At 69.7% G+C, this 57540-nt stretch carries 49 protein-coding genes, 1 tRNA gene and 2 pseudogenes (2 of these 52 only partly in view); 19 read left to right on the top strand and 33 right to left on the bottom strand.

Translation table 11 applies throughout. The annotated features are described in order from the left end of the window. From EY822_RS11215 to EY822_RS11205, 3 genes are all read left to right on the top strand, one after another. Positions 1-712 carry the 3' portion of an ABC transporter permease gene (locus tag EY822_RS11215; RefSeq protein WP_227497227.1) on the top strand. It extends 89 nt beyond the left edge of the window, so only the last 712 of its 801 coding nucleotides appear in the window; its start codon lies off the left edge, out of view; the stop codon is at positions 710-712. Further along, a complete protein-coding gene (locus EY822_RS11210; protein ID WP_150308332.1) occupies positions 712-1488 on the top strand; it encodes an ABC transporter ATP-binding protein in 777 nt (258 codons plus the stop codon). Before EY822_RS11215 ends, EY822_RS11210 begins: the two co-directional genes overlap by 1 nt. Before the next feature lie 95 nt (positions 1489-1583). After that, positions 1584-1895, top strand: a complete 312-nt coding sequence (locus EY822_RS11205) for a hypothetical protein (RefSeq protein ID WP_150308331.1) — start codon at positions 1584-1586, stop codon at positions 1893-1895. A gap of 24 nt (positions 1896-1919) precedes the next feature. On the opposite strand, the gene EY822_RS11200 is transcribed toward EY822_RS11205, so the two are convergent. Continuing rightward, positions 1920-2225 carry a helix-turn-helix domain-containing protein gene (locus EY822_RS11200; RefSeq protein ID WP_150308330.1) on the bottom strand — a complete coding sequence of 102 codons (306 nt, stop codon included), beginning with the start codon at positions 2223-2225 and terminating at the stop codon, positions 1920-1922. Positions 2226-2345: 120 nt separating this feature from the next. Between EY822_RS11200 and EY822_RS11195 the strand changes: the two genes are divergently transcribed. Next, positions 2346-3212, top strand: a complete 867-nt coding sequence (locus tag EY822_RS11195; protein WP_227497226.1) for a hypothetical protein — start codon at positions 2346-2348, stop codon at positions 3210-3212. A gap of 42 nt (positions 3213-3254) precedes the next feature. On the opposite strand, the gene EY822_RS11190 is transcribed toward EY822_RS11195, so the two are convergent. From EY822_RS11190 to EY822_RS11160, 7 genes are all read right to left on the bottom strand, one after another. Then, positions 3255-4544, bottom strand: coding sequence for a CDP-glycerol glycerophosphotransferase family protein (locus tag EY822_RS11190; RefSeq protein WP_150308329.1), 1290 nt, complete (start codon positions 4542-4544; stop codon positions 3255-3257). Between the two features lie 88 nt (positions 4545-4632). After that, positions 4633-5538 carry a glycosyltransferase family 2 protein gene (locus EY822_RS11185; RefSeq protein ID WP_150308328.1) on the bottom strand — a complete coding sequence of 302 codons (906 nt, stop codon included), beginning with the start codon at positions 5536-5538 and terminating at the stop codon, positions 4633-4635. After that, positions 5535-6353 (bottom strand): CDP-alcohol phosphatidyltransferase family protein, encoded by an 819-nt coding sequence (locus tag EY822_RS11180; RefSeq protein ID WP_150308327.1) that lies wholly within the window; start codon positions 6351-6353, stop codon positions 5535-5537. The genes EY822_RS11185 and EY822_RS11180 overlap by 4 nt, the downstream gene beginning before the upstream one ends. 3 nt (positions 6354-6356) lie before the next feature. Beyond that, positions 6357-7358 carry a glycosyltransferase family 2 protein gene (locus tag EY822_RS11175; protein WP_227497225.1) on the bottom strand — a complete coding sequence of 334 codons (1002 nt, stop codon included), beginning with the start codon at positions 7356-7358 and terminating at the stop codon, positions 6357-6359. A gap of 232 nt (positions 7359-7590) precedes the next feature. Further along, entirely contained in the window at positions 7591-9165 is a 1575-nt protein-coding gene (locus EY822_RS11170; protein ID WP_319803480.1) for a trypsin-like peptidase domain-containing protein, read from the bottom strand. A 97-nt stretch (positions 9166-9262) separates the two neighbouring features. Then, positions 9263-9739 carry a hypothetical protein gene (locus EY822_RS11165; RefSeq protein ID WP_150308325.1) on the bottom strand — a complete coding sequence of 159 codons (477 nt, stop codon included), beginning with the start codon at positions 9737-9739 and terminating at the stop codon, positions 9263-9265. 488 nt (positions 9740-10227) lie between these two features. Next, positions 10228-10905, bottom strand: a complete 678-nt coding sequence (locus EY822_RS11160) for a hypothetical protein (protein ID WP_150308324.1) — start codon at positions 10903-10905, stop codon at positions 10228-10230. Here EY822_RS11160 and EY822_RS11155 point away from each other — a divergent pair. Further along, on the top strand, positions 10904-12106 hold the full coding sequence (locus EY822_RS11155; RefSeq protein ID WP_150308323.1) for an aminotransferase class I/II-fold pyridoxal phosphate-dependent enzyme: 1203 nt from the start codon (positions 10904-10906) through the stop codon (positions 12104-12106). The two genes, EY822_RS11160 and EY822_RS11155, sit on opposite strands and share 2 nt — an antisense overlap. 10 nt (positions 12107-12116) lie before the next feature. On the opposite strand, the gene EY822_RS11150 is transcribed toward EY822_RS11155, so the two are convergent. From EY822_RS11150 to EY822_RS11135, 4 genes are all read right to left on the bottom strand, one after another. After that, a complete protein-coding gene (locus EY822_RS11150; RefSeq protein ID WP_150308322.1) occupies positions 12117-12932 on the bottom strand; it encodes a carbon-nitrogen hydrolase family protein in 816 nt (271 codons plus the stop codon). A gap of 130 nt (positions 12933-13062) precedes the next feature. After that, positions 13063-13136, bottom strand: a tRNA-Met gene (locus tag EY822_RS11145). A gap of 101 nt (positions 13137-13237) precedes the next feature. Next, positions 13238-16174, bottom strand: a complete 2937-nt coding sequence (locus tag EY822_RS11140) for a UPF0182 family membrane protein (protein WP_227497224.1) — start codon at positions 16172-16174, stop codon at positions 13238-13240. 51 nt (positions 16175-16225) lie between these two features. Then, positions 16226-17338, bottom strand: a complete 1113-nt coding sequence (locus EY822_RS11135; protein ID WP_150308321.1) for a YlbL family protein — start codon at positions 17336-17338, stop codon at positions 16226-16228. 187 nt (positions 17339-17525) lie between these two features. On the opposite strand from EY822_RS11135, the gene EY822_RS11130 reads away from it, so the two are divergent. Beyond that, the gene (locus EY822_RS11130) at positions 17526-18890 is read left to right on the top strand and encodes a zinc-dependent metalloprotease (protein WP_150308320.1); all 1365 of its coding nucleotides are present in this window, start codon (positions 17526-17528) and stop codon (positions 18888-18890) included. A gap of 51 nt (positions 18891-18941) precedes the next feature. On the opposite strand, the gene EY822_RS11125 is transcribed toward EY822_RS11130, so the two are convergent. Continuing rightward, a complete protein-coding gene (locus EY822_RS11125) occupies positions 18942-20003 on the bottom strand; it encodes an NAD(P)/FAD-dependent oxidoreductase (RefSeq protein ID WP_150308319.1) in 1062 nt (353 codons plus the stop codon). 93 nt (positions 20004-20096) lie between these two features. On the opposite strand from EY822_RS11125, the pseudogene EY822_RS11120 reads away from it, so the two are divergent. Continuing rightward, a pseudogene (locus EY822_RS11120) lies at positions 20097-20888 on the top strand (TOMM precursor leader peptide-binding protein); the annotation flags it as partial. On the opposite strand, the gene EY822_RS11115 reads toward EY822_RS11120, so the two are convergent. Next, positions 20842-22587 carry an ATP-dependent helicase gene (locus tag EY822_RS11115; RefSeq protein WP_150308318.1) on the bottom strand — a complete coding sequence of 582 codons (1746 nt, stop codon included), beginning with the start codon at positions 22585-22587 and terminating at the stop codon, positions 20842-20844. The pseudogene EY822_RS11120 and the gene EY822_RS11115 sit on opposite strands and share 47 nt — an antisense overlap. Then, a complete protein-coding gene (gene nudC / locus EY822_RS11110; protein WP_150308317.1) occupies positions 22584-23564 on the bottom strand; it encodes an NAD(+) diphosphatase in 981 nt (326 codons plus the stop codon). The genes EY822_RS11115 and nudC overlap by 4 nt, the downstream gene beginning before the upstream one ends. A 111-nt stretch (positions 23565-23675) precedes the next feature. On the opposite strand from nudC, the gene EY822_RS11105 reads away from it, so the two are divergent. After that, positions 23676-24716: a phosphotransferase gene (locus EY822_RS11105; protein WP_150308316.1), complete on the top strand. Its 1041-nt coding sequence runs from the start codon at positions 23676-23678 to the stop codon at positions 24714-24716. Here EY822_RS11105 and EY822_RS11100 read toward each other — a convergent pair. Beyond that, on the bottom strand, positions 24665-27838 hold the full coding sequence (locus EY822_RS11100) for an ATP-dependent helicase (protein WP_150308901.1): 3174 nt from the start codon (positions 27836-27838) through the stop codon (positions 24665-24667). The genes EY822_RS11105 and EY822_RS11100 overlap by 52 nt on opposite strands. A 35-nt stretch (positions 27839-27873) precedes the next feature. After that, the gene (locus tag EY822_RS11095) at positions 27874-31080 is read right to left on the bottom strand and encodes an ATP-dependent helicase (protein ID WP_227497223.1); all 3207 of its coding nucleotides are present in this window, start codon (positions 31078-31080) and stop codon (positions 27874-27876) included. A 108-nt stretch (positions 31081-31188) separates the two neighbouring features. On the opposite strand from EY822_RS11095, the gene EY822_RS11090 reads away from it, so the two are divergent. Both EY822_RS11090 and EY822_RS11085 read left to right on the top strand, forming a co-directional pair. Then, on the top strand, positions 31189-31413 hold the full coding sequence (locus tag EY822_RS11090; RefSeq protein ID WP_150308315.1) for a DUF3107 domain-containing protein: 225 nt from the start codon (positions 31189-31191) through the stop codon (positions 31411-31413). Between the two features lie 11 nt (positions 31414-31424). Continuing rightward, positions 31425-31715 (top strand): hypothetical protein, encoded by a 291-nt coding sequence (locus tag EY822_RS11085; protein WP_150308314.1) that lies wholly within the window; start codon positions 31425-31427, stop codon positions 31713-31715. A gap of 43 nt (positions 31716-31758) precedes the next feature. Here the strand turns inward: EY822_RS11085 and EY822_RS11080 are convergent, their stop codons facing one another. Continuing rightward, a complete protein-coding gene (locus EY822_RS11080) occupies positions 31759-32481 on the bottom strand; it encodes a ferritin-like fold-containing protein (protein WP_227497222.1) in 723 nt (240 codons plus the stop codon). Between the two features lie 148 nt (positions 32482-32629). On the opposite strand from EY822_RS11080, the gene EY822_RS11075 reads away from it, so the two are divergent. After that, the gene (locus EY822_RS11075) at positions 32630-34075 is read left to right on the top strand and encodes a DEAD/DEAH box helicase (RefSeq protein ID WP_150308312.1); all 1446 of its coding nucleotides are present in this window, start codon (positions 32630-32632) and stop codon (positions 34073-34075) included. Between the two features lie 109 nt (positions 34076-34184). On the opposite strand, the gene EY822_RS11070 is transcribed toward EY822_RS11075, so the two are convergent. Then, on the bottom strand, positions 34185-35051 hold the full coding sequence (locus EY822_RS11070; RefSeq protein WP_150308311.1) for a PHP domain-containing protein: 867 nt from the start codon (positions 35049-35051) through the stop codon (positions 34185-34187). 60 nt (positions 35052-35111) lie between these two features. Here EY822_RS11070 and EY822_RS11065 point away from each other — a divergent pair, with 60 nt between their 5' ends. Both EY822_RS11065 and EY822_RS11060 read left to right on the top strand, forming a co-directional pair. After that, positions 35112-36140, top strand: coding sequence for an endonuclease/exonuclease/phosphatase family protein (locus tag EY822_RS11065; RefSeq protein ID WP_150308310.1), 1029 nt, complete (start codon positions 35112-35114; stop codon positions 36138-36140). 37 nt (positions 36141-36177) lie between these two features. Beyond that, on the top strand, positions 36178-37758 hold the full coding sequence (locus EY822_RS11060) for an aminopeptidase P family protein (protein WP_406610246.1): 1581 nt from the start codon (positions 36178-36180) through the stop codon (positions 37756-37758). A 63-nt stretch (positions 37759-37821) separates the two neighbouring features. On the opposite strand, the gene EY822_RS11055 is transcribed toward EY822_RS11060, so the two are convergent. Next, complete coding sequence (locus tag EY822_RS11055) at positions 37822-38484, bottom strand: general stress protein (RefSeq protein ID WP_227497221.1); 663 nt, start codon at positions 38482-38484, stop codon at positions 37822-37824. A 56-nt stretch (positions 38485-38540) separates the two neighbouring features. On the opposite strand from EY822_RS11055, the gene EY822_RS11050 reads away from it, so the two are divergent. From EY822_RS11050 to EY822_RS11040, 3 genes are read left to right on the top strand one after another with little or no spacing between them, the layout of a single operon-like run. Then, positions 38541-39869: a magnesium transporter MgtE N-terminal domain-containing protein gene (locus EY822_RS11050; RefSeq protein WP_150308308.1), complete on the top strand. Its 1329-nt coding sequence runs from the start codon at positions 38541-38543 to the stop codon at positions 39867-39869. Positions 39870-39872: 3 nt separating this feature from the next. Next, a complete protein-coding gene (locus EY822_RS11045; RefSeq protein WP_150308307.1) occupies positions 39873-40406 on the top strand; it encodes a DUF1003 domain-containing protein in 534 nt (177 codons plus the stop codon). Next, on the top strand, positions 40399-41571 hold the full coding sequence (locus tag EY822_RS11040) for a P-loop NTPase (RefSeq protein ID WP_227497220.1): 1173 nt from the start codon (positions 40399-40401) through the stop codon (positions 41569-41571). Before EY822_RS11045 ends, EY822_RS11040 begins: the two co-directional genes overlap by 8 nt. Positions 41572-41752: 181 nt before the next feature. On the opposite strand, the pseudogene EY822_RS11035 reads toward EY822_RS11040, so the two are convergent. Next, positions 41753-42124, bottom strand: a pseudogene (locus EY822_RS11035) (Sec-independent protein translocase TatB); the annotation flags it as partial. 93 nt (positions 42125-42217) lie between these two features. Here EY822_RS11035 and EY822_RS11030 point away from each other — a divergent pair. Next, on the top strand, positions 42218-42850 hold the full coding sequence (locus EY822_RS11030) for an O-methyltransferase (RefSeq protein WP_150308306.1): 633 nt from the start codon (positions 42218-42220) through the stop codon (positions 42848-42850). A gap of 96 nt (positions 42851-42946) precedes the next feature. Here EY822_RS11030 and EY822_RS11025 read toward each other — a convergent pair whose 3' ends face one another. The 4 genes from EY822_RS11025 to EY822_RS11010 form a co-directional block, all read right to left on the bottom strand. Next, complete coding sequence (locus EY822_RS11025) at positions 42947-43120, bottom strand: DUF3117 domain-containing protein (protein WP_150308305.1); 174 nt, start codon at positions 43118-43120, stop codon at positions 42947-42949. 68 nt (positions 43121-43188) lie between these two features. Next, complete coding sequence (locus EY822_RS11020) at positions 43189-44421, bottom strand: glycosyltransferase family 39 protein (protein ID WP_150308304.1); 1233 nt, start codon at positions 44419-44421, stop codon at positions 43189-43191. Then, positions 44403-45521: a succinyl-diaminopimelate desuccinylase gene (gene dapE, locus EY822_RS11015; RefSeq protein WP_150308303.1), complete on the bottom strand. Its 1119-nt coding sequence runs from the start codon at positions 45519-45521 to the stop codon at positions 44403-44405. Before dapE ends, EY822_RS11020 begins: the two co-directional genes overlap by 19 nt. A gap of 4 nt (positions 45522-45525) precedes the next feature. Then, complete coding sequence (locus tag EY822_RS11010) at positions 45526-46083, bottom strand: hypothetical protein (protein WP_150308302.1); 558 nt, start codon at positions 46081-46083, stop codon at positions 45526-45528. 44 nt (positions 46084-46127) lie between these two features. Here EY822_RS11010 and dapD point away from each other — a divergent pair, with 44 nt between their 5' ends. Further along, positions 46128-47123, top strand: coding sequence for a 2,3,4,5-tetrahydropyridine-2,6-dicarboxylate N-succinyltransferase (dapD, locus tag EY822_RS11005; protein ID WP_150308301.1), 996 nt, complete (start codon positions 46128-46130; stop codon positions 47121-47123). Positions 47124-47190: 67 nt separating this feature from the next. Here the strand turns inward: dapD and EY822_RS11000 are convergent, their stop codons facing one another. From EY822_RS11000 to EY822_RS10970, 7 genes are all read right to left on the bottom strand, one after another. Next, a complete protein-coding gene (locus EY822_RS11000; protein ID WP_150308300.1) occupies positions 47191-48492 on the bottom strand; it encodes a citrate synthase in 1302 nt (433 codons plus the stop codon). Positions 48493-48617: 125 nt separating this feature from the next. Then, positions 48618-49724, bottom strand: coding sequence for a succinyldiaminopimelate transaminase (gene dapC / locus EY822_RS10995; RefSeq protein ID WP_150308299.1), 1107 nt, complete (start codon positions 49722-49724; stop codon positions 48618-48620). A gap of 3 nt (positions 49725-49727) precedes the next feature. Continuing rightward, entirely contained in the window at positions 49728-50054 is a 327-nt protein-coding gene (fdxA, locus tag EY822_RS10990; RefSeq protein WP_150308298.1) for a ferredoxin, read from the bottom strand. 38 nt (positions 50055-50092) lie between these two features. Continuing rightward, positions 50093-51382 carry a DUF6113 family protein gene (locus EY822_RS10985; protein ID WP_150308297.1) on the bottom strand — a complete coding sequence of 430 codons (1290 nt, stop codon included), beginning with the start codon at positions 51380-51382 and terminating at the stop codon, positions 50093-50095. After that, positions 51379-53424: a prolyl oligopeptidase family serine peptidase gene (locus tag EY822_RS10980; RefSeq protein ID WP_150308296.1), complete on the bottom strand. Its 2046-nt coding sequence runs from the start codon at positions 53422-53424 to the stop codon at positions 51379-51381. The genes EY822_RS10985 and EY822_RS10980 overlap by 4 nt, the downstream gene beginning before the upstream one ends. Positions 53425-53433: 9 nt before the next feature. Next, positions 53434-53619 (bottom strand): hypothetical protein, encoded by a 186-nt coding sequence (locus tag EY822_RS15465; protein ID WP_227497219.1) that lies wholly within the window; start codon positions 53617-53619, stop codon positions 53434-53436. A gap of 16 nt (positions 53620-53635) precedes the next feature. After that, positions 53636-55165, bottom strand: coding sequence for an HNH endonuclease signature motif containing protein (locus EY822_RS10970; protein WP_150308294.1), 1530 nt, complete (start codon positions 55163-55165; stop codon positions 53636-53638). A gap of 169 nt (positions 55166-55334) precedes the next feature. On the opposite strand from EY822_RS10970, the gene EY822_RS10965 reads away from it, so the two are divergent. After that, positions 55335-55646: an MmcQ/YjbR family DNA-binding protein gene (locus tag EY822_RS10965; RefSeq protein WP_150308293.1), complete on the top strand. Its 312-nt coding sequence runs from the start codon at positions 55335-55337 to the stop codon at positions 55644-55646. A 671-nt stretch (positions 55647-56317) separates the two neighbouring features. Here EY822_RS10965 and typA read toward each other — a convergent pair. Continuing rightward, positions 56318-57540, bottom strand: partial view of a translational GTPase TypA gene (gene typA, locus EY822_RS10960; RefSeq protein ID WP_150308292.1) — the 3' portion only. It continues 685 nt past the right edge of the window; 1223 of the gene's 1908 nt are visible here — the last part of the coding sequence; its start codon lies off the right edge, out of view; its stop codon occupies positions 56318-56320.

Here is a 57540-nt window from a genome sequence, read left to right as displayed (position 1 = left end):
GAAGGTCCGGTACTCCACCTCGGCGCTCGGCTATTTCTGGTCGATCCTCGATCCCCTCGTCATGTCGGGGATCTACTGGTTCGTCTTCACCCAGGTGTTCACCCGTGAGGTGGGCGAGGACCCGTACATCGTCTTCCTGCTCTGCGGGTTGCTGCCCTGGATGTGGTTCACCGGGGCGGCGTCGGACTCCACTCGCGCCTTCATCTCCGAGGCGAAGCTGGTGCGCTCGACGAAGATCCCGCGCACCATCTGGGTGTTCCGCCTGATCGCCTCCAAGGGCGTCGAGTTCCTCGCCAGCCTGCCCGTGCTCGCCGCCTTCGCGATCGGCGCCGGCGCCACTCTCACCGTCCACGCCCTGCTGTGGCCGCTGGCGTTCCTGCTGCAGGCGATCCTCCTGATGGGCATCGGCCTCATCGTCGCCCCCCTGGTCGTGTTCTTCCGCGACCTGGAGCGGGCGGTCAAGCTCATCCTGCGCTTCCTCTTCTACGCCTCCCCCATCGTCTACGCGTCCGCGGACCTGCCGGAGGCGTTCCACTTCTGGGCGGCGTTCAACCCTCTCAGCGGCATCTTCAGCATCTACCGCGCGGCCTTCTTCCCCGACCAACTCGACTGGTTCTACGTGGGCGTGAGCGCGGCGATGTCGATCGCCTTCCTCCTCGTCGGGCTGCTCCTCTTCCGGCGGAGCATCCGCGCCGTACTGAAGGAAATCTGATGACCGCCGTGCCGTCCCCAACCGGAGGTCCGGTCATCTCGGTCGTCGACGCCGGGATCCGGTTCCGTCGCAACAAGCGTGGGCGACGGAACTTCAAGGACCTGTTCGCCGGACGGGCCCGTCGCGCGCGACCCGGCGAGTTCTGGGCGCTGCGCAACGTGAGCTTCGACGTGCGGCCGGGCGAGGCCATCGGCGTGGTGGGCCGGAACGGACAGGGCAAGTCCACCCTGTTGAAGCTCGTCGCCGAGGTCATGCTGCCCGACGAGGGCTCGGTCGGCGTGCGGGCCGGTGTCGCTCCCCTGATCGAGATCACCGGCGGGTTCGTCAACGACCTCACCGTGCGGGACAACGTCTACCTCACGGCCGGACTGCACGGGATGTCACGCGCGCAGATCGACTCGCGTTTCGATGAGATCATCGACTTCGCCGAGATCGCCGACTTCGTGGACACGCCCTACAAGCACCTGTCGAGCGGCATGAAGGTACGCATCGCCTTCTCGGTGATCTCCCGCCTGGAGGAGCCCATCATGCTCGTCGACGAGGTGCTCGCGGTGGGTGACCGAGCCTTCCGCGAGAAGTGCTACCGACGAATCGAGGAACTGCTGGACGGCGGCAGGACCCTCTTCTTCGTCTCGCACAGCGAAAAGGATCTTCGGCGCTTCTGCACCCGCGGGCTGTATCTCGACAAGGGCGCACTCCTGCTCGATGGGCCGATCGCCGACGTTCTCGACGCCTACAACGCGGACTACCCGCCGAAACCCCCACGCGCGACCTGAGCGGCGGGTCGACCCTCGACAACCGGTCCTCCCCAGGACTGAGTTCTGCACAGGATGTCGGGCCGCTTCTCCGTGGTGGCTCGTACGGTGTCCGCATGATCCGACCTGCACCGATTCCCGCACCCGACCTCCCGCCCGAGTCGCCCTATCGGGTGCCGTGGGCGTTCGACCGTTCCCTCGGGCCGCCCCGTTTCGCCCTCGACAACGTGGGTCCCGAAGTACTGCATGCCATCTCGCTGCACCTCCTCGGCTCGGGCACCATGCTGAGCCGGGCCCCTCTCGTCATGCGCCCGGGCGATCGCCTGGTGATCACGATCCGAGACGAGGACCTGGCCCGGAACACCATCCTGCTCGTGCGCTGGTTCCGGCCGAACGGTGAGGAGTACCTGTGGCGGGTGGCCTTCTGACGTCGTGACCGTGAGATCCCGGCGTCACCGCTGCGAGCGGCGCTGCCGTTCCCGCACATATTCGATGGCGGTGAAGACCGGTGGCTTCTCCGGCAACTGCTCGCCGGTGATGCCGCCGACGAGCGTCCCCGGATCGACACCGAGTACCGCCGCGATGCGCACGATGGTGTGCAGGCTGGGATTGCCCGTACCGCGCTCGATCTTTCCGTAGTTCGACACGTTCATGCTGGCGAGGTGCGCCGTCTCCTCCTGGCTCAGCGCGCAGGCGAGTCGTGCGTCCCGGATGCGCAGCCCCAGCACGCGCGCGGCTTCGGACTGAGCATCGGACATCCTTCATGAGTACATGCCTCAGCGTAACGACACCAGAGCATTTATCACCCAGTGCTGCATACCCGTCACCGCTCCTCCGGTGCCCGCGCACGACCCCGGACCCCGCCGTAGGATTGCCGCATGACCGACACGACGCCCCTGGACCCGAGGCTCGCTTCGGGGATCGAGAAGATCCTTTCCGTGCAGCGGCCCGTAGTGCTGAGCCACATCCGGGCGTTGCGCCGCAAGCATCCCGGAGCCACTCCCGAGCAGATCATCGCCATCCTGGAGCGGCGGTATCTCACCGCGGTGACCACCGGAGGCGCCGCCGTCGGCGCGAGCGCCGTCGTGCCGGGCGTGGGCATGGGAATCTCGCTGGCCCTCTCCGGAGCCGAAACGGCGGGCTTCCTCGAAGCGACCGCCCTCTTCGCCCAGTCGGTCACCGAGGTGCACGGCATCGCGGTGGAGGACCCCGAGCGGGCCCGTGCGCTCGTCATGACCATGATGCTCGGGTCCGCGGGATCCGACCTGGTGCGCCAGCTCGCCGGCCAGGCCGCGGGCAAGTCACCCGAACTGAACCGCTTCTGGGGACAGACCATCACGAGCGGCCTCCCCCAGTTCGCGGTCGGACCGGTCGCGGATCGCATCAAGCGGGCCTTCATCAAGCGGTTCGCCGTGCGTCAGGGATCGAACGTGCTCGGCCGCGCCATTCCCTTCGGCATCGGAGCCGTGATCGGGGGAACCGGCAACCACATGCTCGGTCGCAAGGTGGTGGCGAGCTCCCGGGAAGCCTTCGGCCCGCCCACCGCGTACTTCCCGATGTCCCTCGCCATCGAGCCGCCCATGGTGGTGACGGAGGCCGAGGTGAAGCCCAAGCGGCGAGGACCGCTCGCCCTGTTGCCCGGGCGGGGCTCGGGTGACACGCGGAATCCCAAGAACACAGAGTCGAGCACCCCCCGTCCGGAGAACACCGATCCGGAGAACGCCGGCCCGGAGAACTCGCCCTAGCTCCGCTACCGCTGCCGCGCCGACAGTCCGCCTCGACGGGGTCTAACCGTTGTCCTCGTCGTCGGGGTCGCCGGGGTCGGCGAGCACCCTGCCGGGGGCCGCATCGCGGGCGTGCAGTGCGGCGTGCTCCTCCCATCGCTCCATGAGCGTCTCGACGGCGGCGCCGAAGCGTGCCGTGGCTGCTCCGGGCGCGACATCACCGAAGTAGTGCCGCACCCAGGCGGCGAGCCGATTGCTGGCCGCCACGTCCTGCGCGAGGCTCTCGAGCCGCGGCACGATCGATCGGGCGTCGGACTCGGTGAGCCACTCGCAGTCGGAGAGGAACCCGTCGGTGTCGATCTCCGCGGCGGGCTGGCTCGGCTTCGTGATGAGCAGCGGCTTGCCGCTCGCCAACCGGTCGTACACCATCGCCGAGATGTCCACGATCGCCAGATCGGCGGCGGCGAGTTGCCAGCCGAGCTCGGCTCCGGCGTCGTACACGTGCTGGGCCGTCGCGTCGGCCGCGTTCGCCGCGCCGATCGCGCGGATGATTTCGGCATTGGCGCGCCGGTAGGCCGGATCGACCACGCCACTCCTCGGGTGCGGCCGGTAGACGAGCCGGTACCGCGAGTCTGCGAGAAGACCGCGCACGAGGGCCACACCGTGGGAGGCGATCGAGCCGTACTCGGCGGACGGGCGATCCCCCTCCCAGGTGGGGGCGTAGAGCACCACCTGGCGGTGATCCGGAGTGTACGGGAGGGTGCCGGAGTAGTGATCGGCCTGGGGCCGCCCGATGGCGATGGCGCGCTTGTCGAAGTCGTAGTCCCAGAGCACCTTGGTCAGGCGCGCGAGCGCCGCATCCCCCGCGACGAGGCTGTAGTCGTAGGCCTTGAACTGGTTGGTGGTCATGTAGATCTTGTCGGATTCGCCGTGGTTGATGAACACGTGCCACCGGCGTCCGTACCGCATCATCTGGAAGTTGCGGGTGTTCTGATTCACGTAGAAGACCAGCCGGATCTCCTGCTCGGCGATCACCTGCTCGAGATCGGACACTCTCCGCACGTAGGCGACGGGGAGCGGGGACTCGTCGAGCAGCACGTTCGCGCCGCTGGGGTTCCGCGACAGGATGACGACCGGCCACCGCTTCGACAGCTCCACCAGCGGCTTGTACCACTGGCGGATCTGGTACATGTTCACGTCGGAGTCGGCGAAATACACGGCGATGCGGAAATGTCCGACCGGCAGCGGTGGAGCAACGGCGAGCTTGCGAGAGAGGACCCCCCGGATGCGTCGTTGCTGCACCAGACTCAGTACGGCGTTCACCCCGAGCCGTGCGTCGTTCATCCATCCCATGAAATCGAGCGTACCGACGCGCGGAATGCCGACCGTTCGAGAACGTGCAACGGCCGGGGACCGGTAGCGAATCGTGATCCGCTCACCGTCAGACGATCGGCGGGCGCCCCGCTCTGGTCATTCGCCATACCGTGCGCCACCGGATCGGGCGACGAGGCCCGGCATCCGAACGCCAGCCCTCCACCCACCCGCCGATCCACGCGGGCAGACCGGTGCGGTTGCGCACGCTCCGGATGAGCTGGATCCCGGTCCACGATCCGATGTACAACGGGATGAGAGGCAGAGGCAGATTGCGGCGCGCCACCCACACCCGATTCCGCGCGTTCAACCGGTAGAACTCCGCATGACGGGTGGCCTGCAGGGCGGGATGGTGTGCGATGAGGTTCCCCGCATACCAGGCGCGGAGTCCCTGGTCCCACACCCGCCATGCCAGCTCGATGCCTTCGTGCGCGTAGAAGAATTCACCGGCCCAACCGTCCGCCCGCTGGAACACGTCGCGCGGGATCACCACGGCTCCCTCGAGCACCGAGAAGACCGCGCTCGACCGTGCGGGATCGCCTTTGCGGATGCGCGGGATCCACCGTCGGGGCGGTGTCGCGCCCGACGGATCCACGATGCGCGGTTGCACGAGCCCGATGCTCCGGTCGCCCTCCATCAGGGCGATGGCGCTCCGGACGAACTCGGGGCTCGGCACGGTCTCGTCGTCGTCGAGGAAGAAGAGGTAGTCGCCGGCAACCTCCGACACCCCCGCGTTGCGCCCGGCCGGGATACCGACGTTCTGAGGCAGGGCGACGGGACGCACCCCGGGCGGCAGATCCGTGGGCACCCAGCCGTTGCCGACGACGACCGCGTCGAGCGCAACGTCCCGCTGGCGGAGCACGCTGTCGAGGGCGGCTGCCAGCTGCGCGGGTCGCGTGCCCTGACTGAGAACCACCACACCCACTCGGGGACGGGCGGCGTTACGGCTGGCGGCGCGTTTCTCGGAGTCGTTCACGCGGTGGTCAGCCGCCGGGAGTTGAGGATCATGAGGAAGTGGCCGGACAGCGCGAGCACGGCGAGCGGCAGGAGCACGATGAGATAGCCGCGGTCGACCTCGGGATGACCGACGACCAGGCCGAGGAGCGCCACGGCGAAGGTCACGATGGTGAGCTCGACCGAGTGGAACATGCGGTGGAACGGGAAGAACCGGACTGCTCCGCGAGCCGCGGCCACCAGCCGTGAGCGTGGGGCGACGGTGGCCGAGGTCGCCGGCGCCTTCGGCAGGCTCGCGCTCGCGCGGGCGACCCGCACGAGGTCGTTGAGCGCCTTGTTCAGCACCACGATGAGGGCGATCGCGAACGCGAGGGTGGTCCAGGCGAAGTCGCCCGGCGTCTCGAAGGGGTACGCGGCGGCGCGGATGCCGAGGGCGAGCACGATGAGCGTCTCGGTGGAGTAGTGGCCGACGGCGTCGAGGAAGTGGCCGACGGGCGACGAGGTGCGCCGCCAGCGGGCCACCTCACCGTCGCAGCAGTCGATGAGCATTTGCAGCTGCCCGAGCACGAGGGCGATGAATGCCCCGACGATCCCGGGGATCAGGAGCGCCGACGCGGTGAGCCAGCCCGTGAGGATCATCAGCACCGTCACACCGTTGGCGGTGATCCGGGTCTTGAGGAACAGCCAGGTGAGGTACGGCGAGAGGTCGCGCAGGTACAGGTGAGCGGTCCAGTGCTCGGCGTTCCGGCGGAGCCGCACCTCGGGAGGCTGTGTGACGCGCCGCAACTCCTCGATCGAGCGGGGCGGGGTGCGGTGCGCTTCGTGCGCTGTGCTCACGTGTTATCTCCCGGTGTGGCCGGTCAGGTCGCCGGTGAGTCTGGAGAATCCGAACAGGAAGCCGATTCCCCAACTGAAGTGGATGCACGGCAACACTATGAGAAACCTCAGCATTGAAGCGAACCCGTCCTTCGACGCCACGAGGATCGTCGACAGCAGCACGAACAGCACGTACACCGCGGGGATGAGGAAGGCGAGGGTGAGCCAGCCGAGAGCGGAACCCGTCGCGATACCGACGACGCCGAGGAACCCGAGCAGAAGCCCGACCAGCACCGCCAGCACCATGGCGGGCGGCACGAAGTACCGCACCGAGTTCGACCGGGTGAATCGGCGCGCGAGGTCCCCGCGCCAGAGACCGGTGGCGAAGAACTGCGTGACCAGCGGGCGGATACCGGAGCGCGGACGGTAGGTCACCTTCATCCGGGGGGTGAACCACACGGTGCCGCCGGTGGCGCGCAGCCGGCGGTTCAGCTCCCAATCCTGGCCGCGGCGGATGTTCTCGTCGAACAACCCGACCTCGAGCAGTCGGTGTCGCTGGAACGCCCCGAGGTACGCCGTCTCGGCCGGGCCCTCCTTGCCGCCCACGTGGTGGGCGGTGCCGCCGAGCCCGACGCGGGCGCCGTACGCACGGGCGACGGCCTTTTCGAAGGGGGTGCGCCCCACGGCGTTCATCAGGCCGCCCACATTGTCGGCACCCGTTCGTTCGAGAGTCTCCACCGCGATGCGGGTGTAGTCGGGCGGCAGTACGGAGTGCGCGTCCACGCGAATGACGATGGGTTGCACTGACGCCCGGATCGCCGCATTGAGACCGCCCGGAGTCGATCCGGTCGGATTCGGCACGCTCGTGATGCGCGCGTCGCGGCGGGACAGTTCGGTGACGAGTTCGGTGGTTCCGTCGGTGCTGGGGCCGACAGCGAGCACGATCTGCACGACGCCGGGATAGTCCTGGCCGAGCATGCTCTGCACGGCCGACTCCACGTGATCGACCTCGTTGAGAATCGGCATGACGTACGACACGGCCGGGAAGGCAGGAGACGGATCACCCGTCCCGTCCGCTAGTCGCTGCGCCATCTATCCCGCTCGTATCGAGTTCGCCGTAAGGCGCGGGCGTCGCCCGGGTGCGAGTTTATCAGCCGCCATCCGCTCGACTTCGGCGTTCCGTGAGCGCGCCCGGCGAACACGGAACGGCGGCGGATCACCGTGAGGGATCCGCCGCCGCCGAGTGTGGTTAACCGGATTACAGTTCGCCCAGCGTGACCGGAACGGTGTTCTCTTCCCCGTCGCGCACGTAGGTGATCTCGGTTTCAGCGCCACCCTCGAGCACGCGGACCTGCGCGGTGAGGTCGGAGGAACTCGCCACGCTCACTCCCCCGATCGCGGTGACGATGTCGCCGGCGCGCAGTCCCGCAGCCTCGGCGGCGCCACCGCCGGTGACTCGGGCGATGTAGGTGCCGGCCACCGGTAGCGGGTTGCCGTCGGGGTCCGCGTCGCTGACCGCAGCACCGAGCAGGCCGTGGCTGGCCTGGCCGGTCGCGATCAACTCGTTGGCGATGCGCTCCGCGTAGTTCGACGGAATCGCGAAGCCGACTCCGATGCTGCCCGCCGTGGACGAGGATTGCGCTCCACCGGCGCTCGCGATCGCCACGTTGACGCCGATGAGCCGACCGTCGGAATCGAGCAACGCGCCGCCCGAGTTGCCGGGGTTGATCGCCGCGTCGGTCTGGATGACGGACAGCGAGATGGTCGCGCTCTGGGTCGGCGGAGCCTCGGTCGGCGCCTGGTCGCCGAACTCCCAGAAATCGAACGGTGTCTGACCGCTGTCGGTACCGGTGTCGGTGTCCGTGTCTTCGGGTGCCGCCGACGAGGCGACCTGGATGCTGCGGTTGAGCGCACTCACGATTCCGTTGGTCACGGTGCCGGAGAGACCGAGCGGAGCGCCGATGGCGATGGCCATCTCTCCCACATTCAGTTCGCTGGAGTCGGCCCACGTGATGGGCGGGAGTCCACTCGCGTCGCGGAGCTTCACCACCGCGAGGTCGGCGATGGGGTCGGTGCCGACGATGTCGGCGAGATAGTTGCGGCCATCGCTGGTCGTCACCTGCACCTGCGCGGATCCGGTCTCACCGTCGAGCGTGACGACGTGCGTGTTGGTGAGCACGTATCCGTCTTCCGAGAGGATCACGCCCGACCCGGTGCCGCCGCGCTGCGCTCCGGCTACCGCGATGGTCACGACCGACGGCAGCGTCTCCTCGGCCACGGCGGTGATGATCGTCGCGTCTTCGGGGTCGTTGACCACGATGTTGCGTGCGGAGCCGGACGCGTCGGAACTCGACACGGGCGTGCGGTCGTCATCCTGAGCCATCATCGCGGTCGTGACTCCCGCTCCGGCGGCACCTCCGACGAGCGCGCCGATCGCGAGGCCCGCGAGGATCAGGGGCCCTGACTTGCGCTTGGCCGGCGTGCCGGTCGAGCCGGGTGCTGCGGTCGCATACGGTGCGGAGGTATTCGCATCCGGTGCGGACGACGGTCGCTGGAACGCGGGGTGTTCCGGTGCGGGCTGTGCTGTCGGGTAGGGCGATGTCGCGTTGGGCGCGGTGTACGCGGCTGTGCTCGGGTGAACGGGACCGGCTGTAGAGGATGCCGGCGAAGCGGAGTCGCCGTGTGGGGCGTTCGGAGATGCGCTGCGGGCCTCGGATGCGGAATCGCTGAAGCGGTCGAACGACCGACCCTCGACGTCGCGTCCCATGCCCTCGTTCGATCCCGATCCTGGTGCGGTGGAACCTTCTGCGGGGTCCTGGGGGCGTTCGGTCATGAGTGTGCTCCTTCCAAAGTGCAGCAAGCATTTCCGCGTTGTCTGAGTATTTTATTTGACCGCGCTGTGAGGGCGCTGGCCGGGAATCGGCCCTCGGTCAGCAGCCTGGGCCAGGGGGCGATTCGTCGCAGTCGCGCCCGACCAGGACGGTGCTGGCGCGACTCGCGGAGACCGTCAGCAGTTCGCCCGGCACCTGGAGCGAGCCGGCGACGCGCTGCCATTCGGCGCCCGCGAACCGGTAGTCCGCTACATACTCGACGCTCAGCGTCACGCGGATATTCCCTGGAGCATCGTAGACGTGGCTCGTGTCGGTCGGGGAGAACTCGGGGAGCCCTAGGGCATCCCAGCGCGCGCCCGGGTTCGGCAGGGACGCGGTGGCACCGTCACCGTAGTCCCAGTGGAACAGTGCTGCCGTGAATCGCACCTCGGCCGTCTGTCCGAGGAGGTCTCCGGTGAGTATTCGCGGAGGTGCGACGGTGGCGTGGAAGTTGGTGTCGAGCCCCACGACGGTCCATCCGTTCGGCTCCATGACGGCATTCGCGACGGGAGGGCGGAAGCTCACGAGGTCGCTCACCGTGACCATCCGCGCTTGTGCTCCCGGGGTGGCCTGCTGGCCGGGGGCCTCCGGTGTCGGCGGGGCGGGCGCGGGTGGCGTGATCGGTGCCGCACAGCCGAGGCCGTCGGCGTTGAGACCGCACCCGACCCGGGGAAGTTCCGGCGGCAGCGCGCCCGGCGATCCGGGCGGTGGAGTCGTGATCGTACCCGCGCCCGGCCCCGTCGCCCCTCCGGATGGCGCTCCCGGTTGCGTCCGCGCTACGGGCGCACCCGGCGTCGCCTCTCCGCCGCCCGGCGCGGCGGGCGTGCCCGATGACGCTCCGGTGCCCAGCGTTCGTTCACTCCGAACCGTGACGCCCCCGTCGCGAACGGTTGCCGAATCGGAGGTAGGACAGCCTCCCGTCCAGGCATCGCGTCCGGAGCAACCAGTCGCGGCCGCAGCGACGAGCGGAACGGGAACCACCGAGGTAGTAATGATCACTAGACCCAAGAGCAGTCGCGTCCAGGTCATTTGCAGAAGTCCTGACCGTTCCACGTGATGGGTTCTTTCAGCAGCAGAGGCAGGCGTCCTTGGCTCAACTCGGATTGAACTTCCAGTGGTACACGCAGATCACGGTCGGCCGGGACGACGGAGGATCCAGCTCGATCGACGACATCTGTCCCCGAAACGTCGAGGCATGCGTAGAGCCGCAGTTCAAACTGCTCCGGGTTGAGGGAAACGGACTGCAAACGGTAGCCGTAGCTTTGCGATTCGCCAACGAGTCGAAGACCTCGGGCTGCAAAATCATTGAAACCCGCAACTTCCGACTCCAGGAATTCTTTAGTAAGTGAACCCTGCAATCGCTCCGGATTGGCGCCTCCTTCCCGTCCGATTCGATCCGACATGGCGAGGTAGTCCGCGTAGGCCTTTTCGGCGGCGGCCAACGCCTCTTCCTCGGAGGCGAAGACGGTTGCCGGCGTGGATGCAGTCGGCGTAGGCGTGGGCACCGTCTCGGGCGCCGCACAACCGAAGAGGGCGCCTCCCAGAATGAGGCAGGCAGCGGCACCGCACAGCCGTGCGCGCGCTCGCACCCTTTCCATGGCAACACGGTAAGCCACGGCAGCGCCCGGCGCGCATAGTTTCCACAGGTCGGTCGCGACGAGCCCGATCACTGGACGCCTGACCCCGGTAAGTTGGGGTTCCATGAGCATCCCCGGTCCCTGGCAGCGAGCAGCACGCGGAGCCATGCTCATGGGGAGCGACGGCGTTCCCGGCACCACAATCTTCGCCGAGATGAGCGCGCTCGCCAGCCGCACCGGTGCCATCAATCTCGGCCAGGGCTTTCCCGATGAGGACGGTCCGGCCGAGGTCCTCCGCGTCGCTCAGGAGGCGATCGCGAATGGCCTCAACCAGTATCCGCCCGGCCTCGGCATGCCGGTGCTGCGCGAGGCGATCGCCGAACACCAGCAGCGCTTCTACGGCCTGACGGTCGACCCCGACCGCGAGGTGCTGGTGACCGCCGGGGCGACCGAGGCGCTCGCCGCCACCCTGCTCGCGTTGGTGGAGCGCGGGGACGAGGTGCTGACCCTGGAGCCCTTCTACGACGCCTACGGGGCGCTCATCGGCCTGGCCGACGGCGTGCACACCACGGTCACCCTTCGGGCGCCCGACTTCCAGCCCGACCACGACGAGCTGCGGCGCGCCGTCACCGACCGCACCCGCATCATCCTCGTCAACAATCCGCACAACCCCACCGGAACAGTGCTGACCCGGCAGACCCTCGAACTGCTCGTGGAGCTGGCACACCAGCACGACGCTCTGCTGGTGACCGACGAGGTGTACGAGCACCTCACCTTCGGTGTGCCGCACATCCCGATCGCGACGCTGCCGGGCGCGGCCGAGCGCACCGTCACCATCTCGTCCGGGGGGAAGACCTTCAACACCACGGGCTGGAAGATCGGGTGGCTGAGCGGTCCGCCCGACATCGTGACCGCCATTCTCGCGGTCAAGCAGTTCCTCACCTATGTGAACGGGGCTCCGTTCCAGCCCGCCATCGCCGCGGGCCTCCGACTGCCCGACGAGTTCTTCGCGTCGATCTCCGCCGACCTCGAGCACAAACGGGACGTGCTGGCCGCTGGCCTCTCCGCGGCCGGGTTCTCCCTCGGTAGACCGCAGGGGTCGTACTTCATCACCGCGGATGCGGCACCGCTCGGCTTTTCGAGCGCCGCCGACCTGTGCCGGCGGCTCCCGGACCTGGTGGGCGTGGCCGCCATCCCGATCTCCGCGTTCTGTCACGAGCCTGCGGCGAAGGAGCTGTCCTCCCTGGTGCGCTTCGCATTCTGCAAGCAGGTGGGAACCCTCGAGCGCGCCGCCGAACAGCTCGCGGGCCTGCGAACCGCGGTGTAGGTCAGTACGGTCAGCGCGGCACGACGCGGAAGCGACGGAGCTCGAGCGCCGGGTTGATCCGACGCACGGCGTCGATCCGCTCGGCGGAGACCCATGCCACGGCCACGTCGGTCGCCTCGCCGATCGTCGCCATCTCGACCCCCATCGGGTCCACGATCATGCTGTTCCCCACTCCCACGGGTGGTGCGTGATCCGCTGCCGCCACGTACACGGTGTTCTCCAGCGCCCGTGCGGTGACGAGCGTGCGCCAGTGCTGTTCCTTGAGCGGGCCGCGCACCCATTCCGCCGGCACGAGGATGAGGTCGGCACCCTCGTCGACGAGTCGCCGACTCACCTCCGGGAAGCGGATGTCGTAACAGGTCTGCAACCCCACGCGCATACCGTTGACGTCGAAGGTCTCCGGCTGGGTCACCTCGCCGGCGAGGATCCAGTCGCTCTCCCGCTGGCCGAACGCGTCGTACAGGTGCTGCTTGCGATATCGGACCACGAGTGCACCCGACGGGTCCACCGCGACGAGGGTGTTCGAGACCCGGCCGATCTCGTCGGTGCGTTCGACCATGCCCGCGACCACATGGATGAGGAGTTCGCGGGCCATGTCGCCGAGCGCCGACACGAACGGTCCGTCGAGGGATTCAGCGGCGGAGACGTAGTTCTCACCGAGCTCGTTCGCGAAGTACGAGGAGTACTCCGGGAAGACGACGATCGACGCTCCCCTCTCGGCGGCAACTGCTGCGAGGGCGGTCATGGACCGGAGGTTGGCGGCGGTGTCGTCGCCTGGCGCGAATTGGGCGACCGCGACGCCGAAGTCGGGAGGATGCGTAGCCATGACGCCAGCCTAGGCGCGGGGCGTCGCGCGGCGGGAAGGTGTACACCCCTGGACCGCGACAGGACCGCAGGCGGGCGCATCCACCAACGACAGAAGTCCCGGTCTCGAACGAGACCGGGACTTCCATTTGTTGCGGGGACAGGATTTGAACCTGCGACCTCTGGGTTATGAGCCCAGCGAGCTACCGAACTGCTCCACCCCGCGGCACAAGAGAAAACACTACCACAACCCGAAAGGCCGGGAGGACAGGGCGTCGTGCACCCCGTCCTCCCGGCCTCATCGCGATCCGATCGGCTCCGGAAGAGCTACTCGGTCTCCGCCTCGATGGCGCGCTGCACCGCTTCTACGAAACGCTGGTCGGCCTCGGCGGCCGCCACCAGGTCGCCCGAGCGGTAGGCCGCCTCGCGCTCCTGCAGGGCTGCGTTGGCGTCGGCCAACGCGACCGCGCGGGCGTCGCTGGGGTCGACCGGTGTGCTCGGCGCGGGAGCGCCGGCGGGCGGCGTCTCAGCGTCGGGCGCGGGATCGGTCGTGCCGTCACCATCGACATCGACGGGCGCACCGGGCTCGGCAGGCACATCGGTGTCACCGGCGTCGGCTCCCGAGTCTCCGCCGAACAGCGTGTCCAGGGCGACGTCGAGGGTGTCCTCGAACGCGATCTGATCGCCGAACGCCACGAGGATCTTGCGGAGCAGCGGGTAGCTGGTCTCTCCGGTCGATCGCACGTACACCGGCTGCACGTAGAGCAGTCCGCCACCGACCGGGAGGGTCAGCAGGTTGCCGCGTTCGATCGTCGTGTCACCGCGGGTGAGGAGCGCCAACTGGTTGGCGACCTCGGGGTTCGTGGTGAACGTGTTCTGCACCTGGCCAGGGCCTGGGATCGTGTTGTCGTTGCTCAGGTCGAGCAGGCGAAGCGTGCCGTAGCCCTCCGCCTTCTCGCCGTCGCTGGAACCGGCATCGGAGTCGACGCCGAGGTAACCGGTCAGCACGTTGCGGCTGCCCTCACCCGTGCGGCGCGGAATGAAGCTGGAGTAGAGCGAGTACGACGACGACTCCTGACCCGGCATCTGCAGGGTGAGGTAGTACGGCGGCTGGAGCTGGTCCTCGGTGGTCACCGGGTCGTTCGGCGTGGTCCACGCGTCCTGCTGCGAGTAGAACGCGTCGGCGGTCTTCACGTGGTACTGACCGAGCACGGCGCGCTGCACCTTGAACAGATCCGAGGGATACCGCACGTGGCTCATCAGGTCACCGGACATCTCGCTGATGGGCTCGATGGTGGTGGGGAGGATCTTCCGCCAGGTCTCGAGGATCGGGTCGGTCTCGTCCCAGGCATAGAGCGTGACCTTGCCGTCATGCGCGTCGACCGTGGCCTTCACGGCGTTGCGCATGTAGTTGATGTTGTCCACCGCGAGGGTCGGGTTCGGCGAGTTCGTGTCGGCGATCGTGTCACCGAGCGAGCGGATGTCCGAGTACGGGTACTCGGCGCTCGTCGTGTACCCGTCGACGATCCACACGATCTTGCCGTCGACGACCGAGGGGTACGGATCCTCGTCGAGCGTGAGGTACGGTGCCGCCTTCTGCACCCGGACGGCCGGGTCGCGGTCGTACAGGATCTGCGAGTCGTTCGTCACCTGGTCGGCGAGGACGATCTGCTCGGACTGGAACTTGAGGGCGTAGATGAGGCGCTTGAACACGTTGTCGAGCGTCGGCCCAGCGTCGCCCTGGAACGTCGTGTAGGTCTCCTCGGCTCCGTCACGCCCGGCGGGGTAGTCGAACTCGACATTCGCACCCTCTTCGCCCCCGACGATCGAGTACTCGGGCGAGCTCTGACCGAAGTAGATGCGCGGTTCGAATTCGCCGAGCGCACCACTGGAGGGGATGCTGCCCTGCAGGAACCGCGGCTCACCGTCGGTGGTGCGCTGGTTGCCGTATGCGGCGGCCAGCCCGTAGCCGTGGGTGTACACGAGGTGCGTGTTGACCCACGAGGGGTTGCCCTCGAGGCCGTTCAGGTTGAGCTCGCGCAGCGCGACGACGGTGTCCTGGACCTCGCCGTCGATCGTGTAACGGTCGACGTCCAGCACCTCGGGGGTGAACTGGTAGTACTGCCGGAACTGCTGCAGCTGGTCGAAGGCCGGGCCCACGATGGACGGGTCGAGGATGCGGATGTTAGCGGTGGTCGTCGCGTCCTCGCGGAGCGCCCCCGGGGAGGCATCCGTGGTGGCGTCGAACGGAATCTCTTCGACGTCGCTGAGGCCGTAGGCGTCGCGCGTCGAGTCGATGTTGCGCTGCAGGTACTCCGCCTCGAGTGTCTTCTCGCTCGGGTCCACCTGGAAGCGCTGGATGAGGAACGGGTACGCCGAGCCGAACAGGATGCTGCTGACGATGAGCAGCGCGGTTCCGATGATCGGGAGACGCCAGCGGCCGATGACCGCCGTGACGATGAAGAACACGGCGACGATCGCCGCGGCGATCGCGAGGATCGGCCGGACGGGGATGATGGCGTTGACGTCGGTGTAGCTCGCGCCGGTGAACAGTCCGCCGGTGCTCGTGCCGGTGACGGTGGTGTACTGGTCGAGCCAGATGCTGACCGCCTGCAGGGCCAGGTAGAGCGCGGCGAGGACCGCGATCTGGATGCGCGAGCTCTTCGAGATCCGCACCTCCCGGCCGTTGACGTGGATGGCGCCGTAGAGGTAGCTGGTGGCGAGCGCTGCGAGGGTCGACAGCAGCACCACGGCCGAGGCGAAGCCCACGAGCCCCTGGTAGAAGGGCAGCTCGAAGATGTAGAAGGAGATGTCGAGCCCGAACTGCGGGTCGGTGGTGCCGAACGGCGTGCGGTTCAGGAACTCCAGAGTGCCCTGCCAGCGGGCCGCGGCCGATACGCCGGCGAACAGGCCGAGGACCGCCGGAATGGCCACCATCGCGAGGCGGCGGAGCGGCTCGATGACCTGCTGGTACCGGTCGAGCTGCGAGTTCAGCTTGGCGTAGACCGGGCGGGAGCGGTAGGCGATCTGAATGCTGAGGAACACCGGGATCGCCATGGCCAGGAAACCGATGAGGAAGAGGGCGAGGGTGCTCCCCCACTGCGTCAGGAGCACTCCGAGGTAGCCCAGCTGGTCGTACCAGAGAACGTCTGCGTAGAAACCGGCGAACACGAAGAAGGCGATCACGAGAGCGCCCAGGATCGCGGCGGTGATTCCTATCGGGGTGCGGGTGCGCTTGGCGGGCTCGGCTGCTGGAGAAGTCAAGTAGATGCCTCTGGTTCAATTGTGGGCTGTGAGCCCTCCCAGCGTAACGGCTCAGTTCTGGGACGGTGCTGTGCAGCGCGGCAGGCCGGAATAGCCGGAATCCGCGGCGATGGCGCCCAGCGCGGCGAGGGCGTCGTCGAGCGTCGCGACGGCGAAAACCTCCAGGCCATCGGGCACATTGCCGACCACCTCGTCGCAGTTGGCGGAGGGCGCGAGGAAGAAGTCCGCACCAGCCCGTTCCGCGCCGAACAGTTTCTGCCGGATGCCGCCGATAGGACCCACCGTGCCCTGCGCATCGATCGTGCCGGTGCCCGCGATGACCTCGCCGCCGGTCAGCTGCTCGGGTGTCAGCTTCTCCATGATCCCGAGCGCGAACATCATGCCGGCGCTCGGACCACCCACGTCGTCCAACTCGATCTCGACGTCGAAGGGGAAGGTGTACTCGGTGGCGATCAGGACACCGATGGCGGGAGTTCCGTTCCGTTCCTCCGGTGTCACGCTGAGGGTCATCGCGGTGCCCTGACGGAGCAGGCCGAACTCGAGAGGCGCGGAGGCCCCGTTCGCGGCGATCCTTTCCCGCAGATGCGCCAGGTCGACGACCGGGTCTCCGCCGACGGTGGTGATGGAGTCGCCCTCCTCCAGGACGCCCGTTGCCGGTGATCCGTCGATCACGCTCTCCACGCTCAGTGTGCGCGGAACCTCGTACCCCAACTCGGTGAGCGCGGCGGCCACGGCGTCCCGCTGCGAGTTGACCATGAGGATGCGGTTCTCCTGGTTCCGGTCCTCCGTACTCACATTCGGCGGGTACACCGACTCGACCGGCACCACGGCCTTGCTCGGGGTGAACCACGCCGTCGCGACGTCGAGCCAGTGCGGGAGGTTCTCCGGGTTCCCGACCACGCTGACGGTGAGCAGATTGAGTTCGCCCGTCGAGTCGTAGGTGCGGGCGTCGGGGATGTCGATGAGCGGCCGGGGCTCTCCGCCGCCCACGGCCTCGTTCGACCCGAGGGTGTCGTAGACCGGTCCCGGCTGCTCGATCACGTACGGGCTCGGCACGGCGCTGAGGATGAGGATGAGCACGAACGACACGAGGATCAGGGCCCAGCCGAGCTTCCCTCGACGGGACAGCGCACCGTCGGCCGGGTACGGGGCGAATGAACTCACCGGCACATGCTCCTACTGCTCTCGGGTTCCCAGAATCGTGGGTGACGGTGGGTGTTCGCCCGTGGCGCAAGCCACAACCTCCCACCATAGGACAATCGGGTTCTTCGGCAGGGCCCGCGCGCTAGCGTAGATTCCACGGCTGTGAACGAAGCCGCCCGAGGCGCGATGAATCCAGGAGAGTTTTCGAATGGCTGACGACCAGCAACCGAACCCGGAAGACGAGTTCCGCGACATGCTCCGGGAGTTCCTGAGCGGCAACTCCGGACTCGACCCCGCGCAACTGGCGGGCGCCGCGGGACTGCCCGCCGACCCCGAGGTGGTGCGCCAACTGATGATGCAGTTGCAGAGCGCGCTGCAGTCGAGCGGGGACGGGATCAACTGGGGAGTCGCCACCGATCAGGCCAAGGCGCTGGCGAACCGAACGGCCGAGTCGATCTCGGACGCCGCGCGATCCGAGCTCACCGCGGCGTTCGGCGTCGCGGGGCTGTGGCTCGGCGAAGTGACCTACGTGAGCGAGCTGACCGCTGCGCCGAAGCTGATGAGTCGCGGGGAATGGATCACCGCCACGATGCCGATCTGGATCCAGCTCGCCGAACCCGTGGCGACCAGCATCTCGGATGCGCTCACCCAGGTGCTCACCGAGCAGGCGCCGGAGGAGATGGCCGGCATGATGCAGGGCGCCAGTGAACTCATGCGCAACGTGGGCGGCACGCTGTTCGCGATGCAGCTCGGCCACGCAGTGGGCCAATTGGCGTGCGAGGTGGTGTCCGGTGGCGACATCGGCATCCCCCTGCTCGACGAGCAGCAGGCCGCCATCCTTCCGCAGAACGTGGCCGACTTCGGCGCCGGTCTCGACATCGACAAGACGCAGGTGCAGATCTACCTCGCGGTGCGGGAGCTCGCGCACGCTCGGCTGTTCCGGCACGCGAAGTGGCTGCGACTGCAGCTCATCACGTCGATCACCGAGTACGCGAGGGGCATCCATATCGACACCTCGAGGCTGCAGGAGCTGGCCGAGAGCTTCGACCCGTCGAACGTGGAGGAACTGCGTCAGGCGATGGTGAGCGGTTCGCTGATCCCGCCGAAGACCGATGCTCAGGTTGCCGCGCTGGGGCGCCTCGAGACGATGCTCGCCCTCATCGAGGGCTGGGTCGACGTCGTGACCTTGGAGGCGACCGGTCGCCTGCCGAAGTCGGACGCCATCGCCGAGACGGTCAAGCGGCGCCGCGCCACCGGTGGTCCCGCCGAGACGGCGTTCTCCACCCTCGTCGGTCTTGAGCTCCGTCCGCGCCGACTCCGCGAGGCCGCGGCGATGTGGCAGGCGGTGACCGACGGCGTCGGTGCCGAGGGGCGGGATGCGCTGTGGTCGCATCCCGATGTGCTCCCGACGTCCGCCGACATCGACGACCCGGCGGCTCTCGTCGCTCGCCTGAAGGGCGGTGCGCCGGAACCCGATGAGGTGGACCAGGCGCTCGAAGACCTGCTGCGCGACAGCGGCGACCGCCCGATCGAGGGCGGCGGTCCGGACGGGGATGAACCCCGACCGGTCTGACGGATAGTTCACCCGCTCGCGTAGTCCACCCGCTCCGAGGCTCGTCGCCGCTCAGGAGAAACGCGACGGGCGGCACCGCGCCAACTCCGGCGCGGAGGTGGCGCGGAGGATCTCCTCCGCCACGAGTCTGCCGAGGAGAGGCGCCAGGGTCACGCCCGAGTGGGCCACCGCCACATAGGCCCCGGCCACTCCGTCGAGCCAGCCGACGATGGGCGCACCGTCGGCGGGCATCGGTCGCATCCCCACCCGCACGCTGTCGAGACGGATGCGGGCCGATGCGCCGAAGACGGTGGTCAGACTGTGGGCGATCCGCCGGCCCCGCTCGGCGAGTTCCGCCGAGCTCGTCTCTCCGCCGTACGTCGTCGTCGCCACGAGGTGCCCGCCACCGACGCCGCGCACCTCGAATTCCGGGTGCGCGATCAGGGTCCGAACCGTTCCGGCCCGCGCGCGGAGGCGCAGCAGCACGGCCGGGGACGAGGTGACCGGGAGGCGCGTGCCGAGGGGTGCGCAGAGTGCGGGCGCATCGGTACCGTTCGCCAGCACGACCTGCGCGCACTCGAGTTCACCGACGGAGGTCGACACACCCGACACCCGCCCGGCGCGGATGCGGACGTCGAGAACCGTTCCGCCGAACAGCACGGCGGCACCGTGCGCGCGGGCGGCGCGGACCAACGTTTCCGTCATCGACACGGGGTCCACCGCGCCATCGGTCGCGGAATGCACCGCGGAATCGGGTGCCACGCGCAGGCTCGGCTCCAGCCGACGTACCGCCTCCTCGTCGAGCAGGCGCTGCGTCGGCCCGAGCACGGGAGGACGGGGCCCTCGCCCACCGGCCGGAGCGATCCAGGCGAGCGAGCCGGTCCAGCGGACGTCGAGCGGAAGCACCTCCCCGAGGGACGAATACTCGGAGAGCACGTGCGGGCGGAGGTCCTGGGCGCCGCCGGGCCAATCCCCCGTTGCGTCGCCGATCCAGCCGAAGGACTCGCCGGTGGCACCGCACCCGGGCAGACTCCGGTCGATGAGGGCGACAGCGGCTCCGGAACGCGCGAGGTGATACGCGACCGATGCGCCGACGATGCCGGCACCCACTACGACGACGACGCCTGACGTCACCCTCTTCTCCGTTCCGCTTACAGGCTAGCGAGCGCGGAGCGTCTACTGTGGAAAACTTGCGCGGGCACCCCGCCGCTGGTGCATCCTGCGCGGATGATTCTCGCGCTGAAGCCCTCCCTGCCCGTCGTCTGGCGGTCCCCCACCTCGTTGCAGATCGGCGTCGACCGGCCGATCGTGCTGCTGCACGACGTCACCACCGCCGAGGAACACCTGCTCGCCGCCCTCGCCGCCGGCGTGAGCAGGTCGGGCCTCGACATGATCGGCCGCTCGTTCGGCGCCGACGAGCATGCCGTCGCGGCAGTGCTCGCCAGGGTACGTCCCGCACTCGCGACCGCTGAGCACGTCACCCGGCCGGGACGGGTGGTGGTCGAGGGTGACTCCTCCTGCCTGGCGGTGGTGCGATCGGCGATCTCGGCGGCAGGGCATTCCCCTGTGCCGCGACCGATCGGACACAGCGAGGCCCGCGCGGGATCCGTCGTGGACCTGGCCGTGGCGGTCGTCCGGTACGTGCTTCCCCCTGCCGCCTCCGGGTACTGGGCGAGGCGCGACATACCGCTCCTGCCGGTCGTCTTCGGTGACGCCCGGGTGACCATCGGTCCGCTGGTGCAGCCGGGCGTGACTCCCTGCCTGCATTGCGTCGACCGGTTCCGCACCGACGCCGATCCGGCATGGCCGGCGATCGCGTCCCAGTTGCTCGGCCGCCCCTCAGCCGCGGAGGTTCTGCTCGTCGCGGCGGAGGCGGCCGCGATGGCCGCGCGAGCGGCGCACACGCTGCTGCATGCGGGTCGCAATCCGCTCGCCGGTGTCGCCGTCGCCCTCGACGCCGACACGGGCGAGCTCAGCCGACGCGCGTGGCCACCGCACCCGGAGTGCGGCTGTCGAGCTCTGCCAGGAATCGGGACGGCGCCCGCGCCGCCGACCGGTGCGGCCCGGCCTCGCTCCACGACAGCCGCAGGTCTCGCCGAGCCCGCGTGATGCCCACGTAGAGCAAGCGCCGCTCCTCGTCCACGGCGGCGAGGGACCCCGCATAACTGATGGGTACGAGCCCCTCGCTGAGACCGACGAGGTGCACGGCGTCCCACTCGAGGCCCTTCGCCGAGTGCAGGGTCGCGAGGGTGACGGCCGACACGGTCGGTTCGTGCTGACCCGACTGGCGTTCGAGCAGTTCATCGGTGAACTGCCGGAACGTGGTGCCGGGCGGCATCTGCTCCGCGAGCCCCATCAGCGCGTCGAGGGACTCCCATCGGTCCCGCACCGCCCCGCGGGCTTCCGGCGGATGCTGGGTCCAGCCGAGCGACCTCAGCACGTCGCTCACCGACTTGAACAACGGCTCTCCGAGGATCGACACGGACGCCGCCCGCAGAGTCATGATCGCCTGCTTCACCTCCGGCAGGTCGAAGAACCGTTGCGATCCTCGCACCTGGAAGCTGATGCCGGCATCGGTCAGCGCGTTCTCGAGGGTGGCCGCCTGCATGTTCACCCGGTACAGCACCGCGATGTCCTCCGGCTTCGTTCCGGCGGTGATCTGCTCGGCGACGGCGGCCGCCACCCCGCGGGCTTCGGCGAGGTCGTTCGGATACGAGGTGACGACCGGGGCCGGGCCCTCGTCGGCGTGCGCGGATGCCACGAGGGTGAGGGCTCCGGGGCGGCCACGCATCAGCCGGTTCGCCGCATCGGTGATGTGCGGCGTCGATCGATAGTTGTGCTCGAGTCGCACGACCGTGGCGTCGGGGTAGCGCGAGGGGAAGCCGAGGAGGAAGTCGCTCGACGCCCCGGCGAAGGAGTAGATGGTCTGACTGGCGTCGCCGACCACGCACAGGTCGCTGCGGTCCCCGAGCCACAGGGACAGGAGGTCCTGCTGCAGGGGCGACACATCCTGGTACTCGTCCACCACGAAGAAGCGGTACTGCTCCCGCACCTGCTGAGCCACCCACGGCTCCGACTCCACCATCCCGGCGGTAGCGAGCAGCACGTCCTCGAAGTCGAGCTGCCGTCGCGCATCCTTCACGTCCTCGTACGCCTGCAGCAGGTCGACCGCGGCATCGACGCTCACGCGTTGCGGCAGAGTCCTCGTCGTGCGGGCGGCGAGGGCGTAGGCGTCGATGCTCAGCTTCGACACCTTGCGCCACTCCACCTCCGCCGCCATGTCGCGCAGGGACGCGGTGTCGAGCTTCAGCCCGATCGTCTCCGCGGCGTGCCCGAGCATGCGACCCTTGCTCGGGATGAGGCGCGGCATCGATCCACCGATCACCTGGGGCCAGAAGTAGTTCAGCTGGGACAGCGCTGCGGCGTGGAAGGTGCGCGCCGCAACCGGGCCGGCCCCGAGCGCTCGCAGTCGGCTCCGCAGCTCTCCCGCCGCGCGCGCCGTGAAGGTGAGCGCCATCACACGGTTCGGCGGATACACCCCCGACGCGATTCCGTAGGCGATCCGGTGGGTGATGGCCCGGGTCTTGCCGGTCCCGGCACCCGCGAGCAGCACGACCGGCCCGAGCAGAGCCTGCGCGGCGACGCGCTGCTCGTCGTCGAGGGCCTCGAGCAGCGACTCGGCGGTGCTCTCCGTCGGCTGCCGTGCGGCATCCGTCATCGAGAGGCCCCGTCGGGGATCGGGCCTCCGTACCACTCCTCGAGGATGGCGCGAGCGATGGACGAGCGTCCGGGAAGGCCGACCTCGGCCCGGTCGATGTCCGCCCGGCTGAACCAGCGCAGGTCGATGATCTCGGTGCCGTCGGGCTTCAACTCGATGTCGGCGGTCGTGTCCAGGCGCGCGGTGAAGCCGACCATGATCGACGCGGGGAACGGCCAGGGCTGGCTGCCGAGATACTTGGGGTCGGTGACCGTGATCCCGGATTCCTCGAAGATCTCCCGCACGACGGCGGCCTCGAAGGACTCGCCCGGCTCCACGAAACCGGCGAGGAGCGAGTACCGCGTGCCGCCCCAGTTCGCGTTGGCGCCGAGCAGGATCCGGTCCTCGTCGTCGATGACGCCCACGATGATGGCGGCGTCGGTGCGCGGGAACACCTCGGATCCGTCGGACGGGCTGCGCCGCACCCACCCGCCCTCACCCACGATGGTCGGTTCGCCGGTGCGCGGCGAGTAGGTGTGGGAGGAGTGCCAGTTGGCGATGGCGAGGGCCTCGGTGAACAGGCCGGCGTCGCGGGGCGAGAACTGCGTGGCCGAGTCGCGGAGGTTGATCCACAGTGCCTCATCGGGCTCGAGCTCGCGGGCGGCAGCGTCGGAGAGCACGCTCGTGACGACGCGCGTGCCGGCGGGCTCGCGGGCGGCCGCCGTGGTGGTGCGGCCGAGGTAGATGCGCACGACCGCACTCGGTACCTCATCGGTCGTCTTGAGGTCGAGCGCCATCTCACCCCGCTCGTGTTCGCCGAACTCGTCCTCGCCCACGGGATCCACCCGGCCGAGCGTGAGGCCCTTCCACAGCGGCAGTACGCGGGTGGTCGGGTCGGCCCAGAGCTCATCGAAGAGGTCCGGACGGGAGCGGGCGAGGTAGTCGCGGTCGACTTCCTGGCGGGAGAGCGGCAGTCGTTGCAGGAAGGGTTTCGACATCGGTGTCCCATCGGAAGGAGTGGAAGGAAGTAGCGACGGCGAGACCGGGCCTTACGACTAACTGCGTGGCGCACAGGCTCTCGAGCCGCTGATCGACCTAACCTGTAAGGCATGGCCAGATCCCCCCTCACTCTAGCCGCGTTGGCCACCTCGGCGGTCGCCGGGCTCGACGTCGTGCGCACCGCCCGCTTCGGATACGGAACGCAGGGCGACTTCGATTCCGCCCTGATCCACGCCCCGGACGGGCGCGAACTGGTCGTGCGCGTGCCGACCACCAAGGTCGCCGAAACCGAGCAGACGGCGGATCTCGCCGCATTGCGCACCCTGAGCGCCGGCGTGCGCGCCCGGCTCCCCTTTCAGGTAGCGACGTTCCTCGGTGAGGCGCCGATCTCGCCGACGCGTGCCTACGTGTACGAGCTGCTTCCCGGCCGCCCGGTCGCCCTCGGCGACATCCCGGCCGGTGATGGGCTGGCCGCATCCATCGGACGGGCCGTTGCGGCGGTCCACAGTCTGCCCACGGCGTTCGTGGCCGACGCCGGCCTGCCGGTAGCGTCGGCGTCCGACGTGCAGCGCGCCGCCGCCAACCTCGTCGACACGGCCTCGGGCACGGGCCTGGTGCCGGCCTCGCTCCTCGCCCGATGGGAGAAAGCCCTCGGTGACGGCTCGCTTTGGCAGTTCCAGCCGGCGGTGGTGAACGGGTCGCTGCGCGCGTCCTCGTTCCTGGCCGACGGCGGCCACGTGACCGCCGTTCTCGGCTGGTCGGAGTTGCGGGTCGGCGACCCCGCCCGCGACCTCAACTGGGTGCTGGGGGCACGCGACCACCACGTCCCCGAGTCGGTGCTCTCCGCGTATCACAACGCCCGGCAGGTGACCGTCGACCGGCGCCTCACCCAGCGCGCCACACTGTACGCGGAACTCGAGGTCGCTCGCTGGCTGCTGCACGGCACGGAGACGCACAACCGGGCGATCACCGATGATGCGGTGTCGATGCTCGATGCGCTCGTGGACAGCGTCCACAGCGACGTGCGCACCCCGATCTCCTCCGAGACCCCGCCCGCGATGGATCTGAACGAGGTGGAGAAGATGCTCGATACCCACCGTCAGCCCTCCAACGACTCCGACCACAACGACCGCAGGTCGCTCTCCGAGTAAATCCGGTCGGGGCGGATGACCCGGTCCTCGGACACGTAGTAGAACTCCGCGTCGATGAGGTCGGGGTCGATGCCCTTCCAGCGGGCGAACGCGAGCCGGTAGAGCGCGAGCTGCAGCTGACGCAGTTCCAGGTCCGCCGCGGTCGTCGGCGCCTTCCCGGTCTTCCAGTCGACGACACGGTAACGACCGTCGATCTCGTAGACCGCGTCGATCTTGCAGATCACGATCTGGTCGGCGATGCGCACGTGGATCTCGACCTCCACCGCAACGGGCTGGAGCCCCGCCCACTCCGATCGCTCGAAGGTGCGTTGCAACCGTTCGAGTTCGGCCCGGTCGAGTGGGTTCTCCAGCGGATCGATGTCGGCCTCGACCGGTAGCGCGTCGATGAGGTCACCGCTGCCGGCCGGGCCGAATCGCGACTCGACCCAGTCGTGGAACAGGGTGCCGAGGCGTGTCTGCCGGAAGGGCCGTTCCGGCATGGGCCGCCGCAGACTCGACGCCACCTTCGCGGGATCGGTCACGAAGTCCTTGAATCGCGACGCGGGGATGCGCGTGGGCAGCTCCACCGTCCCCGCGCGTTCCATGGCACGGTCGCGTTCGGCGAGCAGCAGGTCGAGGTCGCGCTGCCACCGCCCCGCATCGGGTTTCTCGGTCGTGGCCGCGGCCTGCACCGCCGCCGCCGCCCGCTCCACCCGCGCCCGGCGGGCGCCCAGCGGGTCGAGCGGCCAAGACACGGTCAGTTCCGCCCCGGCGCGCGGGTTCGTCTCGTGGGCGCTGTCGAGGGGGACGTCGTCGTTCACCAGATCCGCGGCGAGCAGCTCGAGCAGGAAGACGCTGGCGAAACGCGGTTTCGTCGTCGATGACCAGAACGACCCCGTGAGCAGCAGGTGCTCGCGGGCACGGGTGAGGGCGACGTAGGCGAGCCGGCGCTCCTCGGCGCGGTGACGCTCCGCGAGGGCGACGGCGTACGCGGCGAGGTTGGTGTCGAACTCCTTCTGGGTGGCGAGACCCCGCCAGGCCAGGTGCGGCAGTTCCGCCGCGTCCCCCCGGAACTCGTACGGCAGCTTGCCGAAGCGCACCCATCCGGTGCCCTCCCTCGGTTTGTTCGGCAGCTCGTCGGCGACCAGGCGGGGCACCACCACCAGGTCCCACTCGAGTCCCTTGGCGCCGTGGATGGTGAGGAGCTGCACCGAGCCCGGCTCTGCGTTCTCGCTGCGCGGACCCATGGTGTCCTCGCGCTCCGCACGATCGAGCCAGCCCAGGAAGCTGCCGAGGGTGGCCAGGTCGTCGCTCGCGAGGAAGCCGTCGAGTTCGTCGTGGAAGGCGTACAGGTTGGCGAGACCGAGCGCGGCCGTGTCGTTCGCCGACACCTCGATGTCGAGAAGCAGCTCCTGCTCCACGAGTCGGACCAGGTCGGGCAGCGGAAGACCGGCGCGGGACCGGAAGAACGCCAGCTGGCGTCCCGCCGCGCGCAACCGGGCGAGGCCCGGCGCGCTGAATCCGGCGAGCTGCCCGTGCCCCTCCGGCGCCTCCGTGACGAAGTCGAGGGCGTCGACGATGGAGCGCCCGTCCTCCGCGGCAACCGACTCCCGCATCCGGTCGGTGATGTCGTCGGCCAGCCGCTGCTGCGCCCAGTCGCGGGCGTGCAGCCAGCCGGCCACCCGGGACAGGTGCTGAAGGTCGGCTACCCCGATCGCCCACCGGGCCCCGCCCAGCAGCCGCACGAGAGGAGACCCCGCGGATGGATCGCTCATGACCCGGAGCGTGCTCACCAGATCGACGATCTCGGGCGCGAGCAGCAGACCGCCGATGCCGAGCACGTGATGCGGCACCCCGCGCTCGGCGAGCGCCTCCGCGAACAGCCCCATCGCGCTACGGGTGCGGAAGAGGATGGCCGCACTGCGCCGCTCGCCGTCCGGTCGACGGGTGTCGAGCCCGTCGGCGAGCCAGTCGGCGATGCCGGTGGCCTCCTCCTCGACCGTCTCCGCGTAGCGAGCGACCACACTCCCGACGGGCGCTCCGGGCCGGGCGGAGAGCGGCTCGACGCGCACCGAACTCGCCGCCGTGAGCGGCGCCACGACGGCGTTCGCTGCGGCCAGCACCGTGGTGGCATTGCGCCAGCTCGTCGAGAGGGCGAAGTCGGCGATCGGCTCACCCCCACCGAAGTCGCGCTCGAAGCGCGCCAGGTTCGCGGCGCTGGCACCGCGCCAGCCGTAGATGGACTGGTGCGGATCCCCCACCGCCATGACGCCGTGGCCGGCGAACAGGGTGGACAGCAGCCGGGTCTGCACCACCGACGTGTCCTGGTACTCGTCGAGGAGCACGACCCGATACCTCGACCGGTACTCGGCCGGCACTCCGGGGCTGCGCTCGCACACCGCGAGCGCGAGCGCCACCTGGTCGGAGTACTCCACGAGTCCGCGTCTCTTCTTCTCGGCGGCGTACCGGTCGGCGAGTTCCACGATCACCGGGAGCGCCCCGAGGGCGTCGACCGCCTTGGTCACCGAGGCGTACGGGGCGTTCTTCGGCGCTCCGTCGGTGTACGGCAGGTCGGTCAGGTAGGAGAACTGCTCGACCAGCCGCACGACACGGGACGAGTCGACGATGTTCTCGCCGATCTCGCGGCTCAGCTCGAGGACCGCATCGGTGACCGAGCCGAGCGACCGCGCGAGCGGCACCAGGCGCTCATCACCGCTCGATCGCACGATGGAGCGGGCGAGCAGCCACGCCGCGGAGTCGCTGAGGAGCACCGACTCGGGTTCGCGCCCCACCAGCAGGGCGTTGTCGCGGAAGATCGCGTTGGCGAACGAGTTGTACGTGGATACGGTCGGCTGCTCGAAGCCGTCGGCCGACGGCAGCAGCCCCGCGGAGCGCAGCTGCCCGATGCGCGCCCCGATGCGCTGCGTCAGCTCCCCCGCGGCCTTGCGCGTGAAGGTGAGACCGAGCACCTCCTCCTCACGGACCAGTCCGTTGGCGAGCAGCCACAGCACCCGGTTCGCCATCGTCTCGGTCTTGCCGCTGCCGGCACCGGCGACCACCAGAGCGGGGGTGAGGGGCGCCTCGATCACCGCGACCTGCTGCGGCGTGGGGGACGGTTGGCCGAGCCGTGCGGCCAGATCCATCGCACCGATGGCCGTGCCGGTACCACGAGCGCCGCTCACGACGACACCGCCCGCACCACGTGGATGCGACAGGTCCCGAACGACCACGGGTCGAGGCAGTGCGCTCCGATCCGGGCGACGAACACCGAACCCGCCATGCCCTCCGCGTCGGCGGCGACCCGGCGCCGGAAGGCGTCGAGCTCGTCCTCCGCGAACGCCTCCTGCATCGGGTCGTAGTACGGCTTCGCGCGGGTGCCCTTCGACACGACGACGAGCTTCGCGCCGCCGGACGGGAGCTCGGCCGGCAAGCCCTCGATGCGTCCGGAGGCGAAGGCGAGCTGGTAGGCGCCGAGCTGCGGATGGTCGGCGACCGCGGCGTTCGAGGTCGGGGCGTGCTTGCCGGTCTTCAGATCCACGATGACCGCGCTGCCATCGGCCAACTGCTCGATGCGGTCGATGCTGCCGCTCAGCACCGCCTCCCCCGTGTCGAGTTCGATGGGCAGCCGGAAGCGACGCTCGGCGGTGAGGAGCGTGCCGCCCGCACGCTCGAAATCGGTGAGGTAGGCCGACAAGCGGCCGGTCATCTCGCGGGCACGCACCTTCTCGACCTCCGACTGCCATGGCGCCTCGAAGGTGAATTCCCCCCAGCGGGACTCGACCGCCTCCCAGAGGGCCTCCGGCCGGATGTCCGTGGCGGTCTCCATCACGCTGTGCAGCACGGTGCCGAGTCCGGCCGAGGTCGACCCGGAATCGCCGCCAACCTGGGCGATGAACCAGTGCAGCGGGCAGGTCTCGTACGACTCCATGCGCGACGGCGAGACGCTGACCGGTTCCGCGTCGTCGTCGCTGAGGTCGACGAGCGGAGCGGTGATGCTCAGCGGTCGCATGCCGTACCACTCGCCCGGATCGGCCCCTGGCACCTGTTCGGTGGCGAGTCGGGCGAGTCCGGCCGCCGCGGATGCGCTCGGCGAGGTGACGAGTTCGCGGCGCAGGCGCCCCACCATGCCGCGAAGGGACAGCGGATAACGCGGCAGCTCGCTTGCATCGCCCCGCGGCAGAAGCCGCAGGAAGGGCGACGGAAGCGCATCATCGCTGGCGACCGCGGTCACGACCACCTCGGCCGACGCCCGTGAGACCGCCTGGGCGAACATGCGGAGCTCATCGTGCAGCACAGCCGCACGCGGATCGGCATCGCCGACGGGTGAGCCGCCTCCCGCGACCGCGTCGATGTCCTGGGCCTGCAACAGCGAGCCGCGGATGCGGAGGTTGGGCCACACGTTCTCCTGCACGCCGGCGACGACCACGATGGAGAACTCCTCGCCGATGACCGACGAGGGCGTACCCACCAGCACGGCGTCGACGAGGGAACGCGGAGCAAGCGTGTCCTCGGGCACGTCGCTTCCCGTCCACGCGTCGAGGAAGACGCCGGGCGGGGACTCGGGGGTGCGTTCGACGAACCGCTTCGCCGCCGAGAAGAGCGCGACGACGGCGTCGAGGTTGCGGTTCGCCTCCTCCGCCACTATGCCGGTGCCGAGCGACCGCTCGCGCCACGGGCCGGCGAGACCGCTGCGCTGCCAGGCACCCCACAGCAACTCCTCGATGGTGCCGCCCGACGCCGCCTCGTCGATGGTGGCGCGGAGACTCGTTCCGAGTCGGGCCGCCGCCCGGGCCACCCGGTTGTCGATGAGGGCGAGCCGTTCCGGGAATCGGAGGCACTCGACGAGCAGGATCTCCGCGGAACGGTCCCCCGCCCCGGCGAGCTCGTCGTGCCGGAGTGCAGCCTTGAGGCGACGGAGCGACACCGAGTCGAGTCCGCCGAGCGGGCCGGTGAGCAGCCGCACCGCGGCATCCGGGTCGAGCGGCACCCGACCCAGCGCGACCTCGAGCAGGAGGATCAGGGCCCGCACCGCATACTCGTCGCGCACGGCCGTGCCCGCGCTCGACACGGTCGTCGGCACCTCGAGCGCCGCGAGGCCGCGCGAGAGCGATGGCACGAGGGAACCGCTCCGCACGACCACCGCCATCTCGTTCCAGGGCACCCCGTCGAAGACGTGGCGCTCGCGCAGCCTTCGGGCGATGAGCGCGAGTTCGTCGGCCGGCGACTCGACCTCGTACGCGACAGCGCCGGCGGAGCCGGCGACCGCTCGAGGTGAGTCGGCTCGGGGTGAGTCGGCTCGGGGTGAGTCGGCTCCGGCCGGGTCGCCCGGATGCGCGTGCACGCGCGCGGCGCTTCCGCGCTGCCGTCCTGCACCCGCGGTGCCGATCCGGGACGTGACCGCGGCGGTGAGCGCCCGCAACTCCGGTCCGTGCCGGTGCACGGTCTCGAGCGAGAGCACGGGCAGATCGGGCAGGCCGAGGTAGCCGCCCAGCCGCGCCACCGCATCCGGGATGGCCCCCCGGAAGGATCCGGTGGCGACATCGGGATCGCCGAAGGCGACCACGTGCACGCCGCGGCCCGCGAACGCCCGCACGAGGTTCAGCGTGGACCGGGTGGACTCCTGCGCGTCGTCGAGGATGATCAGGCGGAGCCGGCCGTGTCTGCCGAGGTCGGGGATCGCCCCGACAGTGGCCTGGGCCACGAGGGCGGACGCCTCGCGCACGAGTTCCGTCGAGTCGTAGTGGTGCTCGCGGAAGCCCGCCTTCACCTCGTCGTAGACGCGGATGAGGTCGGCCGCGGCCCCCCACGCCGGTCGATCGTGTCGGCGGCCCAGCGCGGCGAGCTCGTCCGGTCCGATCCCGTGCTCGGTGCAGCGCATCATAAGGTCGCGGAGTTCCGTGCGGAAACCGCGGAGTCGGCGGACGTCGGAGTCGAGCGGGGCGGGCCAGTCGGGCCCCGTTCCGTCGTCGATGTCGCCCTGCAGCAGGTCCGCGAGGATCGAGTCCTGCTCCCCACCGGTGAGGAGGCGAGGGGGCTCGTCCCCGGTGCGCGCCGCCGCGTCGGCGACGATCTCGAAGGCGAGGGACTGCGGCGTGCGCGCGAGCGGACCGAGCGTGGGCACGTCGAGCCGGAGCGCGAGACGATCGCGCAATCGGGTGGCCCCGGCGCGCGTGGGGGTCAGGACGAGGAGTTCGTCGGGCGACCAGCCCTGCTCGACGCGACGGGCGACGAGCTCGACGAGCGTAGTGGTCTTGCCCGACCCGGGCGCACCGAGGACCGCCGCACTCGATTCCTCCGGCAGTGCGAGCACCGTGGACTGGGAGGCATCGAGCGCCATCGGGGAAGAGCGGGGCTTCCGCGCCGGTTCGAATGCCAGTGTCGTCACGCCGAACAAGTTATAGCCTTCCGCCGACAGTGAACTCGACCGGGGCCGCGTGGCGGGTACCGTAGCCTTGGCTCGACCCCGTCGCCACGACGCATCGAAAGGCACCGCATGGACATCCGCATCGGAATCACCAACGCCCCCCGCGAGATCAGCTTCGAGACGAAGCAGTCCGCCACCGAGATCGAGGCGACCGTGGCGGAGGCCCTGGGGTCGAACAGCAGCCACATCTCCCTCACCGACGGCAAGGGTCGCATCTACATCGTTCCCACCGCTGTGCTCGCCTACGTGGAGATCGGCGCCGAAGAGGCCCGCCGCGTGGGCTTCGTCGGCTAGCCCTCCCCCGCATGGAACTGCTGTTCGTCGCCCTCGGCGGTGCGCTCCTCGGGATGGCCGCCCGTCTGGCCGTTCCCGGCAGGCAGACGCACGGTGCGGTGCTGGTCCCGGCCATCGGCACGGCCGCGGCGGCCGTCGTCTGGGTCGCGCTGACCTGGCTCGGCATGGCGTGGGACGGCGGCTGGATCTGGCTGCTCGCGCTGGTGTGCGCCGGGCTCAGCGCCGTCGCCGCCGCGGTGCTGATCGCCCGCTCCCGGGAGCGGGCCGACGATCGCTTCACCGCCGCCGCTCTTCGCGGCTGAGTCGCCCCGCCCACGCACCAGCCAGTCAGGACGCACTAGGCAGTCAGGCGGTCAGGCCCATCGAGTCCATCCGCCGGGTGTGCGCCGCGATGAGTTCGGCGAACACGGGCTCGAGTCGCGCTTCGGCGGACGAGGCGTCGGCCGACGCGATCATGGCGGACCGGGCGACGAGGAACGTGTCGCCGACCAGGCGACGCCCCCACATCGCGAGCCGGGAGCCGAGCGCCGGGTTGTCGGCGATCCCGCGCTTCACCGCATCGACGATGCCGGGGCGGCCGTCGCCGGACTCGAGGATCATTCGCACCCGGTCGCGGTACTCGGCCGGAAGGCCGGAGGCGAGGCGCACGAAGAAGTCGTCGAGCAGTCCTGCCGTGATGACGGCCGACACGAGCGTCTCGTACCAGTCGGCTCCCGAGACGAGCCGGGTGAACCGGTCGATCGATGCCGCGACGGGCTTCATCACCGTGGCGGGGTCGTCCCCGTGTCGCCGGATCTCGGCGGCGAGGGACTGGTGCCGGTTGAGGGCGATGCCCGCGGCCGTGCTGACCGCCTCCTTGCCGGGGAGGTCGGGTGCGGTGCCGACGGCGCGGGACAGCGTCTCGAATACGGCGAGCTGCAGGTAGGCGACCTGGCCCAGATAGGCGAGCAGATCGGGCGTGAACTCCTCGAGGCTGACGCGCTCCACCTTCGTGGCGCGCCTGCTGTCCGAACGGATGCTCGGTCGAGGCGCATCGGCGTCTCGCGGCCGTCGGAACACAGTGAACACGCCCCAAGTGTAGATGCCGACCGGGTTGCGGTGCCGCGGCCCGCTAAACTGGGGGCGCTCCCTCATCGGAAGGGGGCATCCGCGCCCCAGAATCTCGGGCGCCACATCCAGCCGGACACCCGGCTCGCCGAATGACAGGGCTCATACGTTGACTTTTGCAGAACTCAATATCGAACAGGACATGGTCGACGCGCTCGCGTCGAAGGGGATTCTCGAACCGTTCCCCATCCAGACCCAGACCATCCCCCTCGCCCTCACCGGACAGGACATCATCGGCCAGGCGAAGACCGGAACGGGTAAGACCTTCGGCTTCGGTCTTCCGCTGGTCCAGAGCCTCGGCCTCGACCCGGAACCCGGTGTGCAGGCCCTCGTGGTGGTGCCGACCCGCGAACTCGCCGTCCAGGTCACCGAAGACCTCGAGCTCGCCGCCAGCAACCGCCCCACGAAGATCGTGTCGATCTACGGCGGCAAGGCGTACGAGGGACAGATCGAGCAGTTGAAGGCCGGTGCTCAGATCGTGGTCGGCACACCTGGACGCCTGCTCGACCTGGCCGGGCAGCGCCTCCTGACCCTCTCCAAGGTCAAGGTCATGGTGCTGGACGAGGCCGACAAGATGCTCGACCTCGGTTTCCTCTCCGACGTGGAGAAGTTGTTCGCTCAGACGCCGCCGCTGCGGCACACCATGCTGTTCTCGGCCACGATGCCGGGCCCGGTCGTGGCCCTGGCGCGTCGCTTCATGAGCCGACCCATCCACATCCGCGCGACGGATCCGGATGAGGGCATCATGCAGGCGAACATCAAGCACCACGTGTTCCGTGCGCACAATCTCGACAAGGACGAGGTCGTCGCACGCATCCTGCAGGCGGAGGGTCGCGGCAAGACCGTGGTCTTCACCCGCACGAAGCGCGCCGCGGCGCGACTCGTCGAGGAACTCAACGATCGCGGCTTCAATGCGGCCGCCGTGCACGGCGACCTCAACCAGGAGCAGCGCGAGCGGGCCATGGCCGCGTTCAAGGCGGGCAAGAAGGACATCCTCATCGCCACCGACGTCGCGGCGCGGGGCATCGACGTGGATGACGTCACCCACGTGATCAATCACACCATTCCCGAGGACGACAAGGCCTACCTGCACCGCGTGGGACGCACCGGTCGCGCGGGGAAGACCGGCATCGCCGTGACGTTCGTCGACTGGGACGACCTGCACAAGTGGGCGCTCATCAACCGCGCGCTCGACTTCGGCCAGCCGGAGCCGCTCGAGACCTACTCGTCCTCGCCGCACCTCTACACCGAGCTGAACATCCCCGAGGGGTCGAAGGGGCGACTGAAGCCCACGCCCGCCGTCAAGGCGGATGTGCCCGCCTCGCGGGAGCGCGGCGGCGACCGGCCGCCGCGTGATGGCGATCGCAGTCGCTCGCGCAGCCGCACCCGCTCGTCCGATACCGCAGCCTCCGACTCCTCGACCGAGGACGCGAAGGCCGCCGCCGGTACGCACGGCGGGCACGGCGGAGACCACGGCGACGGGCAGACCCGCCCCCGCTCGCGCAACCGACGTCGCCGAAGCGGCGGGCAGCGGCCGAGCACGCCCACCGTCTGACGCAGCGCACCCAGCGATCCGAACCCGGCCTCCTCACATGAGGGGCCGGGTTCGGTCGTTCCGGGGCCACGCAGGGACCGGGTCCGCGCCGTTCGCGCGGGACGAGCGGTCAGGGCAGGATCGGGGCCGATCCGGTGGCGAGATCGAGGATGCGCTCGGTCACCTCGGCCGACGTGGTGTTCTCGCCCAACCGGTTGGGCTTGCCCGCGCCGTGGTAGTCGCTCGAACCGGTGACAGCGAGGCCGAAGCGGCGCGCGAGTTCGTGCAAACGCTCCTTGCCGTCGCGCGTGTTCTCGCGATGATCGATCTCGAGGCCGAAGAGTCCGGCGTCCACGAGCTCCGCCAGGTGGGCCTCGCCGATCACCCGGCCGCGCCCGCCGGTGCCGGGATGCGCGAGCACCGGCACTCCGCCGGCGGCGCGCACGAGGCGGACGCCGGTGAGCGGGTCGGGCGCGTAATGCGGCTGGAAGTAGCCGCCCCGCCAGTGCAGGATCGTCTCGAACGCGATGCTCCGGGTCGCGACGAAGCCGCGCGCGACGAGCGCGTCGGCGATGTGCGGGCGGCCCACCGTGCCGCCGGGCACGGTCTGCTCCAGCACGTCGTCCCAGCTGAGGTCGTAGTCCACCGCCAGGCGCCGCACGATGCTCTCGGCGCGGTCCCGGCGTCCGGCGCGGATGCGCGCCGTCTCGGCGACGAGACCGGGATGCTCCGGGTCCATCAGGTAGCCGAGGAGGTGCACGCTCGCCCGCTCGACGCGGGTGCTGAGCTCCATGCCGGGGATCAGTGCGAGACCTTGCGCCCGGGCCTCGAGCGCGGCCTCGGCCCAGCCCGCGGTGGAGTCGTGGTCGGTGAGGGCGATCGTGCCGAGCCCGGCGACGCTCGCCGCTCGCACGAGTTCGGCGGGAGTCTCCGTCCCGTCCGACACGCTGCTGTGCGCATGCAGGTCGATCGAACCTGCGGGCAGCGGCGAGGACATCCTGCAATCGTAAGGCGAAATACGGCCCTCCCAGATTCGCCCCGCTACAGTTGCACGGTCATGTTCCGCCGGATCCTCGCCGCCGCCACCATTCTTCTCGTGGCCGCCGTCGCCCTCATCGCGGTGTGGCCGCAGGTGTTCGGGCTGGAGAAGACCTTCGTCGTCGCCCAGGTGGTGTCTCTCCGCGCGGCCGCCGCCCTCGGCGCGCTGCTCGTCGCGGTCGGCACCGTCGTGCTCGCCCTGGCGGTCCGCCGCGCGAGGCGCTTCGCCGCCTCGATCCTGGTCGTGCTTCTCGCGTTCATGGCCGCGACCGGCGTCGTGCTGTCCAGCCGGGGCTTCGGCAACGAGGAGTTCGCCGAGAAGGGCGACTACGACGTGACCGTGCTCTCGTGGAACACCCTGGGGGGCGCGACGGGGGCGGACTCCATCGTCGACCTGGCGCTGGAGACCAACGCCGACGTGATCGCCCTGCCCGAGACGACCGAGGAGATCGGCACGGCAGTGGCGGATGCCATGGCCGCCGCCGGCACCCCGATGCAGACCTTCACCACGGCGTACGACAACATCGCGTTCGCCCGCTCCACCACCCTGCTCATCCGCGTGGCCTACGGTCCGTACGTGAAGGAGGAGCAGGTGGGCAACACCACCGTGCTCCCCACCGTGATCGCCGTGCCCGCCGACGGCAAGGGACCGGTCATCGCCGCGGTGCACCCGGTCGCGCCCATCGCAGCGGAGATGCACAACTGGCGCAGCGACCTCGAGTGGCTGGGCTCGCGCTGCGACGAGGGCAACGTCATCCTCGCCGGGGACTTCAACGCGACGCTCGACCACATGGCCGACTACGGCGGACGGCGCACCGACGGCGACCAGATCACGAGCCTCGGGAACTGCGTCGACGGCGCCCTCGCCACCGGCAACGCGGCCGTGGGCACCTGGCCGGCATCCGCTCCCGCCCTGCTCGGCACGCCCATCGATCACGTGATGGCCACGGCGGGCTGGCACTTCAGCGGATTCCGGGTGGTCGACGACCGCAACGACGCCGGGAGCGACCACCGGCCGGTGGTGGCGCAGCTGACACCGCTCCGCTGACCGGTCGCGAGTCACTGCCGGATGGCAGAATGGGATGATGGCCGACTCCCTGCTGCCCACCTCCTCCTCGACCCCGGACGCGACTGCTGCACCGGACGCCACGCCGGTGACGCCCGAGGCCGCTCCCGCCCCGCGCGCCACCGAGAACCGCTCGACCACTCCGGTCGGCACTCGATTCCGCGACTACATCTCGACCGGCTGGGCCGAACGCGACGAGACCGATCCGCCCGCCCGGGAGCAGGCCGCATGGGCTGCCTCGCGGCGGGAGCGCATCTCCGCGCTGCACCCCGGCACGAGGATCGTCGTTCCCGCGGGAAGCCTCAAGCAGCGGTCGAATGACACCGATTACCCGTTCCGCGCCCACTCCGCGTTCGCGCACCTCACCGGATGGGGCGCGGACTCCGAGCCGGGCTCGGTGCTGGTGCTCGAGCCGTCCGACGACGGCCACGACGCCGTCCTGTACTTCCGTGAGCGCGCCGGCCGCGACTCCGACGAGTTCTACGCCAATCCCGAGATCGGCGAGTTCTGGATCGGCCCGCGCCCCTCCCTGCGTCAGGTGGCGGCCGACCTCGGCCTGCGGACGCGAGACCTCGCCGACCTCGACGCCGCACTGCTAAGCGCGCCGTCGGGCGACCCCGCCGGGACCGGCGACACTGCGATCGTGCGCGAGGCGGACCCGGCCATCACCGACCGGGTTGACGCGGCCCGCGACGCCGCATCCGACGAATCTTCTCGATCCGGCGAGTCCTCCGCGGACGCCGACCTGTCGCGGTCCCTGTCGGAACTCCGCCTGGTGAAGGACGACTTCGAAATCGCGGAGATGCGTGCCGCCGTGGCGGCGACCGGCCGCGGCTTCGACGACGTGATCCGCGAACTGCCGCGCATCCTCGCCCACGACCGCGGCGAACGGATCGTGGAAGGCGTGTTCAACGGACGCGCCCGCGCCGACGGGAACACCGTCGGGTACGACACCATCGCCGCCGCCGGGGCCCACGCCTGCATCCTGCACTGGACCCGCAACGACGGTCCGGTCGAGCCCGGCAGCATGATCCTGATCGACGCCGGCGTGGAGCTCGAGACCTACTACACGGCCGACATCACGCGCACGCTCCCCGTGGACGGAACGTTCACCCCCGTGCAGCGCGAGGTGTACGAGGCCGTGCGCGAGGCGGCCGACGCGGCCCTCGCGATCGTGCGCCCCGGGATCCGGTTCCGGGAGGTGCACGCCGCCGCCATGGCCGTCATCGCCCGGAAGACGGCGGACTGGGGCATGCTCCCCGTGAGCGCGGAGGAGGCGATGCAGCCCGAGAACGCGCATCACCGCCGCTACATGGTGCACGGCACGAGCCACCACCTCGGGATCGACGTGCACGACTGCGCTCAGGCGCGCCGCGACCTCTACCTCGACGGCATCCTGCAGCCCGGCATGGTGTTCACGATCGAGCCCGGACTCTACTTCCAGCCCGACGATCTCACCGTGCCCGAGCGGTTCCGCGGCATCGGCGTGCGCATCGAGGACGACATCCTCGTGACGACGTATGGCGCGGAGAACCTGTCGATCGACATCCCCCGCACCGCCGACGACGTGGAGGCGTGGATCGCTCGACTGCGCGCCTGAGCGCGGGCGCTAGCGACTGAGCCCGGGCGCGCGCGCCAGCACCGGACGTGGTCCGCTGGCTGCTCAGTCGCGCGGGCGCTCGGGGCCGGGCGCGGGCTCGTCGACCGGGTCGGCCACGGGGGCGGACTCGCCGTAGGCGGGCCGGGCTGTGCCGACCGTCCGCTGCGGCCGCTCCGTCGATGCGGGGATGCCGCCCTCCGCGTCGGAACCCTCCGTCACCACGGGGGCGGGGACGGTGCCGTAGGGCGTCTCCACGCCCAGCACGTTGCGGGCGCGATTCACGCTGTCCGGCTCGACGAGGATGGAGTAGGTGCTCGAGATCACCTGCATGATCGACGTGAAGTCGCGGCGACGCCGGGAGATGGAATAGCTGACGATGCTGAAGATCATGCCGAAACCGGCACCGATCAGCGCGGCGGCGAAGACGAACGACATGTCCGGGGCACCGGAGAAGAGGAAGAGCACCAGTCCGAAGAACAGACCGAGCCAGGCGCCGCTCGCGGCACCCGCCCCCGCGGCCTTCGCGTAGGTGAGCTTTCCGGTCACCCGCTCCACGGTCTTGAGGTCGTTTCCGACGATCGAGACCTGCTTCACCGGGAAGTCCGCTTTCGCGAGAGTGTCCACCGCCGCCTGCGCCTCGGCATACGTGTCGTAGGTCGCGACGGCCTCGCCCCGGGGAATGGTGGGAAGGGCTGAGCGGCCGCGGCCGAAGAGTGGATTGGTCACTCCCCCAGTGTCCCACGCGGGCCATCGGTGGGTTGAGCAGCAACTAAGTTAGACCTGTGAGTGCGTCCCGCGTCTTCGTAGCCCGTCTGGCCGGCTGCAGCGTCTTCGACCCCGTCGGCGACCGCGTCGGGCGCGTGCGCGACGTGCTCGTCGTCTACCGTCGCGCGGATCCGCCGCGGGTCGTCGGGCTCGTCGTCGAGATCCCCGGGAAGCGGCGCGTGTTCGTGTCGATCGGCCGGGTCACCAGCATCGGTTCCGGTCAGATCATCACGACCGGACTGATCAACCTCCGTCGGTTCGAACAGCGCGGCGGAGAGGTGCGCGTGATCGCCGAGATGCTCGGTCGTCGCGTGACCCTGCGGGACGGATCCGGCGAGGCGACCGTCGAGGACGTGGCCATCGAGGAGATGGGCACCGGCGAGTGGGAGGTCAGTCAGCTGTTCTGCCGGCGTCCCAAGACCGGCGCCTCCCCCTTCGCCAAGGGGGCCACCCTGTTCGCGAACTGGGAAGAGGTCACCGAGCGGCTCGTGGCCGGTGAATCGCAGTCGGCGAGCCAGCTCCTCGCCGCCTACTCCGATCTCAAGCCCGCCGACCTCGCCAACACGCTCCTCGACCTGTCGGAGGAGCGGCGCATCGAGGTGGCGGAGGAGCTGTCCGACGACCGCCTCGCCGACGTGCTCGAGGAGATGCCCGAGAGTAACCAGGTCGAGATTCTCGGCAGCCTCGGCGACGACCGGGCCGCCGACGTGCTCGACCAGATGCAGCCCGACGACGCCGCCGACCTCATCGCCCAACTGACCGACGAGCGCGGCGAAGCGCTTCTCGCGCTCATGCAGCCCGAGGAGGCGCAGGACGTGCGCATGCTGCTGAGCTACGCGCCCGACACCGCCGGTGGACTGATGACCACCGAACCGATCATCGTCTCGGCCGACGCCACCGTGGCGGAGGGCCTCGCCCTCATCCGCCGGCACGAGCTCGCACCCGCCCTCGGCGCGGCCATCTGCGTGACCCTGCCGCCGTACGAGGCGCCCACCGGCCGCTTCCTCGGCATGGTGCACTTCCAGCGGATGCTCCGCTACCCGCCGCACGAACGGCTCGGCACGCTGCTCGACCAGGGTCTCGAACCCGTGCGGGCGGAGACGTCGGCGGCCGAGGTGTCCCGGATCCTCGCGAGTTACGACCTCGTGTCGGTGCCCGTGGTGGATGGGAACCACCGTCTCGTCGGGGTGGTGACGATTGACGACGTGCTCGACCACCTGCTGCCCGACGATTGGCGCAGCTCGGACGGCGAGCGCGAGATCCGCAAACGCGCGGCTGCGCGATATCAGGGCACGGCGACGGCCGGGATCCCGACGGCACACACACCAGGACGAGGACGGAGGTAGAGCATGGCACGGACAGCCAACCGCGAGCCGCGTCTCGACGCCCCCAAGGGTCTCCGAACGACCGTGCTGCGGCAGCGTGTGAGCCGGGACCGCTTCGGCCGCTTCACCGAGGGCGTGGCGCGGGCCATGGGCACGCCGTGGTTCCTGCTCGGCCTCACCGTCTTCGCCGGTGCCTGGCTCGTCTACAACACCTGGGGTCCCCCCGAAGTACGGTTCGACTCGGCCGAGTACGGCTTCACGGTGCTCACGCTCATCCTGTCCCTGCAGGCCTCCTACGCCGCCCCGCTCATCCTGCTCGCGCAGAACCGCCAGGACGACCGTGACCGCGTGCAGATCGAGCAGGACCGGCAGCGCACCGAGCGCAACGTGGCGGACGTGGAATACCTCGCCCGCGAGGTCGTGGCGCTCCGTCTGCAGATGAAGGACATGGCGTCGAAGGACTTCATCCGCGCCGAACTCCGCTCGCTGCTCGAGGAGCTCGACCGCCGCGACGACGCCGACCTCTCCGTTCCGGCGGAGTCGCCCCAGGGTGCCTGACACCGCAGAGACGGGCGGGCCGCACGACGACGACCGTGTGCGCGCCGTCCGGGCCGCCCTCGCCACGGTGATCGACCCGGAGATCCGGCGGCCCATCACCGAGCTCGACATGGTCGAGGACGTGTCGGTGGCCGATGACGGCGAGGTCGCCGTCGGCATCCGTCTCACCATCGTGGGCTGCCCGGCGGCCGCGACCATCGAACGCGACGTGCACGACGCGGTCGCGGCCGTGCCCGGTGTCCGCTCGGTCGTCGTCTCCGTGGGGGTGATGACCCCGGCGCAGCGCACCGCGCTCACCGAGCGCCTGCGGGGCCCGGGTGCCGCGCGCACCGTGCAGTTCGGGCCGGATTCGCTCACCCGCGTCTACGCGATCACCAGCGGCAAGGGCGGCGTGGGCAAGTCCACGATCACCGCCAACCTCGCGGTGGCCCTCGCCGCGCGCGGCCTCGCCGTCGGCGTGGTGGACGCGGACGTGTACGGGTTCTCGATCCCCGGCATCCTCGGGCTCGTGGACGACGCGGGCAACGCGGTGAAGCCGACGCAGGTGAACGACATGATCCTGCCGCCCCTCGCGCACGACGTGAAGGTGATTTCGATCGGCATGTTCGTCGATGGCAACGCCGCCGTCGCCTGGCGCGGGCCGATGCTGCACCGCACGATGACGCAGTTCCTCACCGACGTGTTCTTCGGAACGCTCGACGTGCTGCTTCTCGACCTGCCGCCCGGTACCGGAGACATCGCCATCTCGCTGGGCCAGCTGCTGCCGAACGCCGAGGTCATCGTCATCACCACACCGCAGCCCGCCGCCGCCGACGTGGCGGAGCGCAGCGGGATCGTCGCCCGGCAGACGGGACAGCGGGTGTACGGCGTGATCGAGAACATGGCGGGGCTCGTGCAGCCCGACGGTTCCGTGCTCGATGTGTTCGGCTCGGGCGGGGGCGACGAGGTCGCCGCCCGCCTCTCGGTCGGGCAGGACGCTCCGGTGCCGGTGCTCGCCTCCGTTCCGCTCAGCGTGGCGCTGCGGCGTGGCGGGGATGCCGGCACGCCGATCGTGCTTGCCGACCCGGACGATCCCGCGGCCGTCGCGATCTCGTCGGTCGCCGACACGCTCGCGTCCCGACCCCGGAACCTCTCCGGGCGACGATTGACCATCGCCCCGCGCTGACGCTCGGCCGCACGCCGTTGAAGGCGCGGATACCCGGTCGGGGTCAGGTGGCTTCGGAGTCGTACGGCGCGGGAACGGGCGACGCGCTGCGCCCGGGAGTCGTCACGAGCGGATCCCCGCCGGCCGAGTCGCCCGCCACGGAATCGCCCACCACGGAGCCCGCGAGAGGGTCGCCCGGCACGGAGTCTCCCGCCACGGGATCCGCGGCGCGATCCTCCGCACGCTCCCGCGCGAGGCGGGCGCGCTTGGCCGCCGGAGTCTCGACGGGCGTGCGCGGCCGCACCACGCGAGGCGGCGGTTCATCGTCGAGCAGAGCCTCACGGATGATCCGGCGCGGGTCGTACTGGCGCGGGTCGAGTTTCTGCCAGTCGACGTCGTCGAAGTCGGGACCCAGCTCTTCGCGCATGCGCTCCTTGGCCCCGGTGGCCATCTTGCGGAGGCTCTTCACCAGGTCGGCCAGCTTCTGCGCGTAGTAGGGCAGCCGGTCGGGTCCGAGCAGGAAGACGGCAATGATGCCGATCAACAGCAGCTTCTCGAAGGTGAGCCCGAACACGCTTTCACAATAGCCGTGAAATCGGTGCACCTTGCGCGCCGCCACACGGCCTCCCGCGCACGCACTAGCCTTGAGGCGCGTAAGGAGCCCCAAGTGTCTGACAAAGAATCCAACTGGAAGTTCGCCGAGGACTTCGTCGTCGAGCCCGATTACATCGCCGCCGCGCGGCAGCACTCGTTCGAACTCGGCATCGAGGCCATCTCGTCGGCGGTGGGAGCGCAGGCCGCCCTGGTGGCCGCCGCAGCGCGCGCGACCGCCATCATCGAGATCGGCACGGGCGTGGGCGTGTCGGGGCTGTGGCTGCTGTCGGGGGCACCGCGGGCCACGCTCACCTCGATCGACAGCGAGCTCGACCACCAGCAGACCGCACGCTCCGCGTTCGCCGACGCGGGCATCCCGGGTAACCGGGTGCGGCTCATCACGGGCCGGGCCCGCGACGTGCTCCCCCGCATGAACGAGGCGTCGTACGACATCGTCTTCATCGACGCAGATCCCGCCTCCGTGATCGAGTACGTGGAGCACGCCCTGCGTCTGGTGCGGGTGGGCGGCGCCGTTCTGGTGCCGCACGCCCTGTGGAAGGGCCGCGTTGCGAATCCGACCGCCCGGGACGACACGTCGGTGGCGTTCCGGAACCTGCTGCAGGAGATCTCCGCGTCACCGGCCGTGACGGCCGCGCTGTCCCCGGCGGGCGACGGGCTGCTTCAGCTCATCAAGCTCGGCCGCTGACCCGCCGGAAAGCTGACGCGCCGGAAGCCATCCGGGCCACGAGAAACGACGCCGGGAAGCGAGGCCCGGCGTCGTTCTCTCGTGCGCTGAAGTCTGTTACCGGGGAGCGACCACGCCGGCGAGGGCGTCATGCAGTTCCTTGGCCTCCGCGTCGTTGACGGAGACCACGAGCCGCCCGCCGCCTTCCAGCGGCACGCGAACGATGATGAGGCGCCCCTCCTTCACAGCCTCCATTGGTCCGTCCCCGGTTCTCGGCTTCATGGCTGCCATTAAGGTTCCTTTCGTGGATGTCCCCCTATTATCCGACATTCGTGCACGTTCTGAAAAATTGACCCGCCCTACGGCGGAGTCCAGTCGATTCCGTCGACCTGCCAGCAGGCCCACAACCAGGCCCACTGCCCGAGCAGACTGAGAGCGACCACGGAGGTGCGGTAGAGCCACGATCGGGGCTGCGCGACCGCCCCCAGCAGTGGGAACATCGGAAGCAGTAGCCGGAACGTGCTCGACTGCGGGAAGAAGACCGCCAGGAGGTACAGCCCGTAGCCGGCCAGCCAGATCCGCAGGTCGGTTCCGAGCCGTCGCACCGCGGGCAGGAACAGCACTCCCGCGAAGGCCAGCACGAGCAGGCACACCACGATCGGACCGGTCGGGTCGCCGAGCCACCAGGTCGCCCCCTGGAACCACGGGGTGAACGGGATCAGTTCGGTGTAGCCGATGTACGCCGACCGCCAGGCGAGCTCGGTGTCGGTGTAAGCGGTGGGCGAACCGGTGACCGCCCAGGCGATCGCCGGCCAGGAGAGCCCCATGACGCCGCTGAACCCGGCCGCGGTCGTTGCGAGCACCGCCTCGCGGCGCGGGAAAGGGTCGCGACGTCGGGCGCCGAACCGCACGAGCACGTGGATGCCCAGTGCCAGCGCGAACGCGAGCCCTGTGGGGCGGGTGAGCGACATCACCGCGATCACGGGCAGGAGCCAGCCGTACCGGCGTCGCAGCAGCAGGTACAGGGCGACGCCGAGGAGCAGGGCCTGCATCGACTCGGCGTAGGACAGTTGCAGCAACGGGGACACCGGGGCCACGGAGAAGAGCAGCACGGCGAACGTGGCGGCGGACTCGTCGAGGACGAGACGCATCAACCGGTAGAACATCAGCACGGCTCCCACGCCGCAGGCGATGGACACCATCAGCGCCGAGATGTCCCAGCCCGCTCCCGACACGATCATGAGCGCGCGGACGACGGCCGGATACACCGGCATGAACGCCCAGGCGTTCTCCGCGACCTGCCCGCTCTCCGTGCGGGGCAGTTCGCTCGGATACCCCACGACGGCGACGATCTGGTACCAGTTGCCGTCCCAGATCGTGGCGTACTCCGCGTACCCGGGAGCGGCATCCGTCCACGGGTTCGCCTGCTGCCGGGCGGCGAACGACAGGATCATCGCCGTGGTCACGGCGCGGGCGCCCGCGTAGATCGTGAGGACGCGGGCCCACCAGGGAAGGCGGGCCCACCGCGTCCGGAGAGTAGACCCCCGCTCGCGCGGGGAGGAGGGTGAGGCGGTCAGCCCGCCGTCAGCCATGCGCGCAGGCCTCGTTCGCACTCCACGATCTGCTCGACGGAGACCCGCTCGTCGTCGGCGTGAGCCTTGATGGGGTCGCCCGGCCCGTAGTTGACGGCGGGAACACCGAGGGCGGAGAAGCGGGCGACATCGGTCCAGCCGTACTTGGGCTTCGCCTCACCGCCCACCGCGGCGAGGAAGTGCTTCGCGAGTTCGGCGTCGAGCCCGGGTCGGGCGCCCTCCGCCAGGTCGACCACGGTCATCTGCACGTCGGGGAAGAGCTCGGCGAGGTGGTCGATGGCCTCCTGACCGCTGCGACTCGGCGCGAAGCGGTAGTTGACGTGCACCATGCACTCGTCGGGGATGATGTTGCCCGCGATGCCGCCCGTGATGCCCACGGCGCTGAGACCCTCGCGGTAGACGAGCCCGTCGACCTCCACCTCGCGGGCGGTGTAGGCCGCCAGCGTCGCGAGGATGGGCGCTGCGGCGTGCACGGCGTTCGAGCCCACCCACGACCGCGCGGAGTGCGACCGGAGCCCGAAGGTTCGGAGCTCGACGCGGAGGTTGCCGTTGCAGCCGCCCTCGACCGACGAGTTGCTGGGCTCGCCGAGGATGGCGAAGTCGCCGGCGAGCAGTTCGGGTCGGGTGCGGGCGAGGCGTCCGAGTCCGTTGAGGGAGTCGGAGACCTCCTCGTGGTCGTACCAGATCCACGTCACGTCCACCACGGGTTCGGTGAGCTCCGCGGCGAGCTTGAGCTGCACCGCGACACCCGCCTTCATGTCGACGGTGCCCCGGCCCCACAGGTATTCGCCCGGCGTCTGTCCCGACGGGTGGTCGGCGTCGACCGTCTCGAAGCGGGTCGGCAGGTTGCCGTTCAGCGGGACGGTGTCGATGTGCCCCGCGATCACGGCTCGCTGGGCACGACCGAGGCTGGTGCGCGCGATCACCGCGTCGCCGTCGCGAATCACCTCGAGGTGGTCGAGCCCGGCGAGGCTCGCCTCGATGGCATCGGCGAGCGTGCCCTCGTTTCCGGAGACCGACTCGATGTCGCAGATCGCCCGGGTGATCGAGACGGAGTCGGAGGAGAGGTCGAGAGGAGGGTGCGCCGGTGTGGAGGACATCCGCTCAGTTTACGGAGGTGGGCGACGGAGTTCTCGGGATGCGGCGCACGGACGCACGGACGGTGAGATCGGCCACCAGCACCGCCACCGTGGTGAAGACGTAGTAGAAGCCGAACACGGCCACCATGATCGCCGACGGGAGCACCACGTCCATGTTGCGGAACCCGGCCACGGTGAGCCCCACGAGGTTGAGTACCGCGGACACGATGGTCGCCACGGATCCGGTCACCAGTGCCCAGCCGACCAGCCGCCAACGGGTGACGGGTACCGACGAGAGAAGGAGCAGCAGAAGCAGGGTGATGGCGATGAGCGGAAGCAGCAGCGAGAGCGTGTGCAGCGGGTTGCCGAACTCGGTCGCACCCTCCCAGTCCGCTGAGCCGCTTTCGCCGATCCCGTTCCCCCGGCCGGTCACGTCTTGCAGGGATGCTCGGGTGACGATGCCGAAGACGGTGGTGAGGATGAGCAGGTAGGCGAATGCGACACCGAGCATGCCGAGGAAGCGGCCGACCGGCAGTCCGGACCCGGCCCGCACCACGTGCGGGTTCGTCGCGTGCACCACCACCACCGCCTCCTGATTCCCTTCGGGCGTACCGATAATCTAAGGAAATGAGCATTTCCGCGCCCTCGTCCGACCAGTCTGTCGTGTCCGCCGCCCCTACGCATGCCTGGGGTTACGGTCTCGCGACCGTCTCCGGCGACGGCACGGTACTGGACACCTGGTATCCGGAGCCGCAGCTGGGAACGCTCCCTCCGGGGCGGGACCGCTGGATCGCTCCGGCATCGATCGAGGAGCTGGCGGGCGACGACCCGCGCCGCAACGTGCGCATCGACATCGTGACGCAGGAGATCGAGTTGGCGGCTCCCCCCGCCTCGACCGCCGACGCCTACCTCCGCCTCCACCTGCTCAGCCACCTGCTCGTGCGACCGAACACGGTGAACCTCGACGGACTGTTCGGACAGCTGCCCATCGTGGCGTGGACGAACGCGGGTCCCGTGCATCCGGATGACTTCTCCCGCCTGCGACCCGCGCTGCAGCGCGCCGGCATCGCAGCTCACGGCATCGACAAGTTCCCCCGGCTCACCGACTACGTGAGCCCGCCCCGCGTGCGCATCGCCGACGCGTCACGGGTGCGCCTCGGCGCCTACCTCTCCCCCGGTACGACGGTCATGCACGAGGGCTTCGTGAACTTCAACGCGGGCACCCTCGGCGCATCCATGGTCGAGGGCCGGATCTCGCAGGGTGTGGTCGTGGGCGACGGCAGCGACGTCGGCGGCGGCGCGTCGATCATGGGCACGCTGTCGGGCGGTGGAACCGAGCGGGTGGAGATCGGTGCCCGCGCGCTCCTCGGCGCCAATTCCGGGGTGGGCATCTCCATCGGGGACGACACCGTGGTGGAGGCCGGGCTGTACGTGACCGCCGGGACGAAGGTCGTACTGGTCGACGGCCCGCCGAAGGCCGACGGCTCACGTCGCTCGGTGAAGGCCGTCGAGCTCTCCGGCGTGCCGAACCTGCTGTTCCGCCGCAACTCGGTCACGGGCGCCGTGGAGGCCCTTCCCCGCACGGGGAGCGGCATCCAGCTGAACACCGCGCTGCACGCCTGATGCGCGGATGGCCCGGCACCTCAGGGGTGCCGGGCCATTCCGCGGACCTCGTCGGCGGCCGAACGGGTCAGCGGCTCGGCAGGTCCCTCGCCCCTGAGCCCACGTACAGCTGCTGCGGGCGGCCGATCTTGGTGGCCGGGTCCTCGTTCATCTCCCGCCAGTGGGCGATCCATCCCGGCAACCTGCCGAGAGCGAAGAGGGCGGTGAACATGCGCGTCGGGAAGCCGAGCGCCTTGTAGATCACGCCGGTGTAGAAGTCGACGTTCGGGTACAGGCGACGCTGGATGAAGTAGTCGTCGGCGAGGGCGACCGCTTCGAGTTCCTTGGCGATGTCGAGCAGCGGGTCGGAGATGCCGAGGGCGGCGAGCACCTCGTCGGCGCTCTCCTTCACGAGCTTCGCCCGCGGGTCGAAGTTCTTGTAGACGCGGTGCCCGAAGCCCATCAGGCGGACGCCGTCCTCCTTGTTCTTGACCCGCTCGACGAACCGGTCCACCGACTCGCCCGAGTCGCGGATGCGGGCCAGCATGGAGAGCACGGCCTCGTTCGCGCCGCCATGGAGCGGACCGAACAGGGCGTCGATGCCGGCGGACACCGAGGTGAACATGTTGGCGCCGGTCGAGCCGACGAGCCGCACGGTCGAGGTCGACGCGTTCTGCTCGTGGTCCTCGTGCAGGATGAGCAGGCGTTCGAGGGCGCGGGAGACCACGGGGTCGATCTCGTACGGTTCGGCGTTGTTGCCGAAGTTGAGACGCAGGAAGTTGTCGACGTAGCCGAGCGAGTTGTCGGGGTACAGGAACGCCTGGCCCATGCTCTTCTTGTGCGAGTAGGCGGCGATGACCGGCAGCTTGGCGATGAGGCGGATGGTGGCGAGCTCCACCTGCTCGGGGTCGGCGGGGCTCAGCGAGTCCTCGTAGTAGGTCGACAGGGCGGACACGCAGCTCGAGAGCACCGACATGGGGTGGGCGTTGGTGGGCAGGGCGCGGAAGACGCCCTTGAAGTCCTCGTGCAGCAGGGTGTGGCGGCGGATGTCGTCGTCGAACTTGCCGAGCTCGCTCGCGCTGGGCAGCTCCCCGTGGATCAGCAGCCAGGCCGTCTCCAGATAGGTGGACTGCGTGGCGAGCTGCTCGATCGGGTAGCCGCGGTAGCGCAGGATTCCCTGGTCGCCGTCGATGTAGGTGATCGCCGAGCGGGTCGAGGCGGTGTTGACGAATCCGGTGTCGAGCGTCGTGTACCCGGTCTGCTTGGTCAGGGTCGAGATGTCGATGCTGCTCGCCCCCTCCACCGCCTGGAGGATCGGGAATTCCGCCGTGCCGCCGGGGTAGCTGAGTACGGCCTTGTCCGCCTGATCGTTCTGCGCGACATCGCTCACGGCGCCTCCTTGATGCTGTGGTGGTGGGGTGCGCTCCGGGGAGCGAAGAACTTAACGAAGCCTAATCGGAGCGGACGGCAACTGTTGCATCCGCCAGTGCTGGGGCCATTCCGTTGGAGGTTGACTCAGCCCGCTCGCGCGGCGGACAGCCGGGCCACCGCGGCGTCGATGCGCTCGTCGGTGGCGGTGAGCGACAACCGCACGTGGTGCGGCGATGCATCCCCGTAGAACGGGCCGGGACCGGCGAGGATGCCGAGGTCGGCGAGTTCGCCGAGAGTGGTCCAGGCGTCCTCCCCCGCGGTGGCCCACAGGTACAGGCCGGCTTCACTGGAGTCGACGCGGAGACCGTATCCCTCCAGTGCGGGCAGCAGCTTCTCCCGACGCACCCGGTAGCGCTCGCGCTGCTCGGCGACGTGGCCGTCGTCCGCGAACGCCACGCTCATGGCGTGCTGCAGGGGTGCCGGCACCATGAGGCCGGCGTGCTTCCGCACCGAGATCAGCCGGTCGATCACGCTCCGGTCACCGGCGATCACGGCGCCGCGGTAACCGGCCAGATTCGACTGCTTGCTCAGCGAGTACAGCGCGACGACGCCCGTAGCGTCGTCGCCGACCACCCGGGGGTCGAGGATGCACGGCGTGGGGGCATCCGCCCACTTCCCCCAGCCCAGCTCGGCGTAGCACTCGTCGTTCGCGATGACGGCGCCCAGTTCGCGGGCGCGAACCACCGCAGCCCGGAGGGCGTCCACGTCGAGCACTCGACCGTCGGGGTTCGAGGGGCTGTTCAGCCACACCAGCCTGGTGGAGTCCGGCCAGTCCGCCGGATCATCGGCAGAGACCACGTCGGCTCCCGCCAGCGCGGCGCCGATGGCATAGGTCGGATAGGCGATGGAGGGCTGGACGACCACGTCGCCCGCACCGAGCCCCAGCATGAATGGCAGCCAGGCCACCATCTCCTTCGATCCGATCGTCGGCAGCACGCTGTCGACGTCCAGCGTCACGTTCCTGCGGCGGGCGAACCAGTCGACGATCGACTCGCGGAGCTCGGCGGTGCCGACCGTGGTGGGATACGCGTGAGCATCGGTGGCCTCGGCGAGCGCGATGCGGATGTTCTCCGGCGTCGGGTCGACCGGCGAGCCGATGGACAGGTCGACGATCCCGTCGGGGTGGCGTCGCGCCCGTTCGGCGAAGGGGGCGATGAGGTCCCACGGGTAGTCGGGCAGCGTGCCGAGCATCTCTTAGACGTCGTGCGTCTGCGGCGGGAGGGCGGCGATCAGCGGGTGGTCCTTGGCGATGACGCCGACCTTGGCCGCTCCGCCGGGCGACCCGATGTCGTCGAAGAAGTCCACGTTCGCCTTGTAGTAGTCCGCCCACTTGTCGGGCAGGTCGTCCTCGTAGTAGATCGCCTCGACGGGGCAGACGGGTTCGCAGGCGCCGCAGTCGACGCATTCGTCCGGGTGGATGTAGAGCGAGCGCTCACCCTCGTAGATGCAGTCCACCGGGCATTCGTCGATGCACGCGCGGTCCTTGAGGTCCACACAGGGTAGGGCGATGACGTAGGTCACTTGCGGCGTGGTCCCTTCATGACAACTGAGCTTCCAGTCTACGCGTGGCGTTCGGGCAGGCGTGGCCAGGCCACGACCACCGTGGCGATGATCGGCGGTACGAGCAGCCACAGGACGCTGGGAAGCGACTCCGGGAAGAACGCGGACCCGCCGGCACCGGGCGTGGAGAAGGCCACGATCGCCACGACGATACCGACGGCCGCCGCGCCGACGTAGTACCGGTCCCGCAGCACGAGTCGCATTCCGAGGAGGAGGGCGGCGACGGAGACGAGGGCGAGCACCAGGCCGACCGGCAGGGCGCTCGACGCCACCGTCCACTCGACCCGGTGCACGGCGGTCGCGATGGCGGCGAAGAGCACGCCCACCAGCCCGGCCAGGCCGTAGCCCAGCATCCGATGCAGGAGGGTCGGCGTGTAGCGCTCGGGATCGTCACTCGAGATCTCCCGGAAGTACTCCGTGTCGCGCACCACCTCGCCGCGGCCGTTGGACAGGCCGTACTGGTCGCCGTCGACGACCACCTGCGATCGGTGCGCGCGGAGTGCGGCGATCTTCCGGGGCAGCTGGGCGGACACGTCGACCCGGATGGGCGCGGAGCCGTCGGGCACGGTGGTGGTCTCGTGCTGGGTCGGCTCGTCGAAGCGGCCGCGCTCGGCCACGGCGGCGCGGGACGCGGCGGCCGCGGACCGCGGGTATTCGATGGCGAACACCGGCACGCCGGCCATGCTCGCGGCGCGCACCGCCGCGTGGTGCACGGCGATGTGGTCGGGATGACCGTAGCCGCCGTAGTCGTTGTAGGTCACGATGGCGGTCGTCCGGGTGGCGAGCACCACCTCGAGCACGTCGGACGCGACCTCTTCGGGGTCGGCCGCACAGAGCGAGTGCGGGTCCAGCGGGCTCTGGGGCCCCGGGTTGCCGTCCTCGCGCCATTCCATGCCCGAGTCGAGATACCGGCGGGGCGTCAACCCGAGGGCGCGGGCGTCCTCAGAGCCGAGGAACCGGTGATCGGTGACGCCGAGTTCCCGCATGGCCTCCCGGAGTTCGCCCTCGCGGTGCCGCCCGAGCCGGTGCGGATCGTCCCGCAGCGATCCGAGGTCGTCGGGAATCACTTCGCCGCGCTCCCCACGAGTGGCGGTGAGCACGGTGACGGGAATACCGGAGTCGAGCAGCAGCGCGATGGTGCCCCCGGTCTCGAGGGTCTCGTCGTCGGGGTGGGCGTGCACGAACAAGACGTGCTCGCGGTCGCCGTCGCTCGCGGCGCCGTCGCTCAGGGCACCGTCGCTACTGGCACCGCCGTTTCCGACACCGCCGCTTCTGCTACCTCTGCTCATGACAGGCTTCGCCAGAAGAACTCCCAGATCGCCGCCTGCAGCTCCGCGGTGCTGCGGTTGTCCACCGAGCCGCCATGGCCGCCGTCGGAGTTCTCGTAATAGCGCACCCCGGGGATGCCGAACTCCTCCATCCGGGCGACCATCTTGCGCGCCTGGACCGGCCCGACTCGATCGTCGCTCGTCGCGGCGTAGAAGAGGCTCGGCGGATACGCGGTGTCGTCCCGCACGTTGTGGTAGGGCGAGAACCCGCGGATGTACTCCCATTCCGCCGGGTCATCCGGATCGCCGTACTCCGCGATCCACGACGCCCCGGCGGACAGACGGGTGTACCGCTGCATGTCGAGGAGCGGCACCCCGCACACGATCGCGCCGAACAGCTCCGGGTACGTCGTGAGCATGTTGCCGACGAGCAGGCCGCCGTTGCTGCGGCCCTCGCAGCCGAGCCGTTCTGCGGTGGTCACGCCGCGCTCGATGAGGTGGGTGGCCACGGCAGCGAAGTCCTCGTACGCCCGGTGCCGGTTCTCCTTCAGTGCGGCGCGGTGCCAGGCGGGCCCGTACTCACCGCCGCCGCGGATGTTCGCCACCACGTAGACGCCGCCACGCTCGAGCCAGGCCCGGCCGACGACTCCGCTGTACATCGGGAGCCGCGCGTGCTCGAAGCCGCCGTAGCCCGACAGCACCGTCGGATGCGAGCCGTCGAGCGTCAGCCCCTTCGGCGCGATCTGGAAGTACGGGATGCGCGTGCCGTCGGCCGAGACGGCCCAGTGCTGACCGACGTCGTACGAGTCCTCCGGGAAGAACGACGCCGACGCCTTGGCCAGCCGGTGCCCGACGGTGTCCCCCGTATCTCCATCGAGAACGCCCTCCCGCACCGTCGGCGGCGTGAGGAACCCGGCGACGTGCAACCAGTACTCGTCGGACTCGTCGGGGTCGGTGTCCAGCACTGTGACCGCACCGAACTCGGGAAGCCCGCCGAGCTCGGAGGAGCGCCACCCGTCGTCGGGGCGGAGCACGCGGATCCGCGATGCGACGTCCTGCAGCAACGTGAGCATCAGGGCGTGTCGAGTCCACGCCCAACCCTCGAGAGCGGTGTGCTCGTCGGGCTGGAACAGCACCGTCATGGTGCGATCGCCGGCGAGGAACGCCTCCAGTTCGATCGCCAGCAGGCATCCGGCCGGGTACCGCTTCTCCCCCAGTTCCGTCTCGGTGACCGTGCGAACGAGCAGCCACTCCCGGTGAATGTCGATGTCCACGTCGAGCGGCAGGTCGATGACGACCGCGTCGCCGCCCCGCAGGAGGAGTGTGCGGCTGCGATAGAAGTCGACGACCTCGGTGACGATGTCGCGTTCGAACCCGGGCGTGTGGTCGTGCTTCGCCGATACGAGCATGTCGGTCGACAGCACCTCGCGCACCAGTTGCGCCTCGCCGAGCGGCTGCCCGCGTCGCCAGCGGCGCACCGTGCGCGGGTAACTGGACTCCGTCATGGTGCCCGGCCCGAAGTCCGTCGCGACGAAGATGGTGTCGCGGTCGATCCAGCTGACGCTGCCCTTCGCGGTCGGCACCACGAATCCGTCGGGCACGAAGCTGCGGGTGGTCAGGTCGAACTCCCGCACGGTGGTGGCGTCTCCCCCGTCCGGTGAGAGGGAGATCAGCGCCAGGTCGGCGTCGGGGTGGAGCAGCCGTGCGCCGGCGAACACCCACGCCGTGCCCTCCACTCGGCCGAGTTCGTCCACATCGAGGAGCACGTCCCACTCCGGGGCGTCCGACAGGTAGCTCTCGCGAGTGGTGCGGCGCCAGAGTCCCCGAGGGTGCTCCCGGTCGCGCCAGAGGTTGTAGTAGTACCCGGCGCGACGGTGCACCAGCGGGATGCGGTCGTCGGAGTCGTACACCTCGAGCAGCCGCTCCACCGAGGCCTCGTAGCCGTCGGATGCCAGCCACGCCTTCGTCGCGTCGGTGTGCTCCTCGGCCCAGGCGAGTGCCTCGCGGCCGTGGATGTCTTCCAACCAGAGGTGCGGGTCGGGAAGGGAGGTGTCGATCGTCATCCGTCAAGCCTAGAAGCACGGCGAACCTCCCCAGGACGGGCGGGCCGACGGCGCGGTGACGGTGGTGATGGTGGCGTTGGCGGTGCGGGTGGCGGTGGCGGTGGCGGTTGTAATTGCTGCAGCAGCAGCAGCAGCAGCAGCAGCAGCAGCAGCAGCAGCGGTGACTGTGGCGGCACTCCGGTGCGAGCACTTCATGTGGCGGCTTCGGATGTCACGTGCGCAGTACTTCCGGCGGTTCCGGGCTGGGGCGGAACGCCACACCTCCTCCATACCGGTTGACGCGACGCGGGGATCCGGGTGGCGCCGGCGATGGAATCGAGGCTCGAGTGGTGCGTTGCCTCAGGTGGTGAGTGAGGGTGGTTCGTGCTTTGTTGGCGGGTCGCCATTCGGAGTTGGGGTCGATCCAGGGTGGTGGTTGCACTTGGGGTGTGCCGTGGTGCATGCGGATGCACCAGCCGGAGGTGGTGATGGTGCGGTGGTGGAACCAGCACAGCAGCACGCCGTTGTCGGTGTGAGTGGGTCCGCCTTCGGCGGCCGGGAGAACGTGGTGGATCTCGCACCAGGTGGCCGGGATCGGGCAGCCGGGGATGATGCATCCGCCGTCTCGGGCGGTGATGGCGCGTCGTTGTCGTGGGGTGAAGCACCGTTCCGGGGAGCCGAGGGCGAGAATCCGCCCGTTCCCGGCAAGAACGACGTTCTGGGTGCCGCCGGTGCAGATCATCTGCTCGACCGTGGTCGCGGACAGCGGGGTATCCACGCCGTCCGAGAATCCGACGGCGCGGCCTTGGGCGAGGTCGTCGGCGTGGACGGTGACCAGCACCGTGGGGGCTGCGCCGCCGACCTGGGGTGTGCCGGGGGTGCGGGCGAGGGTGTCGATGAGGGCGATGAATACGTCGTGGCGTTGTTGGTCCCTCGACCGGGTCTCACCCGGCACGGCGGCGATGGTGTCCTTGGCATCGGTGGTGTCACCGGTAGCGGCACCTTCGGGGTGATGGTCTTGGGCGGGGGTGAGGTGTGCGTCGAAGAACTTCTCCACCCGGCCCGCCGCCTCGGGCAGCACCAGGAGCTTCATCGGGACGAGGCCACGGTGCAGGCGTTTGCCGATGGAGAAGATCCGGTGCCGCATCGCCTCCTCCTCGGCGACCTCGACACCGTCGGGATCGAGGAACGCCTGCCACACCAGCGCGATACTGCGCACCTCGTCCGCACCGGCCGGGACCGGGGTGTCCGGCCCGGTCCCGGTCGCCGCGGCGACCAGTTCTTCCTCCGCGCGCTCGATCGAGTCGGCGGCCACCCGGTCGTGCAGCGGCCCGAGGACACCGGTGATCGCCGACGCGGTGTCGATGCCGATCGTCCCGGCGCGGAATGCTGCACCGACCCGGTCGAACCGGGCCGGTAACGGGTCCCCGGTCAGCGACACCCTGGGGCGTACGGCGGCACCCAACGCGACCCGCCGGTACAGGGTGGATGCGGAGGCGAGGGTGGTGCGCTGCAGCAGCTCGGCGGGGGTGCGGCACCCGCACCGAGCGGCGAGCCCCGCGGAACCCAAAGGTTTCCGGGAGCGTTCCGCGACCTCCGCCGCTACCGTGACCCGCAACGCATCCACCCGCCGACCGACCGCCTCCACGGCACGGACCACGGCCAGCAGACGGTCATCGTCCAGCCCGGCCACGGCGTCGCAGGGCAGCGTGTCGGCGATCGCGTCCGCGATCCCGGTCAGCGCCTCGACGGTGGGGTCCATGCGTCAACGATCCACCCCACCACCGACATTCCCGCCGACGAAACCCCAGATCAAATGCATATCTGTGGACATCCGTCCACATCGGCAGCCTGTGGAGGAAAGAGCACTCGGCTCGGCGATCCGAACCCGAACGTGTCGCGAACGGCGGGTCGAGTCCTATGCTCCCACCATGCCGACCGAAGACGATGTGCGCCGCATCTGTGCGCAGCTACCGGGAGTGACGGAGCGCACGAGTTGGGGGCAACCTGCGTGGTTCGCTCGCACGCTGATGGCGCGGATCTGGGAGGACGGCGTGCTGACGATCAAGACCGATGACCGCGATGCTCTGGTCAGCGTCTATCCGAACGTCTACTTCTGGACTCCTCACCACGATCGGTCGCCCTTGCTCGTACTGCTCCGTCTGACCGAGGTCGATGACGGGGAGTTGGAGTACCGCCTGCGTGAGTCGTACCGGATCGCGGGAGCGCCGAAGGCGGGGTGAGGCGGCGCGGCGCTCGATGGGGTGGGTCCGATGACGGATCGTGGTGCCTTGATCGACTCAGGGACCGTACCGGTGGCGTCCCTTCGAGGCTCAGGGACCGTGGGCGTGCGTCCCTTCGACAGGCTCAGCGACCGTGGCCTCATGAGCTGCCTCGCCCACCTCGAGGACCGCCTCCCGACCGAGCAGTTGGGGGCGGAGGTGGCGTGGTGGGGCTCGGGGTCGGTGGGCATCGATGGGCGGAGCCCCAGCACGCCACCTCCGCACCTCCCACACGGCTGGACCCATTGCGTCCCTTCGACAGGCTCAGGGACCGTGGGCGTGCGTCCCTTCGACAGGCTCAGGGACCGTGCGGCGCGTCCCTTCGACAAGCTCAGGGACCGTGGGCGTGCGTCCCTTCGACAGGCTCAGCGACCGTGGGCGTGCGTCCCTTCGACAGGCTCAGGGACCGTGGGCGTGCGTCCCTTCGACAAGCTCAGGGACCGTGCGGCGCGTCCCTTCAACAGGCTCAGGGACCGTGGGCCTGCGTCCCTTCGACAGGGTCAGGGACCGGATGGTGGCGCCCCTTCGACGGGCTCAGCGACCCTGCGGCGCAGAGGCCGGGAAACACGGAACCGCCCAGCCCTCCAGGAGGGCCGGGCGGTTCCGGACGAGCACGCGGTGGCGGGTGCCGCCTACGCGTTCTGCTTCTTGAGCCGCGACGTGGCGCGGGCCCGAGCGTTCTGGTCGAGCTCCACCTTGCGGATGCGGATCACCGACGGCGTGACCTCCACGCACTCGTCCTCGCGGGCGAACTCGAGGCACTCCTCGAGCGTCAGCTTGCGCGACGGAGTCATGCGCTCGAACGAGTCCGAGGTGGACTGCCGCATGTTGGTGAGCTGCTTCTCCTTGGTGATGTTCACGTCCATGTCGTCCGCGCGCGAGTTCTCGCCCACGACCATGCCCTCGTAGACCTCCTGGGTCGGCTCAACGAAGAACGACATGCGCTCCTGCAGGGCCACCATGGCGAACGGGGTGGCGACGCCGTTGCGGTCGGCCACGATCGACCCGTTGCTGCGGGTCTCGATGGTGCCGGCCCACGGCTCGTAACCGTGCGAGATCGCGTTCGCGATGCCGGTGCCGCGGGTGATGGTGAGGAACTCGGTGCGGAATCCGATCAGGCCACGCGACGGCACGACGAACTCCATGCGCACCCATCCGGTGCCGTGGTTGCTCATGCCCTCCATGCGACCCTTGCGGGCGGCGAGGAGCTGCGTGATCGCGCCGAGGTGCTCCTCGGGCGAGTCGATGGTGAGGTGCTCGAACGGCTCGTGCAGCTTGCCGTCGATTTGCTTGGTGACCACCTGCGGCTTGCCGACGGTGAGCTCGTAGCCCTCGCGACGCATCTGCTCGACGAGGATGGCGAGGGCGAGTTCTCCTCGGCCCTGCACCTCCCACGCGTCCGGGCGACCGATGTCGACGAGCTTGATCGACACGTTACCGATGAGCTCGCGGTCGAGGCGGTCCTTCACCATGCGCGCGGTGAGCTTGGAGCCCTTCACCTTGCCGACGAGCGGCGACGTGTTCGTGCCGATGGTCATCGAGATGGCGGGGTCGTCGACCGTGATGGTCGGCAACGGGCGCACGTCGTCGGGGTCGGCGAGCGTCTCACCGATCGTGATGTCGGCGAAGCCGGCGACGGCGACGATGTCACCGGGACCCGCGGACTCGGTCGGGTACCGGGTCAGGGCCTTCGTGGCGAGCAGCTCGGTCACGCGCACGTTCGCGACGCTGCCGTCATGCTTCACCCAGGCCACCGTCTGGCCCTTGTTGATGGTGCCGTGGAAGACGCGGAGCAGGGCGAGACGGCCGAGGAAGGGCGACGCGTCGAGGTTGGTGACGTGCGCCTGCAGGGGGT

Source organism: Planctomonas psychrotolerans (genome assembly GCF_008642235.1).
Lineage (GTDB): Bacteria > Actinomycetota > Actinomycetes > Actinomycetales > Microbacteriaceae > Planctomonas > Planctomonas psychrotolerans.
The sequence above is the reverse complement of the archived record's forward strand: the minus strand, read 5'-3'. Positions and strand labels throughout refer to the sequence as shown.

What these genes read in the sequence shown, in the direction of transcription:
- EY822_RS11210 (WP_150308332.1), top strand. Translation starts at nt 712, where the DNA reads ATGACCGCCGTGCCGTCCCCAACCGGAGGTCCGGTCATCTCGGTCGTC.
- EY822_RS11065 (WP_150308310.1), top strand. Translation starts at nt 35,112, where the DNA reads ATGTTCCGCCGGATCCTCGCCGCCGCCACCATTCTTCTCGTGGCCGCC.
- EY822_RS11070 (WP_150308311.1), bottom strand. Translation starts at nt 35,051, where the DNA reads ATGTCCTCGCCGCTGCCCGCAGGTTCGATCGACCTGCATGCGCACAGC.
- EY822_RS11100 (WP_150308901.1), bottom strand. Translation starts at nt 27,838, where the DNA reads ATGGATCTGGCCGCACGGCTCGGCCAACCGTCCCCCACGCCGCAGCAG.
- EY822_RS11205 (WP_150308331.1), top strand. Translation starts at nt 1,584, where the DNA reads ATGATCCGACCTGCACCGATTCCCGCACCCGACCTCCCGCCCGAGTCG.
- dapC (WP_150308299.1), bottom strand. Translation starts at nt 49,724, where the DNA reads ATGCTCGGCACGCTGCCCGACTACCCGTGGGACCTCATCGCCCCCTTC.
- EY822_RS11020 (WP_150308304.1), bottom strand. Translation starts at nt 44,421, where the DNA reads ATGGCTGACGGCGGGCTGACCGCCTCACCCTCCTCCCCGCGCGAGCGG.
- EY822_RS11105 (WP_150308316.1), top strand. Translation starts at nt 23,676, where the DNA reads ATGGCCAGATCCCCCCTCACTCTAGCCGCGTTGGCCACCTCGGCGGTC.
- EY822_RS11045 (WP_150308307.1), top strand. Translation starts at nt 39,873, where the DNA reads ATGGCACGGACAGCCAACCGCGAGCCGCGTCTCGACGCCCCCAAGGGT.
- EY822_RS11090 (WP_150308315.1), top strand. Translation starts at nt 31,189, where the DNA reads ATGGACATCCGCATCGGAATCACCAACGCCCCCCGCGAGATCAGCTTC.
- EY822_RS11160 (WP_150308324.1), bottom strand. Translation starts at nt 10,905, where the DNA reads ATGGAACCCCAACTTACCGGGGTCAGGCGTCCAGTGATCGGGCTCGTC.
- EY822_RS11060 (WP_406610246.1), top strand. Translation starts at nt 36,178, where the DNA reads ATGGCCGACTCCCTGCTGCCCACCTCCTCCTCGACCCCGGACGCGACT.
- EY822_RS11195 (WP_227497226.1), top strand. Translation starts at nt 2,346, where the DNA reads ATGACCGACACGACGCCCCTGGACCCGAGGCTCGCTTCGGGGATCGAG.
- EY822_RS11170 (WP_319803480.1), bottom strand. Translation starts at nt 9,165, where the DNA reads ATGACCGAACGCCCCCAGGACCCCGCAGAAGGTTCCACCGCACCAGGA.
- EY822_RS11190 (WP_150308329.1), bottom strand. Translation starts at nt 4,544, where the DNA reads ATGGGATGGATGAACGACGCACGGCTCGGGGTGAACGCCGTACTGAGT.
- EY822_RS11155 (WP_150308323.1), top strand. Translation starts at nt 10,904, where the DNA reads ATGAGCATCCCCGGTCCCTGGCAGCGAGCAGCACGCGGAGCCATGCTC.
- dapD (WP_150308301.1), top strand. Translation starts at nt 46,128, where the DNA reads ATGAGCATTTCCGCGCCCTCGTCCGACCAGTCTGTCGTGTCCGCCGCC.
- EY822_RS11115 (WP_150308318.1), bottom strand. Translation starts at nt 22,587, where the DNA reads ATGACGGATGCCGCACGGCAGCCGACGGAGAGCACCGCCGAGTCGCTG.
- EY822_RS11025 (WP_150308305.1), bottom strand. Translation starts at nt 43,120, where the DNA reads ATGGCAGCCATGAAGCCGAGAACCGGGGACGGACCAATGGAGGCTGTG.
- EY822_RS11200 (WP_150308330.1), bottom strand. Translation starts at nt 2,225, where the DNA reads ATGTCCGATGCTCAGTCCGAAGCCGCGCGCGTGCTGGGGCTGCGCATC.
- EY822_RS10985 (WP_150308297.1), bottom strand. Translation starts at nt 51,382, where the DNA reads ATGAGCAGAGGTAGCAGAAGCGGCGGTGTCGGAAACGGCGGTGCCAGT.
- EY822_RS11175 (WP_227497225.1), bottom strand. Translation starts at nt 7,358, where the DNA reads ATGCCGATTCTCAACGAGGTCGATCACGTGGAGTCGGCCGTGCAGAGC.
- nudC (WP_150308317.1), bottom strand. Translation starts at nt 23,564, where the DNA reads ATGTCGAAACCCTTCCTGCAACGACTGCCGCTCTCCCGCCAGGAAGTC.
- EY822_RS15465 (WP_227497219.1), bottom strand. Translation starts at nt 53,619, where the DNA reads ATGAAGTGCTCGCACCGGAGTGCCGCCACAGTCACCGCTGCTGCTGCT.
- EY822_RS10965 (WP_150308293.1), top strand. Translation starts at nt 55,335, where the DNA reads ATGCCGACCGAAGACGATGTGCGCCGCATCTGTGCGCAGCTACCGGGA.
- EY822_RS10970 (WP_150308294.1), bottom strand. Translation starts at nt 55,165, where the DNA reads ATGGACCCCACCGTCGAGGCGCTGACCGGGATCGCGGACGCGATCGCC.
- EY822_RS11085 (WP_150308314.1), top strand. Translation starts at nt 31,425, where the DNA reads ATGGAACTGCTGTTCGTCGCCCTCGGCGGTGCGCTCCTCGGGATGGCC.
- EY822_RS10980 (WP_150308296.1), bottom strand. Translation starts at nt 53,424, where the DNA reads ATGACGATCGACACCTCCCTTCCCGACCCGCACCTCTGGTTGGAAGAC.
- EY822_RS11130 (WP_150308320.1), top strand. Translation starts at nt 17,526, where the DNA reads ATGGCTGACGACCAGCAACCGAACCCGGAAGACGAGTTCCGCGACATG.
- EY822_RS11150 (WP_150308322.1), bottom strand. Translation starts at nt 12,932, where the DNA reads ATGGCTACGCATCCTCCCGACTTCGGCGTCGCGGTCGCCCAATTCGCG.
- dapE (WP_150308303.1), bottom strand. Translation starts at nt 45,521, where the DNA reads ATGTCCTCCACACCGGCGCACCCTCCTCTCGACCTCTCCTCCGACTCC.